Genomic DNA, 57,671 nt, shown 5'->3' with positions numbered 1-57,671 from the left:
GTCGTCGGTTTATTGGTTGTCCTTTATTCCTTCCGTTCTGTCGGTGAAAAACGGGAGCGTTCCTTTTACTACTCCGGCGTTCAGTTTTTGCTCGCTGGTGTGAGCGGAGCGTTTTTAACAGGCGATTTATTTAACATGTACGTATTTTTTGAGCTTCTGCTTATTGCCTCCTATATGCTGATCGTATTGGGCGGCACAAAAATCCAGCTGCGGGAGTCCCTTAAATATATTGTGTTTAATATCGTATCGTCTGCCCTGTTCGTCATTGGTGTCGGTTATTTATACGCTGTCACCGGTACATTGAACATGGCGGATTTAAGTGTAAAAATCAGCGAATCAGGACAAACCGGGCTGATGACTGTCATTGGTGTCCTGCTGCTGTTGGTATTTGGCATGAAGGGCGGAATCTTCCCCCTCTACTTTTGGCTTCCGGGCTCTTATTACGCGCCTCCGGCGGCAATCTCCGCGTTGTTCGGCGCTTTGCTGACAAAAGTCGGTTTATATGCCATTACTAGAGTGTTCACATTGATTTTTATTCACGATGCAGCCTTTACCCATCAGCTGATGATTTGGCTGGCGGCGCTGACTGTGATATTCGGTGTCATCGGTTCACTTGCATATGCGGACGTCATGAAAATTGTGATCTACAACATTATTACAGCTGTCGGCGTCATTTTGTTCGGTGTGGCAGTCCATACCCCCGCATCCATTCAAGGCGCGATTTATTATCTGATTCACGATATGCTGATTAAAGGCGCTTTATTTATGCTGGCGGGCACGCTGATTGCGTTGACTGGAACAGCCAGCCTTCATAAAATGGGCGGGCTGATCAAGCGTTATCCGCTTCTTGGATGGATGTTTTTCATTTCAGCGATTTCTCTCGCAGGCATCCCGCCCCTCAGCGGATTTGTCGGCAAGTTAAAGATTGTGGAGGGCGGCTTCGCGGAAGGTGAATTTGCGATTTCCATGCTGATCCTGCTTTCAAGTCTGCTTGTCCTGTACTCTGTGCTGAGGATCTTTATGCATGCGTTTTGGGGTGAAGAAAAAGAAACACCAAAACAACAAAACCCTAGAACAGCTAAAGGGCTTCTTTATCCGGCAGCTATTTTTCTCTTACTGTCTCTTCTCATCGGGTTGGGTACAGAGTGGCTGTCACCTTACGTTGATCAAGCGGCCGAGACACTGCTGAATCCGGAAAAATATATTGAAGCTGTTTTGAAGGAGTAGATCACATGGCATTTCAAATTTTATTAAATGTGTTTCTCGCTTTTTGCTGGATGTTTTTGAGCAATAGTTCAAGCGCCGCAGGATTTATCACAGGCTATATTCTCGGAATGGTCTCTCTCTTTTTCTTCCGGCGCTTCTTTACCCGCCATTTTTATCTATGGAAAATGTTTTCTATCGTCAAACTCTTTTTGGTTTTTTTAAAGGAACTGTATCTTGCCAATGTCAGTGTGATGAAATCCGTTTTATCTCCAAAACTGAATATCAAACCGGGCATTTTCGCTTTTAAAACTGAACTGACAAAGGATTGGGAAATCACCTTGCTTTCCCTGCTCATTACATTAACGCCAGGAACCTTGGTGATGGATATTTCGGATGACAAGACGATCCTTTATATTCACGCGTTGGATATTGAGGATGCGGAAAAAGCCATTTTAGATATCCGCGAGTCATTTGAAAAAGCCATACAGGAGGTGAGCCGCTGATGTTTACGCTGATCCTGCAACTCGCGCTTGGCATTATGGCAGTGTCTACCTTTTTGTATGTCATTCGTGTCATTAAAGGGCCGACTGTGACTGACCGGGTAGTGGCTCTGGATGCAATCGGCATCAACCTGATTGCGATCACAGCGCTCGTCTCCATTTTGCTGAATACAAACGCGTTTCTGGATATTATTTTGCTGCTGGGCATTTTAGCATTTATCGGAACGATTGCGTTTTCCAAATTCCTGGAGAAAGGAGAGATAATCGAAAATGATCGAAATCGCTAAGGTCGTTGTGGCGGTATTCATTTTGTTAGGCGCTCTTATATGCCTTGTAGCGTCACTTGGGATATTGCGCCTTCCCGATGTGTTTACTCGCTCTCATGCTGCTTCTAAAGGCTCCACATTAGGCGTCAATATGATTCTGCTCGGTGTCTTCTTCTATTTGTGGTTTGTGACGGGGAACATTTCCGCTAAAATCCTGCTCGGGATTCTCTTTATCTTTATTACGTCTCCTGTCGGGGGGCACTTGATCTGCCGTGCAGCGTACAACTCCGGCGTCAAGCTTGATAAGAGAAGTGTACAGGATGACTATAACGGGATCAGAAACTTTGTGATTAAACGAAAAGAGGATTCTTACCTATAAAAAATAAGCAGCCGGACAGGCAGAGTTCCGGCTGTTTTTTTATTTCTTGATGACAGCCAGCGTGCATCTGGATATACAGATCAGCCTCTCTTGCTCGTCATAAATGTGAATGTGATAGACAATCGTCGTTCTGCCTATATGAACGGGTTCGGCTACAGCCTTTACCGTTCCTTCCTTTACGGATTTTAAATGGTTGGCATTGATCTCCAAGCCGACACACGCTTGTGCAGTGTGATCAATCAGGTTCTGCGCACCCGCGCTCGCCGCGGTTTCCGCCAGCGCCACTGAAGCGCCTCCATGCAAATAGCCGAACGGCTGCACCGTCCGATGATCCACCGGCATGACCGCAATGCATCGCTCCGCTGTGTTTTCAATGATCTCAATTCCAAGCGCTTCAAGCAATGTGTGTTTCGTGTCCATCCTATCCAACTCCCTTATTTAAAGTACACCGTCTGATTTCGCAATCAAAACCGCTTCCGTCCGGGAACCGACATTCAGCTTATTGAAAATCGATGTCAAGCTGTATTCAATGGACCGCTTGCTCAAATGAAGCGCATCTGCGATTTCTTGGTTTGTAAATCCCTTTTCAACTTCTTGAAGAATCAGGCATTCTCTAGGTGTGAGCACATCTTGTTCTTTTTGAGAGGAAGGAGCCGGCTTTGTTTTTTGCTGAGTCATCAGCTGTTTAAAGTAAGCAAAATCGACTAAAATTTCTCCGTTGAGTACGTGGTATATGTATTGGGTGATCTTTTCTTTAGATTCCGTTTTGCTGATGGCACCGTGCAGACCCGCACGAATCGCTTCCTCAAAATAATCCTCGACCTCATAACCGGTATACACAATAATCTTACAACGAGGACTCTCTTGTAAAATCTGTTTAGAAAGCTCCATCCCATTGATCTCGCCGCCTAAATTCAAATCCATTAAGATGAGATCATATGACGAGAAATCATGCTGCTTAATAAACTTGTCGCTCGGTTCAGGACTGAGACAATCAACAGACAGATTCGAATCCGTTTCCAAAATTGTCTTGGTGCCTTCCATGACAGCCGGATGGTCATCAATCACTAGTATCTTTTTCATGTTTTCCTCCCTTTTACTCACTCATTTCCATTTTATAAAAAAGACTTGGCTTATGCCAAGTCGTTTACGTTATAAAACCATTACAATTCGATTTCAATATCAGCCTTAAAGCCCTTTCCTTCACATGTTTCAATCCGAAGGCGTCCATCTAAAGCCCTGACTCTCTCTTTAATTCCAGAAAGCCCCATACTCATGGAATGCTCATGATGTTTTTCCTGATCAAATCCTACGCCATTGTCCTCGTAATGAAGAACGATCTTGTTTTGAATACTGATGAGCATAATCAGCACATCTGTCGCTTGTGAGTGCTTAACCGCATTAGACAGAAACTCTTGAATGATCCGGTACAAATTCAGCTGCGAATCCAAATCAAGCGATGCCGTAAATCTGCCGGTATTTAAACGGATATGAAACGGAACCCGTTCCTGCAGCTGCGCCACCAGCTTCGACAGCGCCTTCACCAGCCCAAGATCATACAAAAGCTGCGGCCGCAATTCATGACACGTCTCCCGCGTCATCGAAATCACATCAGACATCTGATCATTCATCTGTACAAGCTTGTCCTGCACATCTTCCTGGCACGGATGATCATCTTTCTTAAATTCGGCCAAAAACAGCTCGCACTGGCGCTTTAATGAAATCAAATCCTGAAGAACGGAATCGTGGAGATCACGGGCGAGATCAGAGCGTTGTTTTTCTTCGATGGTATACATGAGTTTTTTGAGCCAGACGGGGTTTGATTCTTGTTGTTTTAAATCTTCAAGATGCACCATCAATTCTTCGATTTTCATCACATTCTCCAATGAAACATTTGTATAAAACGCTAATGTTTGAAGCCATGCAATTTCATCTCTTGTTAATTTAAAAGTATTATAACTTGAGAAACACAGTACTAAAAACGATCTGTCTCCTCGTTCACCTATTTTAATAATAAAACCTTGTTTAAACTCTTTAATTTTACCGATATCACCAGAAAAGCTTTTCACATATTGCTCATAATTCTTATAAGTTAGATCTTTAAAGTTATTCTTGCTCAGGAGAATGATTTCCCCTTTAGAATTATCATACACGTAAGCATTATCTATGTTTAAAACTTCTAGGATTGTATTTTTAAAGTGATCAAGTACTTGATCTACCGATGATGCTTGCTTAATTAATTGAGTAAATTTAAAAATTCCATCTTGATAATTAAATTTCTCTGTAAATCTTTTCAACTTGAAGCGAAAATCAATAATCTCTTTAAAGTAAAAGACAGCAAACATAAGCAAATATATTACAAATGTTAGTTTAACGTAGTAAAAGTTATCTTCTGGTTTTTGAATGTAATTAAATATGGTGACCACAATAACAGTAGGTGTAATGGCTAAAAATCCATAGTATTTAAGCCGTCCTACAACAAAGTCAATATTATAAAGTCTATTTGTCATAAATTGATACACTAAAGAAAAAGGAATAACAAGTGTAAAAGCTGCCAAACTAAAGGGTGAAAGATACTTATCAAACAACACATATGGAATAACAAAAAAGATAATAAAGGGACTAAAAGACAGGATATTTATATAAGCAAGGATTTTTAAAATTGACTTTTGCTCATTTTGTTTAATTTTTCTTATCCCTTGATGGATAAGAACAGATACAGTAAGAACTAGGACAAAAAAAGAAATCAAGTTCAAGTTAGACAAAAAAGTCGAAGAATTTAATCTATTACTCAAAACAGCTTCTAGTAGCAGGTTTATGAGTGGGAGTATATACATAATGATTAAAATCTTCTTTTTGAATAACTTAGTGCCCAATTCCGCAAAGTATTTATATATGAAATGTATATATAAAATTGGACAACTTACTAAAGTAAGGATAAGCAGATAAGTGCTAACCTCTTCACCTTTTCTTGCCCCGCAGGCACTTACATACGCTACTGATACAAATAACAAAAATAAGATTAAAACAAAAGCAGAAGGTGATTTTCTTACTTTATTTATTCTGTAAACAAAAAATACACAAAATAAACAGATTGAATAAGATATGAGTGGAATGAGATACATAAATAAATTTTCTTCACTTATTAGGCTTACATTTTGCAAATGAAATGATTTATTATCTCTCTCAACAGTTAAACTTTCTACATTGACCAATCTTCCTCTTTCTAACTGAACTTCGCTTCCTTTTTCCCCATTCACCTCAAGAATGATGTCACCCTTTTTTACACCTGAATAATATTCATCTGTATAATCTACAACATTGGTGACCTCTAACTTCCCCTGTTCATTAATCTTCACATCCGCACCTACGAAGATGTTAAAAACAGAAATATAAGAGAGGTAGATCACATAAACAAAACTTAAAATGATAATAACTAAGGACAAATATTTATAAACGTTATGATTTCTGTGCATCTCATCATCCCATAATTAAATAAAACTTTTTCTTTTATCATCCTCAAAAAAATTACTGATAGCTTCTACTGGGGGCCAATTGCTTGTTCTCGGTGCCTCTCCTTCTTCAAACGCATATAATATTGCTTTCTTTTCTTTTTCATTTATATTTAGCAAGGTTAAGTTCCCATTCTTAAATTGATCAAACGCTTCGGGATTGTTTGCTAGATGGCTTATGATTTTATCAATATGTTTCAATTTATATTCCCCCTTAATAATTGAACAAATAGTTTATTCTTTCCTTGTTCATCTAATTTCAGTTTTTTGAATGATTCTTTAAAATTTTCCAATGCTATATTTTTAATAACATTCAAATATTGTATTACACCTGATTCTCGTAGCTTCTTTTTTAATTCGTCCATATTATTTATCTGATTATCTTCTTGCGCATAAAAATTTAATAAATCAATCGATGATTGGTTATATTTATTTTTTAGATAGTAGAAGGCAAGATTGTGTCTAGTTTTTATGTCATTATTGTCAGGATAATATAGCCCATGGTGATCATTCGCAATTTGCTCGACTATGCCCAAATAATGTGAATACTCATCGACTGTTTCATTAAATTCTCCAGTTGCCAAATATACACCAAGAACACTAGGCAATGTTACAAGAGAACCAGACTTAAGTTTAATCATTTCAATAAATTCTGATTCTGAAGAGACTGTTAAATTTAAATCTACATGTTGCCCTTGTAAAGATTGAAGTGAATATTGTAAAGTCAGACTTAAATGTTGTGGATTGTTAGAAACTAAACTTATTATTTGCAAACTTAACGTATAAAGTGCAGTAGCTGCATTAATCACTATCGAAGGATCTATTTTCATCCAAGAAGCCTGAAGATTGTCCTTATCCTCTATATCGTCAAAAATGTCAGCAGATAAAATTAAAAGTTCTATACCAGAAGCCAACAACTCAATTGCTGTAACATCTTTTCCGTCAAATGCTATGTAATGGTGATAAGCTAGTTCTGCAAATGAAAATTGTTTTTTTTCTTCAATAAAAGAAATAAGTTTTGTTTTTAAGTCTTCATTTAAAATATTTTCATCTACAATCTCCTTCATTTTCTCCTTGATCCGGACAGAATCTAAACATATCTGCTCAATAACGACTTCCCCCCTCCCCTTCCATTTTACTAAATGGGCTATCCAAAAGACAGCAGGTTTTTCGTTTTTTAACAATCATATAATACTTTATCCTTTTATTGTATATGAAGAACGAAAAAAAGACTTGTCTCCAAGTCTTTTTCACGAAATTTTCATTGCATAATTGTATTTATCGAGCTGATCGATGCTTTTGTTAATGTTTCGTAATGAATCTGTCGTTTCTTTAATGTCAAGTTCGAGTCGGAATAACAATTGTTTTACTTCTTCAAGTTTCTTTTCCATCGTTTCCACACTCCTTTTTTTGAAAGATCAATGAATTGTGTATGGTGAACGAGTCCTAGGTATTTGATCTGTTACTAATAGTGTATCTGCTTTCAGGTTATTTTTCACCGAAAAGTATGCAAAAAAGTCCTGCGTGACACCGCAAACATCAATAGGCCTTTATACTCAAATGAATCGCAATGAGAACGGGACTATCTTTCTATGTATCAAAGTGTTTATTTCTGCAGAAATTGAGAAAGATTCTTACTTTCCTTGATTTGAACGTGTTTCGCCTTTTTACTAAGCAAGACTATAGTCCTTTGCACCGCATTTTCAAAATTGAATATGCGATTCTTGGCGTATCCTGACCGACAAACACCGAAAAGACCGCAACGCTAAAGTTGTGGCCTTTTCGCTTTGGCATATTCGTCAGTCAGAGATCTATACATATAGAAACATCCTTTTTTGTGAGGTGCTCCCATGAGATATCGTTGCCCTTGGTTTTACGCCTATCCGTATGAGATACGCCGTCCTCCCGCTCCTGCCGGCAATACAGATACCTTTGTCCGTTCAGCGAAGCAGGCCGCGGGAATGTTTGCGGATGCCCAGCTCGTTCTCAGCCGCATTGCGGGCTCGCGGGAGCTCTCGCGCCGCATTATGACCGCAGCCGAGCAATCAGATAAACAATCCGTCAAGCGCATGATTAAACAAATGGGCGTCCGGCATGATGTGGATGCGGTCTTTAATCCCGACGGCATTTACATCAGCCTGATCGGGACGCAAAGCCGAATGATCCTTGCTTTGCGGTGGTCAGAAGACCGCAATTATTTTGCGTCCATCAGATGATGGCACCACTCCAGCGCCTCTAAATAACACTCATACGCTTCTTCTTTATCCAGCTCTTTGCCTAATTCTGAACGAGTGTCCCAGTTGTTGCCTTCAATACATTTCACAAGCTCAAGCATGTGGTAGTAGTCGTTTTGTTCGCCTAATAACGCTTGCCCGACTTCATCTTTTAAAGGCAATTCTTGAATAATCTCCTCTATTTCTCTATGCAGCAGGGTGTCTATAAGAGAAAACATTCCGATCAGCATATAAGAAGCGGGCTGCAGCCGGGCAGTTTTTCTCGCCAGCAGTTCACAAAGCTTTGCTCTCATTAAAGAAATCTTAATGATCTCGTGCTTGCTGGAATGTCCTTTTCTGCTTAAATCCTTAAAGGAAAGAATGTATATCCACCGTTTGATTTCATTAAACCCCAGCAGCATGATGGCCTGTTGAATGCTTTCAATCTTCTGGCTCAAACGGCTGTGTGATGAGTTTAAAAACTTTAGAATTTGATAGGACAGTGATAAATCCCGCTCTATGTATTCTGTCACACGCTTGATGTTTGGCTGCTCTTTGCTCAATTCATTCAGCAGTTCATAGTAAGAATAGAAATGAGTCGACAGATCATGCCCGCTGATGATGCGAGGTTCGCTGAAAAAGTACCCCTGGAATAATTGAAAGCCGTCTTGGGCCGCCTGTTTATATTCTTTTCTGGTCTCTACTTTTTCCGCTAAAAAAATCAAACCTCTGCAGCCGTAGGTTTGCAAAATTTTTCTGCGTTCCATTCGCGTTGTTTTGAGAAAATCAATTTTCAATATATCAATATAGCTCATGAGCTCTTCCAGTAAGTCTTCACTTAGCGAATTTATTGCGTAAAAATCATCAAGCGCCAGCATATACCCCATGTTTTTCAGCTCTTTGCATCTTGAGATGAGGGCCGGCGTGATCGGTATATCTTCAAGGATTTCAATGACAAGCTGCTTCGGATTAAAGGAGGTGGGAAGATTCGAAAACATCAGGCTTTCCGTAAAATTAACAAAGCAGCGTTTTCCTTCCGTCAGCTTCTCAATTCCGATGTTTAAAAAGCTGTTGATTACCAAATCAGCTGTTGCCTGATCGCCGTCTTTAGCGTTATATACATTCTCTTCGCTATCTCTATACAGCAATTCATAAGCAACAACCTGTTCTTTTCTATTAAAAATAGGCTGTCTTGCAACAAACACCCTCATTGATTTATCCTCCTTACAATACGCGCGGCATTCACTCTAAGTATATCAAATAATTTGACGAAAATTGTCTAATCATGAAAATAATATTCATAAAGAAAACTGGCCTCCTCGCGAACGAAAGGCCAGTTTTCTTTATTCTTCCTCAAACTTTTCATCAAGTTGGCTTTTGACTTCGTGAATCCGCTGCATTTTGTTGCTCCAGCAGTCCTCACTTAAATCAACCGGATATTCTTCCGGCTTGCTGATTCTCTTATATTCCTCCCACAGCAGGCTGAGGTTATCCTGTACATACTGCTGGATGTCTGATATCTCAGGGTTTTGGTAGCAAAGAATACCCTTTTCAAAAATCAGCTCATGAAGATCTTTCGCATAAAAATTCGTGACAAATTTGCTGATGAATGTATGAACCGGGTGGAACATTCTGAGCCGCTTCTGATCATTCACTTGCTCATCATAAAGGGCAATATAGTCGCCTTCTGAATGATGATTGGACTGATTGATAATGCGGTACACTTTCTTTCTGCCCGGCGTCGTCACTTTTTCAGGATTGGACGAAATTTTGATTGTGTCGACCATTTTCCCGTCTTCTTCAATGGCTACAAGCTTGTAAACTGCGCCGAGAGCAGGCTGGTCATAGGCAGTGATCAGCTTCGTGCCGACACCCCAGACATCAATGCGCGCTCCTTGAGCCTTTAAATTCATAATGGTATGCTCATCCAAGTCACTTGACGCAATGACTTTCGCGTCTGTAAACCCTGCTTCATCGAGCATTTTCCGGGCTTTTTTTGACAGGTACGCCAAATCGCCGCTGTCCAGACGGATGCCAATGAAGTTGATGCGGTCACCGAATTCCTTGGCAACCTTAATCGCATTCGGCATGCCTGAACGAAGCGTGTCATACGTGTCAACTAAAAAGACGCAATCCTTATGCGTTTCCGCGTATTTTTTGAAAGCTGTATATTCATCGCGGTAGGCCTGAACAAGCGCATGCGCATGAGTGCCGGAGACCGGGATATTAAAGCGCTTTCCGGCTCTTACATTGCTCGTCGCGCTGAAGCCGCCGATTAAGGCTGCTCTCGCTCCCCACATGGCCGCATCCATTTCATGCGCCCGTCTTGTTCCAAATTCAAGCGCGACTTCATCGCCAATGACGCCTTTAATCCGGGCAGCCTTTGTTGCAATTAATGTTTGGTAGTTCACAATGTTGAGCAAAGCCGTTTCAATCAGCTGCGCTTCTACAAGGGGGGCTTCCACCCTCATAATCGGCTCATTGTTGAATACGAGCTCTCCTTCTTTCATGGAATAAAGTGAACCTGTAAACGTTAAACCGCGCAAATATTCAATAAAATCTTCACGATACCCGAGTTCTTCCTGTAAATAATTCAGGTCGCTATCCGTAAACTTGAAATTTTCCAGGTATTCGATAGCTTTTTCTAAGCCCGCAAATACCGCATAGCCATTTTCAAACGGAAGCCTTCTGAAAAAAAGCTCAAAAATCGCTTTCTTTTCATGAATGCCGTCCCTCCAGTAGGTTTCGGCCATATTGATTTGATAAAGGTCTGTATGTAATGACAGGCTGTCATCTTTAAATCCATACTCTAACACTGTTTTTCCCCTTCCTTACTCTGCCACTTGCGCTCCGATGCTGTTTGCAAAATGGGAGAGAGCCCACGTGTGCCCCTCCTGATTAAAGCTAGCAACAGCCTGTTTATGCACAACAATCCGAAACCCTTTGTTGTATGCGTCAACCGCTGTATGCAACACACAAATATCTGTGCAGACGCCGGCAAGATGCAGTTCGCCAATCTGCCGCTCTCTGAGTTTGAGCTCTAAATCAGTACCCGCAAAAGCAGAATATCTCGTTTTTTCCATGTAGTATACATTTGGTTCCTGTTCATGTTTCTGATACAGAGGCAAAAGCTTTCCGTACAGATCTTTTCCTTTCGTGCCTTTGATATTATGCGGAGGAAAAAGACGGGTTTCAGGGTGATATTGATCCCCTTCATCATGAGAATCTACTGCAAATACGACGTAATCACCGTTTGTGATGAAGTCTTCAGTCAAATTGACGATCGCCTCTTCAATCATTCTGCCGGGCTCTCCGCAGGTCAATTTTCCGTCACTTGCGACAAAATCATTTGTATAATCAATGCAAATAAGTGCTTTTTTCATAGCCGGCCTCCCCGCCATCAGTATGAGAACATTATATCTTATCTCCAGTTGTAAGTGAATTGCCATGAATAAAAAGACAAACGGTTCGTTTGTCTTTAAGATTTCAGCACTGACCGGTTGAAAATGTCGTCCTGAATATATATCGATTCACGATTCACAGCGGTATCAGCCGCAATGACAAGCCCTAGAGGCGTACGAAACTGAAGATCAGATACGATCTTGAAATGCACTCCGTTCCGGTTCGCCATTTGGATATAAGGAGAATAAGACTGATACTGAAGCTTTCCATTAATCAAAAGAGTGATATTTTTGCTGTTTTTGAGCGTTCGCTCCGCTTCTTCATACGGTTTGCTTCTGAGGACCTGTCCTTTCGTCAGTGCTAAGAGCACTCTTTCCCTTAATGAGCCTAAAAACAAGTGGCGCTCGTCAGGCTTTGTTTCTAAGGGGCCGTACATTCCCTGCTGCAAATAGAGATCCATTTTATCATGACTCAAAAGCTCGTCCTCCCGTCTTGTTTGTCTTTATTATCACCTGATCAGGCAGGAGCTAAACTTTCAAGGCCGTTTACATTTCTGTTACCCAATGAATGATTTTTTTGGCCAGCTCACCTGCCGTATCTTCTTCCTCCGTATGCCGGCGCAAAGAGGTTTCCAGGCGTTCGGGCAGAGCCGCTTTATCTTCTTCATAAGAAATAACCGTGCTCCACTCCAGCTGTGGAACCGCTACAAGGGTGCGCAGTTCTTTTCTGTTTTCGTGCAAATACACGTCTGTGATCATTCCGGTTTGCGTATTGATATTCGCTTTTCTGATTTTCATCAAACATGACCTCTCTATTCAAAGACTACCCATATTATACAATAAAAAGCAACAGCCTCTCCTGAAAAGGCTGTTACCCGTTGAACGAAACTGTTTCATCAATGATATCGGCATCTTTGAAGAGAGTTTTACTCGTTTGGTTATTGATGCTCACAAAATCACCGAGCTGAAACGCGCCCGAGCCCGCGCCTGAGTGATCGACGCTTTTCGGCGAAATCGCAAACACATCTCCAAAGCTTGCCGCCGCATCACCTGATATTGACATAATATAAATCGGACCTACAATCGCAGGCATTTCCCCACCTCCGCATTGATTTACAGCATCATATGCAAAGAGGCGCAAATGGTGCCCGCCTATTCAGCGGGCTTCGCATTTTCTTCAAGGCGTGAGCGCGAACGCAGTTTGATGAGGCGGACAATATTCAGAAAGATTTCCTTCATTACCGCGTACACCGGCACCGCTAAAATCATGCCGAGAATGCCGCCGAAGCTTCCCGCTCCGATCAACAGCAAAATAATCGTAAGCGGATGCGTATTGAGCCGCTTCCCGATCACGAGAGGAGACAGCAGATTCCCGTCGAGCTGCTGAACGACGACAATCACAATAATCGCGAACAGCGCTTTGGCAGGCGAGTCCATAAAACCGACAATGACAGCCGGCGCTGCACCGAGAAAAGGCCCGACATAAGGAATGATATTGGTAATCGCCATCACAATCCCAAGAATCAGGGCGTATGGCACACCTGCGATTAAATACCCGATAAAACACGCTGTTCCGACAAAAAGACAGATTAACAGCTGTCCCTGAAAATAAGCCGCAAGCGTATCGGATAAATCTTTAAAAATCTTCAAGCCTTCCGTCCGATAAGAAGCGGGGAGAATTTTTACTGCCAAGTGCGGAAAGCGGTGTCCGTCTTTCAGCATATAAAAGAGGATAAAAGGAACAGTGATAATAACAATCGTGATGTTTGTCACGACGCCAAAAACCGCAGATAAACTGGACGTGATATTTTGCGGCAGGTTTTGGAGAAAACTTGTCAACGACTGTTCGATTTTTGATATTGATACATAATCCTGATTCATCATCCACGTAAACCATTGAGAATGGGACAAATCGTTTGTCAGCGACTGAATCTGTTTTATATAATCAGGAAGGTTGTTAAACAGCCCGGTCACTTGCGATGTAACGACAGGTCCGACTGACGCTGAAACAAAGGCAAGCAAACCGATGAATAGTAAATAGATCAATAGAATGGATAATGTCCGCGGGATTTTTTTCTCAAGCAGGCGGACAACCGGATTAAAAATGAAATACAAAATTCCCGCAATCAGCATCGGGAAAAACAGTGTCGAGATAAAAACAATGAACGGCTGAAACACAAATGAAACCTTTGTTGCGACATAAATAATGAGCAACACAAATAAAATCTGCAATGTCCAAAAATGGACTTTTGATTTCAACAAGCTTTGTTCCTCCTAGTTTTTCTTTGTCTGTCAGTTAAAAGGGCTTATCCCCCATCATTGTAACAAAAATAAACTCATATCAGAACTCTTAATGTGATGAAAGGAGTGTTGGCCATGAAGGCCGTGACATATGATAAAGAGTCAGAACTGGCTAATATTCATCTTCTTCCTCCGAATAAGCGCTGGAAAATACAGTCAGAGGAGCTTGAAGTCAATGATTGTATCCTGCTGGATATCGGCCTAGACGGCAAAATTTCCGGATTCGAATGTTTTGGTGAGCCAGCTTTGCTCTGTGCCCCGTATGCCGGGACATCCCGGATATATGTAAAAGATTCGATTCAGGCGGCTATCACTTTCGTGTCCGTCAACATGCTTCAGTACGTTCCAGCTATACAGTGCACGGTGTCACTTTTTGTTTTTCAGATGCCCGCTATCAGGAATTTGCTGGATTTGATCTTGATGAAACGATGTACCACAGTGCGTCTTTGCAGCGCTTAACTGAAAAATAGGACGTCACGGTGTACGCCTATTTTTCATGCGCAAGCACTGTTAAACCCGCTCACTGTAATCTGGCGTGACGGAAATCATGTGCTGGATCCTGATCAAACAAACGGAATTTCTGGCTCCTTCAATTGTGATATGGTCAGGGTTTACATCGATCAGTCTGCCTCTGACCGTATCTCGTACTGTCTGTATCACGAACCTTGAGCCGATGAGCTTTTTAATGGTCTGATAGACATAAGGATCGACTAAAGAGACCAGTTGCGGACTACCTTGGTTGACCATACTTTAATCCCCTTTTTATGTTTTATCTCAGCTTATGCCATTATGATGGATAATGACACAGGCTTTCCTGATAAAACCAAGGGGGTGCGGATCCTATAGGAGAAGAGGTTTGGAAGCGGGAGTAAAGGAAATGGCGGTGAAGCGGAGACAGCGAAGAAAGCTGGCGCTGTTCCGTGTGTAACAAGCGAGACTTATACAGACTTTATCGTCGATGCCTGGGCTTGGTCGATGAGCTGGTCCAGCTTTTCTATTTTTTCACGTGCCGTTGAAGAATCAATCTGGCGGTAATGATGGTGGCCGCCCGGCTCTTCATCAAGTTCGTCCGCTTTTTTGACAATCTGCTGCAGCGTGTTTTTCTCTAATTCGCCTTCAGGCAAATAGGAATCGGTATGAAGCAAAATGGCAAGGGCAATCTCTTTTGCGGCTTTCGGTTCCTCGCCAAGCCGAATTAAAAGCTTATGCGCCCGTTCCGCTCCTTTGATGGCATGAATGTCATTTCTTTTGTATTTCTCATAATCCCACTTGCCGTCTGTATACCATTCATAATGGCCGATATCATGCAGCAGCGCCGCTTTTGCAGCTACATCAGGGTTGATATCAGCCTTTATAGACAGCCTGTACGCATGGTAAGCGCAGGCAATCGCATGTGCCACACCGGAACGTTGGAGATACTTTTGTGCAATTGGATGGGTGAAAACATCCATTAATCTAACCTTTCTCATGGAAACCCCTCCTTTAGATATTTTTAGCATCCTAACATAATCTGCAGAGAAACTCAATTCTTATGTCACATCATTTTGTCTTCTTGTCATCATTGTTATACCCTAAAAGCAGCGTTTCAGTCAGTATATGCGGCTGTTCAACAGAGTGCGCGGGCGATTGCCTGTTTCATAAAAAAAAGAGCAGAAAATATCTGCTCTACAAAAACTCTTTTATATCGTAAACGCGGCCATTCTCCGTGCCTTTTTCTAATAAAGAAAGCAGGGTGCCAGCAATAAAGGCCGGACTGCGAAGGCTTCCTGTTTCATTTAATGTCCGGAACCGTTCGATGTCGTGGAAATCCTTTTTCGATGAAGAACGGATGACGGCTTGCATCTCAGTATCCATAACACCTGGCGAGAAGGAAATCATGTTCACCGGCAGTTCTTCATCCTCTTGTTCAAATCCGAATGTCCTCGTAAACATGTCGAGCCCGGCTTTTGAGCTGCAATATGCGCTCCAGCCCTTGTATGGATTTTTGGCGGCGCCCGACGTAATGTTGACGACTGTCTTTTTGCCGCTGTATAAAGCAAACCGTTTTGTAAACAGCTGGCTCAAGAGCACGGGCGCTGTCAGGTTCAGCTGATAATGGCGCTGCAGCTCGTCAAGTGACGCTTCGCCGGCGCGTTTGATCGGCGTTACCATTCCGGCGTTATTGATCAGGGCAATACCTGAATAACGATCTGGATTGATGGATGAAAGCAACGTTTCAAATTGCTGTTCAGCTTCTTCGAGATGGATAAGGTCTATTTGATGCTGCGTCAGTTTTTTATGAGAGAGATCAGTTTTTGTTCTGGACAAGGCATGGACTTCATGGCCCTTCTCTAAAGCCTGTATGGCAATGGCTTCTCCCAGTCCTTTTGACGCTCCGGTAATGATATAAAGTTCCATTAGAAACCTCCTCCTTCCGTTCCTATTGTACGGTACCGCTTTTGAACAATACAAGCACACGGCCTACGCCTTTTTGTTCTCCTGCGCTGTGACTTTCGGGATGAGGAACACAATCCCTGCAATGCCGAGCAGAATTAGCACGACATACAAAATCGGAAGCAGCAGTGAAGATGTTGCTTCTTCTTCCTTTGTTTCCGTGGATGACGTCTTTGTGATTGGTTTTTCAGCAAACGTAATCCCGAGCTGTTTCGACTGGGCCGCAATCGTGTTGGATTCCTCAGCATCTGTCGATGTAAACAAATTTTTTATCAGCTCGGCGTCCTTGTCCTCCGGTTGATCAAAGGTGATATCCTTCTGTTCCTCCGGCAGTTCTGTTTTCTCTTCATAGTAGGAATCTTCATGCAAATAATTCGTATCGATTTCGATGTCTTTTTTCTTATATTGGTTTGGCGCGACATCTGTGTTTTCTTCGGTTTCGGCAGCGGCGGCAGAGGGTATGAAAAGGGAAAAGGAGAGCATACAAATCATGATCCCCTTTTCCATGATGCGATTACGCTTCATACGTTTCATCGCTTTCTGCTGTTTTTTCGGCCATCAGCCGGATCACAAGCGGCAGAGCCGCGGCAATCACCGTAATGACCAGCAGAACCGTTATTCCCATTGTAAACAAGTGCCCTGTGCCATACTGGATGTCGATAAATACTTTCGACACAGGGTCTTCAAATGTAAAGTTCGGCATAATCAAATCAATAAGCGGTGCGACGTAGAATAGAATCATCGCCGCTGAAGCAACCCATCCAGGAATTGAACCGAATCTGAACGCCGCCCGGATGAAGGCTGAGCTTGCCACGAGCAGGAGAATTGTAAATACAGACCACTTAATCGTCTGATCGTCCGGCAGCGAATAAATATTCAAACCGAACAAGCTGATCATGAGTCCGACAAGGATATTCAGAATTCCGAATAGCGCTCCTTTGACGAGAAGCGGCGCGTTTTGGTAATACGAGCTGAAATAGCCGATTAACAAGCTGCTGATCAACACAATGACTAGAATGACAACCGGCGGCACCGTCTGCGTTTTTTCCTCTGGAACCTCTCCGCTGATTTTAAGCGGATTCGCCAAGTAATCATATACATAGCCGTTGTTTTGCCCGTCTACTAATGTATTTCCCAATATGCCGTATACGTCGCTGCGGACAAGCTTTGTGGAGGCCACATTTTTCCCCCAGTTATTGTTTAATGTGTCGGCTTTCGCCTGAACATCATTGACGCTTTGCTGCATGTTGGTTGTGTAGTCAATAATGCCTGACTGGCGATCAGACAATGACCCCATCATGTCTGACATTTGCAGCACTTCCTGGCCGACCGTATCTTGGACACTCAGTGCCATTGTGCCAGACAGCCCGTCGTTACTGAACGTCGCAGCTTCCTGCGTTGCCCCTGTTGCCAGCTGTTCCGACGCTTTTGCGGCGCTGTCAGAGATGGTCGTCAGTTCATCGAGAACACCTGCTTGAGAGTCACGGATGAAGCCGCTGTAGTCTTCCGTGAATTTGGTCATGCCGTCGATGAAGCTGTTAATGTCTTCATCCGTTAGCATCATGTTGTTTTTGAGATCTTCCCAGCTTGCTGATTCTTCCGGTGTGAGAGCTAGGATTGATTTGACTTTTCCTTGCTGGCCGTCAATAGCATTCGTTTTTGCCGTGCTATCTATGGTTCCGGATAATACAGAGTCATATACAGATAGATATTGATAATATCTCATTAAATTGTAGATGCTTTCTGTATTGATTTCACCGGAGAATTGAAGCTGATTTTTATTTTCCAAATCGCGAATCGCGCTGTAAATCCCTTCAAACTCCCGCTTTCGTTTCGCTTCAAGGTTTCCAAGTTTCGTGTCGAGCTGTTTCACTTTATCTTTCAAGTCATCAATTTCATCATTGAGACCATCCATTTGCTCTTTAAGTTCTTCTAATTTCTTTTTCAGCTCTTCATTATGGGCAGTTTCTTTTTCTTTGAGCTCTTCTTCCATTTGCTTGATTCGCTCAGACGCTTTGCTGAGCTGTTCTTTTGCTTTTGCGATATCAGAAATCTCATCGTTTCCGGTTTGTTCTTCGTCCTCAGGCTGAGTCGTGCCACCGTCGCTTCCTGTATCTCCAGTATCTCCGGTTCCATCTTCATTTTCCAGCTGGATCATTTGAAGGGTTGCGTCAGATGATGCAGTTGGTTCGGCAGATGTGTCCGTTTCGGTTTGTCCGCTGTCTGACTCGCCGTTAGTGGCATCCCCGTTCTGATTCTGGCCGTCTGTTCCCGGCTGCTGGTCCTGATCCTGAGTGTTGCCGTCCGTTTGTCCGTCCGTTCCGGTATCACTGCTGTTGTCACCGTTTCCGGTGTCTCCCTGTGGTGTATCGGGATTTGTGTTGGTTCCGTCATCAGGGTTTGCCGGGGCGTCAGTGGACGGTTCATCTGTTACAGGGTCCTCTGGTGCCGGCTTCTCTTTTTCAGGCTCCTTCAGGTTGTCTGAAATGTCCTGAATGTCAGCGGCGATGCTTTTCAGTTCTTCCCGCTGTTTTTCAAGATCGATTTTCAGGTCTTCTGGATCTTCTTCCTTCGGTTCTTGATCTTGATCATCATTGTCAGCGCCGTCGTCTACGACTGGGTCGTCCCCTTTCTCAACTGTCAGGGCCTGACGCGCAGGTACAAGCAGCTCATAAACCTGATTTAATGCCGTTTGCCTTGAAGCGGCTTGATATTGTTCAATTAAATCACTTTGGATTTTTGCCATACCAAGCTCCTGCTGAGGCACTTGCCCCTCTCTCAGTTGCTGGGCTTTTGCCAACACTGTACTGGTTTGTGCAAGCTGTGTTTTCACTTGGCTGATTCCTGTTGCCAGTCCGCTCATGCGTTCGCTGAATTGGTTCGCCTTTTGCTGAGCTTGAATGGCATCAAGGCCTGTCTGGATTTGCTGCTGAGTGGCATCTTGGGCTGTCAAAAGCAGTTTTTTCTGATTTTCTTGATATTCTTTGTACCTTTCAACGGTATCAACGAATTCTTTCAGCGTGTTTTTGGCTTCTTCAGCTGTTGAAGCTTTTTCTTTTGTTGTGCCTTGCGCTTCATTCATTGATTTCTTCAGCTCATCGATTAAGTCTTTTTGCTGTTTGATTTCACCTGCTAAATCATTTGAGCTAGGTTTGTAAAAGTTGTACATGACATTTTGAAATTCAGATTCTTTATTGACGATATTGTCAAATTCTCCTCTGATGCTGTCTACTTTTTGTGACACAAAATTCCAATATAAGGCCGACATTTTTTTGTTCATATTCTTTTGCGCATCCTCGAGCTCACGCTGCACTTTTTCTTTGTTGACCGCATTCAGGTTATCCTGAATGCTGAATTCGAGCGTTGCTTTTTGAGGGCGGTCTTTATCATAGCTTAAAATGTTTTTTGAGAAGTCTGATGGAATGTAAACGATCGCATCGTATTTCTTTGATGCGAGACCGGTTTCGGCCGCGCTTCGGTTTACGACCGTCCACGAATAATCAGGGCGTGCTCCCAGAACGGCCGCTACTTCCTTGCCGAACTGGGCGGATTTGTCCTCTTCATCAGACTTCACTTCTTCACTCAATACGCCTGTGTCTTCATTCACCACCGCGATTTGCCGCGTTGAATTCGCTACTTTTTTCGCCGGGTCTTCCCCGATAAAACGGAAAAACAAAACCGGCAGCAGCAAAACGATGATGACGGCGGATATTAACTTGATCAAGCTTTTACGTTGTTCTGTCATCTAGCACTCTCCCTTTCAGCAGAACATAAAGGAATTTGAACTTTTTGCTCCTTCCCGTTTTCCACAACATATCCGAAGCCCGGCTGAATCTCAGGCTCCTGTCTTTGGTATGGAAGAGGAATAACATTTTGTTCAGATTTTTTCATCAGCAGAATGGCGTGGCGGATTTGCTTCATCTCTGTCGTCAAGGAGTCATAGCCTTTTGAGAATTCACTGTGGTTTCCGCCCGGAATAAAGCTGAAGCCAAGATGCGCGTATGATTTCATGAAGTTTGCCAGACGATCTTGTATTCTCGTATCAATTGTTTGTTGGAATCTTGTAATTCCGTCAATCATCAGCACTACTTGTGAGAATCTCAGATTTTGCGCGTCCCCCTGACGGACGGCTTCTACATACATGGCTTCTCTTGTTTTGAAAATGTCTTCTGCTGTATCTACCCACTGCTCAATGTCTTCTTTCGTTTCCAAGTATGAGACATCCGATTCCTTCGCATAATGGGATAAGCCGCGGTCAATCGAGTCAAACAGGCCGATCATTTCGGTTTCATCATCAATCAGATGTTCAAGCATGACTTTTAAGACGTTCGTTTTCCCGCGCTGGGTTTGGCCTAAAATCAGGCAGTGCTTATGCTTGCCCACATCAAAATAGACTGGGCTGACTGTTTCTTCATGAAGCCCGATCGGTACAGATAACGGCTTGCGTTCCAGCTTGAAGCGAAGAGAAAATTCTCTCGTCGACAAACGCTCAGGCAGCATCGGAATCGGTGCCGGCTGCTCCAGTGAAGCAAAGCGCTCCTGAAGATGCTGAACGTCTGCTTTCAGCCCGTTGAACATGCTGATATCATCATCCGCGTCAACAGGAAGGAACATTTGCGCGAAATAAAGTTCTTCCTTTTGAATGATGACGCGCCCCGGAATCGGTTCAAGATTGAACTTCGGCCGTCCATAAATCGAATATCCCTCAGATTGATCCATGAGATAGTGGACAACCTTGGTTTTCAGATTATTTAACAATGATTGGCGGACAGCATTCACCCGCGTGGCTGTCATCATGAAGTAGATGCCCAAGCTCTGCCCGTCTCTGGAAAGCTGGACAAACTCCGATTCAAGCTCATGCATTTCATCCTTGACGATGTCAAAGTTATCAATGGTGATGAAAATGAACGGAAGCTCTTCTTCGCTCAGCGCATTGTACATTTTAATGTGGCTGATTTCTTTTTCCCTGAACAGGCGTTTACGGCGGTCAATTTCTTCCTTGATCCGAATCATGAACTTTTCAATTTTTCGTGATTGGTCCATCAGGAAGTAGTCCGCGGTATGCGGCAGCTTCGCTAATGGCAGAAGCGTTCCGTTTCCGAAATCAAAGATATAGACATGAAGCTGTTCAGGTGTGTATACGTCCGCAAAGCTCATCAGGAACGTAGCGGCGGCAATTGATTTTCCGTAGCCGGAAGAGCCAAATATGCCGATATTTCCGTCTTCCATCATCTTATAAGCGATTGGCGCCTGTCTTTGCAGGTCAGGTTCATCGACATATGCGAAGTGGAAATGATCTTTTTCGCCTGAAGGGAAAAGAGTCCGCGGGATCCGTTCCTCGAGCGGCGGCAGCCATGGGCTTGCCAGCTTCTCAATTCCCATTTCATCTTGGATGCGTTCAATTTCATCCACTATGGCTTCGATTTCGGTTTGAACGTCTTTTTTCGCGATATCTTCGGTATCCACTTCAGAAAGCGGGATCAGGCCCGTATCCGTGACGATCGCGATTTCGTCCTCTGTTCCGTAGACTTCCTCTAAGTAAGGCGCTCCGCTCCAAGCGGATTGGAACAGCTCATACACTTCATTGTTGCCGACCTGTAAATACCCGCGTCCTGTCACGGTAATGTTGGCGGCATCACTGTTTTTCAAAATTTCTTTACTGTCGGTGGCATCCTGAACCTTCAGCGCCACTTTAAAGCGCGAGTTACTCCAAATCTGGTCGTCGATGATGCCGCCCGGCTTCTGTGTCGCCAAAATCAAATGAACACCCAGGCTTCGCCCGATACGCGCGGCACTGACAAGCTCTCTGATAAAATCAGGCTCCTCGCTCTTCAGCTCGGCGAACTCATCAGAAATTAAGAACAAGTGAGGCATTGCCACTTCTGTTTTTCCCTGCTTATACAGCTTTGTATAGTCATTGATGTGGTTGACTTGATATTGGTCAAACAGGCGCTGTCTTTTTTTCAGTTCGCTTTTAATGGAAGCGAGCGCACGCATACTGAAGTTTTTGCTTCCTTCAATATTTGTGATCGTGCCGAGCAGATGAGGAATATTGCGAAACGGCTGCGCCATTCCTCCGCCTTTGTAGTCAATCAATAAGAAAGCCGCTTCATGCGGGTGAAAATGCACCGCAAGTGACAAAATATACGTCTGGAGAAATTCACTTTTCCCTGATCCCGTCGTCCCTGCAAGCAGCCCATGCGGCCCGTGGGCTTTTTCGTGAAGGTTCAAGTAGACAATGTCATCTTTCCCCTTATAGCCGATCGGCACTGACAGCGACTTCGCTGATTCACTTGTCAGCCATTTTTGCTGAATGGCGATTTCCTTGACTTCCTTCGCATGGAAAAGCTCCAGGAACGATACCGTTTCCGGAATGGAATTCGTAATGCCGACCTGGTGATTCAGCGTCCGCAGCGTGCGTGAGAACCGTTCGTTGTCCCCGCGCTGATGATGATCGAGGCGGAACGGAATTCTTACCGCTTTTTTCTTTTGTATTAAAATGTCCCCTTCGTGCTCATTGATGTAGCGGACAAGAGTCGTAATGTTTTCTGACAAGCTTTCCTTTGTTTCCGCAGCAACAATTGTAGAAATGCCCAGATGCTCATGCTGCCCTTCTAAATATTCAAGAATGACGTGCTCTGAGATCAGCTGCTGATTTGTGATGACAAATATAAAATGCGGTTTAAACTGCAGTTTTTCTTTGTCATCTTCGAGATCGCGCTCTCTAATCAATTCATAAAGTGAGGACAGGAGCTGATCTCGGGTCTGCTCATTATAAATAAATCCTCTCGCATAAATATGGGGCATTTGAAATTGCGGCAGCCACTTCATCCACTCCCAGTCTTTATACTCTTCTTCATGAAAAATAAATACGAACCGCAAATCGTGATAGCTGTTGAAGAACGACAATTGTCCGATCAGCTGGTGAATCTCATTTTTCACAATTTGGGATTTACCGACAAGTCCCATCGGACCTTCCGCCAAATCGACCGTAACCGGCGCATTGCGGATGTCCTTATAGATACGCTGCATCTGCTGCGATTTCTCCATGAGGTCGTCGATATCGCGATTGGCCAAATCTCCGCCGCTCATATTGATTTCATAGCTTGAAGGGACTGTTCCCGTCCCAAGCCGCAGCTGGAGGTAATCCTTGCTTTCAAGCGATTTTTCCCAGATCCGGTCACTGATTTCACTAGTTAAGTATTTCATTTGCTCAAATGAAGGGAAGTGAAATTCAAGTACTTGCTTTTGCTTTTCAGCAAGCGCCTGAAGCTCTTTCCGCTTATTGTCTAAGTAAAGCTTGTACACACGCTCCCGTTTTTCCTCGCGTTTTTTCCGCTGGTTTTTATCGCGGAAATATTGCACCGTCGAGGTAATGAGAGTCATCATAAACATCGCCAGAGAAACGAGGATGAATATGCCGCGCGGCTGGATGATGGCGACAACGCCCATCACGATCAGCATCACAAGCGGAGGCAGAATGACGAGCCACAGCCCTCTATTGGTTTGATCGCTCTCTTGAGAGGGAAAACTGAAGGACACGCGGTCATCCGGCAGGTCGTACACCATTCGCGGCGTTCTTCTGTACTGCGGATATTTTTTCTGCATCTCTGTGCTCGGTTTGACCGTTTCTGTTAATGCAGTTTCAAACGGTGCAAAATGAACCACTTCTAATAGATCTTGTTCCGTCACTCTCATTTGCGTAAAGTTCCAGAAGATTTCATCTCCCGGCTGGAGCGTTGTATTGGCGTTGATCTTCTCTCCGTTTAAAAAGACCGTCCCGCTTTCAGGTTGAACCGACCAGCTTGGGCCGACACGAAGCAAAGAGAACCTGCTTTCTTCCGCGAAAGCAATATCTTGCGGATTCAGGTAAATATCCGCATTCGTGTCTTCTGATGAACAGATGATTTCATCACGATTCCCCGTAAAATAAACGGATTTCTCAGTCTCGCTGTCCGTCAAGATGAATCGTATATCCTGCTGATCCGTTTGGAGAGAAAATGATCCATCCGGCTCAATCATGCCGACACAATCATTTCCCAGGACAACTTCGTATTGGCCGCCGGATTCCTTTCTTTGAAGAGAAATCACTCCGTGTTCAAACGGAATGGTGCCGATCGTAACGGAATCCTTCACATCAGGCCCAATGGTCGCCGGGTGGGACGACGGGAGGTCAGACAGCTTCAGTTTTTGAACGTTATTTTGGTAAAAAACCCATAATAGACTCAAATGGCGAACCCCCTAACGGCCAAACGGCAGCATGCGATGACCTGCGCTTCATGTCTCACGTTATTTGTCATCTTTTTTCTCATCTTTCTTTTCTGTTTCTTTTTCTTTCTTCGCTTGTTCTTCTTTTTTCGCTTTTTCTTCGGCTGCGGCTTTTTCTTCTGCCGCTTTCTCTTCAGCTTGTTGTTTTTGTTCGTCTGTTTGTGTTTGTTGTTCATCAGTTGTTGAAGACTCAGAGTTCGATTCTTTTTTCTGTTCAGCGTTAGCTTTATTCACTTTATCAAGTTCGCTGTCTACAGAATCAAGTTCTTTTTGAGTCGCTTCATCGTTTCTATCCTCAGCTAAGAGCTGCTGTTTATATTTATAAAGGCCAAGCCAAATATATGGGTTATACTCGAGCTTATGTCCAATACTGATCGCTTCTTTATAATCCCCTCTGCCAATATCAATCCAATAAAGGAAATGCTGTGGTTCAGATTGCAATGTCACCAGCTTCTCAATATTACCCCGTTGATAATCTAAAAGCTGTTTTTCAACTTCTACATAGGAATAAGCAAGCTGATACTGCACCGATTCCGGCAGGCTCTCCGCATCGTATTTCGACAGTGTGCTGATCACCTCACTGTACTGCTTGTTTAAGAAAGCGCGGTTACTGTCCACTATCGCCTGATGCTTTGGCTGTGCGAAAAATAAGGCGTACATCGAATAAATAAGCGCCGGGACCAGCAAAACAATAAGCCCCAGGCCGATGTATCGCTGAATGTTCCACTTCTTTCTCGGAATATGTATGTATGTTTTCGCTTTGGCTTCAAGCTGATCGATATGGGTTTGAATCAGTTCGAGCAGGTCTTCATAGGACGCCGCATCCAATATCGCCTTAGCTTCTTCGGAGAACGTCAGCGTTTCATTGAATTTCAGGTAGTCTTCAAACGCAAAAGCGCCGTCAACTGCCAAAGCCGCTGCGGCTTTCAGCTCCCGCCACACTCTTTCCTCATCTTGCCCGTATGGAGGAATGCTTTCTTTTACGCCGTAATGAAGAAAATAAGGCGTCAGGCCTTTATCGAATACAATGTTTTCAGGAGCGACAATCACATTAAGCCTCGACAGATTGTGATGCTGTACAGCTTGAACAAGCTGATAGGCAAACTGCCATTTGCTTTTTTTATCTTTAGCTTTCATGAAGCGGAATGCTTTATAGGAGGGAGGAGGTTGGATTGTGATGATCACTTCATCATCCGTCACATCGATCTCTTTATGAAAAAAAGGATTTACATCTTTGATCACGTTGGCTTCGAGACCGTCCAGAAGCTTTATTGTTTCCCGCTGAAAGGTAAATGTATAGCCGGCATCTGTTGTCTCGGCAACGGCTTCTAATTGGTTTTCTACATATGATTTTTGTTTATCCGACATTCAACCAGATCCTTTCATAATATTTCAAGCCGGTCTCCGTTTGTAATGCCGCAATCTGACAGCTTGCATTCTCCGGAAAACACCGCATCCTTATTAACCACTCTGATCCAGTGCCCTTCGCGCGGAGGTATAGCTACGCTTTGAGCCTGCCAAGCAATATCAATTACTTTTTTCACCGGGTGGTAATCTGACAATCTGAGATCAAAGACACTGCCGTTATAATGTTTCAAATCTATCGTAATATCTATATACATTTTAGGATCACCCTTACATAGAAAGAGCGCCGTCTTCTCTTGAATCAGGCGCTCCTTCCCTTTCATACTGTTATCCGCGAATTTGATTTGCGATGTCTTGGTCAGTAGACTCAAGTGTATTTGCAGTTTGATCAAGCTGCTGATTCACATCTTGAAGCAAATCTGACATTTTGATAAATGAAGGTTTGAGCTGCTCGTATTGATCTGCGAACGCTTCGCTTGAAGCACCTTCCCACATGCTTTTCAAATCAGAGATCATACGGTTTAAACGATCAACCTGATTTAATACTTCCTGGCTCTCAACGCCGTATTGCTTCGCCATCGCTCTTAGCTCTTCGGGTGTGACACGAATTAATCCTGCCATATTCCTCATTACCTCCTGTGCCATCAGCCTAAATATGGGCTAATTCACTTATTTTTAGAACGTCATTATTATAAAAACAGTTTTTCGGCACAGTCAAACAAATATGTTTTAATTTTACAAAATGAGTCCAATGGTTTATCCCGCATCACTTAAAAATGACATATATTGTTAAACAAGTAGGTTCATTTTCTTAATCTTCTCTTCATCCTCCGAATAATCCAAAAGACCCAAATGATTCTCCAACTCCCAAAAAAAACCTTTCAGAAAATTTGATGCTACAGCACCATTTCTGAAAGGTTCAGTTTTTTTCTTTTCTTCTCGCCGTCTGATGACCTTCTTAAAATTATAATAAGGTAAGCTTACATCATATACGTTTCTTTAGTATACCGTTTACTCGGTTGTTTTGCTTCCGTTCTTTGTTGTTGATTTTCACAAACAACAACAATCATAATAAAAGGTAGAGAATGAATGTCAAAGAGAAATCAAGCATGAAAAAGTAGGGAGATTTATGACCATGCCGAATGATCCGTTTCAATACAGTTTTGACAGACTTGAAGATGTGGCTGATCATATCAGCGACGTGCTGCGTTGCCCTGTCACTATAGAGGATGTCAACCACAAACTGCTTGCCTACAGTACACACAGCGACTGCACAGACCCTGCCCGAACCGCTACAATCATTGGCAGAAGAGTGCCGGAGAAGGTCATTAACAAGTTGTGGAAGGACGGGACGATCCCAACTCTTTTAAAAACGGAACAGCCGATCAGAGTACAGCAGATAGATGAGGTCGGGCTTAGTAACCGTGTTGCCATTTCGATTTGGAAAAACAACCAAGTGCTTGGCTTCATATGGGCGCTTGAGATCCAAAAGACATTGTCTGACGATGATCTGATGACACTGCAAATGGCGGCAAAAGCAGTGAGAAACAAGCTTCTCAAGCTCCAAATCAGAAAAACGAAAAATGAAGAACGAAGCCAAGAGTTTTTCTGGAAAATGCTTACTGGACATATTCACCAGGAGCGCGACATGGCCGATGGATTCCACAAGCTTGGAATGGTTGCTCCTTCTGAGTTTTCCGTGATGATCATCCGGATAAACGGTGAGCTGACGGAAAAAATTGAACAGCAGCTGCAATATTTGCAGGAAACAACCCAGCAGGTTCACGTGCTGCTGACGACCGTGGATTCCAATGAACTTATTATTTTGACCGCGCCCAAAACAGACCGTCCTTTTCAAGATTTAAAACAGTTTGCTTTCAGTACGCAACGACAGCTGAAGGAACGGTATAAAATAGAAGGCGCTTCAATCGCTTTTGGGGGAATATACAACTCTATTTCTTTTGTCTCCCGCTCCTATCAGGAAGCATTGTCCGTTTTAAAAGCGAAGGAACGGTTCGCAGAAGAGACCCAACATCTTTTCAGCTTTTCTGAGCTAGGCATTTATCAATACTTGGATGTCTTAGATGAAAAACGGAAGCAGACGGGATATTTCAATTATTCGCTTTCCAAACTGGAACAGTATGACCGGGATCATCAGTCAGATATGGTAGAAACACTAGAACGTTTTATAGAAGCTGACAGCAACGTGAATACCGCTGCCAAGGTGTTAAATATACATGTTAATACGTTGAATTACCGCCTCAAACGTATCAGCCAGATTGCTGAAATCGATTTAAAAAATATAAATCAAAAATTCACCATTTATTTAGATATCAAGCTTCGGCACATGGATTTGTGAAATTTCACAAATCCATGTTTTTTTATTTTCTTATTCAAACAAAGAATTTTCTAAAGAATCAAGCTACACTAAAAACATCACATGTACAGGAGGAGACAGATATGATCATAGGGGTTCCTAAAGAGATAAAAAACAATGAAAACCGCGTGGCACTAACACCTGGAGGCGTTTCTCAACTCATTTCAAACGGCCACCGGGTGCTCGTTGAAACAGGCGCGGGCCTTGGAAGCGGATTTGAAAATGAAGCCTATGAATCAGCAGGAGCGGAAATCATCGCTGATCCGAAACAGGTATGGGACGCTGAAATGGTCATGAAGGTCAAAGAACCGCTGCCGGAAGAATACGTCTACTTCCGTGAAGGACTTGTGCTGTTTACGTACCTTCATTTGGCAGCTGAGCCTAAGCTTGCACAGGCCTTGAAAGAAAAAGGCGTTACGGCGATCGCATACGAAACGGTTAGTGACGGCCGGTCATTGCCGCTTCTGACGCCAATGTCAGAGGTTGCAGGCAGAATGGCAGCGCAAATCGGAGCTCAATTTTTGGAGAAACCTAAGGGCGGAAAAGGCATTTTGCTTGCCGGAGTGCCAGGCGTTTCCCGCGGCAAAGTAACGATTATCGGAGGAGGCGCCGTCGGCACAAACGCTGCGAAAATGGCTGTCGGACTCGGTGCAGACGTGACTATCATCGACTTAAACGCAGACCGCCTGCGCCAGCTTGATGACATTTTCGGCCATCAGATGAAAACGTTAATGTCAAATCCGGTCAATATCGCAGATGCTGTGGCGGAAGCGGATCTTCTCATTTGCGCGGTATTAATTCCGGGTGCTAAAGCTCCGACTCTTGTCACCGAGGAAATGGTAAAACAAATGAACCCTGGTTCAGTGATTGTCGATGTTGCAATTGACCAAGGCGGCATCGTCGAAACTGTCGACCATATTACCACACATGATCAGCCGACATATGAAAAACACGGCGTTGTCCACTACGCTGTGGCAAACATGCCGGGCGCTGTCCCTCGGACATCAACAATCGCGCTGACAAACGTTACTGTTCCATACGCGCTGCAAATCGCGAACAAAGGAGCAGCAAAAGCGCTCGCAGACAATGCGGCACTGAGAGCCGGTTTAAACACAGCGAACGGACACGTGACCTATGAGGCTGTGGCAAAGGATTTAGGATACGAGTATGTACCTGCAGAGAAGGCTTTAGAGGATGAGTCATCTGTAGCGGGTGCTTAATTCACATGAAGCCTGCAGAAAGATTTTCTGCAGGCTTTTTTTATCTTTTAAAAGGAAAAGAGGAACCATTTCACGAACTAAGACGATGAACTCGATCATAAAGGGGGATTCATATGGCTGTTCAGCAATATGGCGTTTTAAAAGGCATTGTCTTAGACATGAAGCGGGAAACAGATGATGACAGTCCTCATTTCCAAGTCAAAGTGCTTGGTGAGGAGAATACGTATTACAGGTGCGCCATCAATGTGATGTCCAGCTCTGAGGAATCTGAAGTATTGTATGTGGCAGATGATCAGTTTAATTCAAGCACGATCACCACCCTTCCGAACATGCCGTATGGATACGCAAGGATCACCGAGGCAAACCGTGAAATCGCACTGGATTACGTGCGGGGCCATTTGTTTGACTCGCGGGAAATGAAGCCTTTGCGGCATGAAATTACGGGGCCTGATAATGATTTAAATGATTTCATTGAAACGTACATGAAGAAAGCGCTAGTAGAGAAAGCGCCGGTTTATCTTTTTGGCTCAAAATTCGGGCCGGAACAGACTGCAGATAAAATATTCGGATTTACTCCGACTAACGGCATGCACAATATCCATATGAATCAAGGAAATGCAATGGATAGCCGCTGGAAAAAAGACAACGGTTCATGGCATGACGGAGGCATTCTGATTCAATTTGCCGATCAGTGGGCCGCTGTGTTTTTAGCATTTTTATCCCAATCTTGGTGTACGGATGAAAACGGAAACCCCGTCAGAGATTGTGATCATACCCAAACGCCTGCATAAATAGAAGAAAGAGACTGCGGCGAGCAGTCTCTTTTTTGCTATTACACATTTTCAACCGTTTTTAGGCTATTTGGCCTCATATCGCTCCAATGCGATTGGATATAGTCTAGACAAGCTTCACGCCCTTTTTGCTCATGAACGACTGTCCAGCCGCTCGGCACATCGATAAAACCGGGCCACAAAGAATATTGGCCCTCCTCATTAATCAGCACTAAATATGTGCCATTCGCATCTTCAAAAGGATTTGCCATCTCTTTCTTCCCCCTTTATTTATTCATTTCTTCCAGTTTGACAGCGAGAACCTTGCCGATTTGAGCGAGCGGTTCGGGCTGGCAAAGATCTTTATGACGGCAGTCGATGTCGATTTGTTCAATTTGTCCGTTAATATAAGGCTTCCACGAATCTGGTTCAATCGGATCAAACCATTCAGGAATGATTGTTGATCTGAAAAATAAGACATTTCCCCGGAAGGTTTTCGGCTTATATGAGCCTAAAATGCCGACAGAATTGACATAGGTGTTCTTCAGATTTAAAATGACTGATTCATCCAGGCTCGCAAGCGCGCTGCCGTCACGGCGAAGAATCTCAATCGCCGTTTCAAAATCAAGCGGTTTATCGCCTAAGCTGTCTGGATCGTACCCGCCTAACGCCAGAAGGGCAATAAGCGCTTCCTCATCATCCGGCGCCTCTTTTATAGGAAGGAAGTGGTTCGGGTAAGCATCCAGCATCACCAGCAGAGATATTTCTTCTCCTTGATGTTGCAGCTGGGTTGCCATTGCTTGAATAACATTCCCGCCAAGGGACCAGCCCAGCAGATGGTACGGGCCTTTCGGCTGAACCGTTCTGATTTGTTCAATATAATCGGCAGCCATGTCATCAAGTGTTTTCGGAAGCTCCTCGCGCTGCCCGATACCCCGTGCCTGCAATCCGTAGATCGGATAATCGGTTCCTACATTCGTCATCAAACCGGCATAGCACCAGCTGAGACCGCCTGCCGGATGCACACAGAATAAAGGAGGCTTGTCTCCGCTTGTTCGGAGAGGCAACAGAACGTCAAGTGCGCTTTGGCTTGATCCCATTTCAAGTCTTTCAGCAAGCCCGGCAACAGTCGGCGCTTCGAATAGGACGCCGATGCTCAGTTCAACACCGAGCGCTTCGCGGATGCGGCTCATCAGCTGAACAGCAAGCAGGGAATGGCCGCCTACATCAAAGAAACGGTCATCAATACCGACACGCGGCAAGTGAAGCACCTCCATGAACAGGTCACAAAGGATTTCTTCCTGCGGTGTTCTTGGTCCGCGTCCTGTCACTGCCGCTGTGAAATCCGGAGCGGGCAGCGCTTTACGGTCAAGCTTTCCATTCGGTGTCAACGGCAATTCTTCCATCGCCACAAAGGCAGAAGGCACCATGTAATCCGGGAGCCTCTCAGCAGCAGATTTGCGCAGTTCCGCCGGATTAAACGTTTCTTCCGAAGAAGGTATGACATAAGCTGCCAACCGTTTATCTCCCGGCTGATCCTCACGCACGATTACTGCCGCATCTTCAAGCTGCGAATGCTGAACGAGCGCAGCTTCAATTTCTCCCAGTTCAATCCGGAAGCCCCGAATTTTCACTTGATGATCGGCACGGCCGACATAGTCGAGAGAGCCATCAGCGCGGAGGCGGGCCACATCTCCAGTGCGATACATCCGAGTGCCCCGAGGACCGAACGGATCGGCTATGAAGCGTTCCGCTGTTAGGCCAGACCGCCCTAGATAGCCTCTTGCCAATCCCGCTCCTGATACATACATCTCTCCGGCAACACCCGGCGGCACCGGCTGCAAGCGCTCATCCAGCACATATACGCCAAGATCGGGAATGCCGCATCCGATCAAGCTGTTTGCCCGTAAAGCCGCAATTTCTCGGTCTAATTCAATATAGCTGACATGCACTGTCGTTTCTGTAATCCCATACATATTGATCAGCTGCGGTCTATTTTCAGGGTGGCGGTTATACCAATCCTCTAGACGGCTGAGTTCAAGCGCTTCCCCGCCAAAAATGACATAGCGCAGACTGAGTGCCTGACCGAGATCCGGCTGCTCTCGTTCCGCTTGCATCAACTGATAGAAAGCGGACGGTGTCTGATTCAGAACGGTCACCCCCTCTTTGACAAGCAGGCGGAGAAACGATTCTGGCGATCTGCTGACGTGATGAGGCACGATCACAAGACGTCCGCCATGCAGCAGTGGACCCCAAATCTCCCACACCGAAAAGTCAAACGCATAGGAATGGAACATGGTCCAGGTATCGTCTGAGCTGAAATGGAACCAGTGATCAGTGGCTGCAAATAAACGCGTTACGTTTTGGTGAGGAATCATCACACCTTTTGGAACACCCGTTGAGCCTGATGTATATATAACATACGCCGTATTCAAAGGAGAAAGCGGCTGAATTCTATCTGTATTATTTGGATTCTCAGCAGGGTATCTGTTTAGTTTCTCTGCCAGTTCGGGATCATCCAACACGATTTTCGGCACGTTTTCCGCTGGCGGAATGTGCGCTGCAGCTTTTATGTTCGTCATGATAAACGCCGGCTGCGCATCCTTCAGCATAAAAGCGATTCGGTCTGCCGGATAGTCAGGATCGAGAGGCAAATAAGCCGCGCCGGCTTTCAGCACCGCCAATAGCCCGACAGCCATTTCCAATGATCGAGGCAGTGCCAAAGCGACAAATTGCTCCGGCCCGACGCCTTCGCTGATCAGCATTCGTGCAAGGCGATTTGCTCGTTCATTCAGCTCAGCATAGCTCAGCGCCTGATCTTCATACACAACAGCAATGGCATCCGGTCTTAAAGCAGCCTGCTTCTCAAACTGCTCCGGCAAACATGCGTGCGGAAGCTTGTCAGAAACACTATGCCAATCTGTCACCATGCTGCTGCGCTCCTCTGGTGCAAGGATGTCCAGATTTCCAATGTGCTGGTCGGGATCAGATTCGGCAGCCTCAAGCAGGCGCATCAGACGGTCAGCAAGAGCTTGTGCAGTTTCCTGCTTGAAAAGATCCGTGCTGTACTCGAGCAGCCCTTCCAATCCGTTTGGAGTCCCGTCAGCAAGACGGTTTTCACTGATTTCAAGCGTCAAATCAAACTTGGCAGATCCGACACTATGGATCTGCAGGCTGCTGTCCATGTCAGGAAGATGCAGTTCAGCGTCCGGTGTGTTTTGGAACGCAAGCATGATTTGGAATAAAGGATGCGTCGCACGCGATCGAGCCGGATTGAGCACCTCAACGAGTCTCTCAAACGGCAGATCCTGATTTTCATAGGCTGCCAGATTCACTTCCCTCACTCTGTCAAGAAGCTCACGGAAGCTTGGATCACCGGACGTATCGGTTCTGAGCACCAATGTATTGATAAACAGCCCCACCAAATCGCCCAACGCATCATCATTCCGCCCCGCGATCGGACTGCCGACCGGAATATCAGTGCCCGCCCCGAGCCTTGTCAATAAAGCGGCGAGACCGGATTGAAGCACCATAAACAGACTCACCCTATTTGCGCGGGCCAACTCCTGCAATCGCTTGTGCAGCTCGGGCTCAATGCGGAAATGAATCGTGTCCCCATCATGACTCGGCTCAGCCGGACGTGAATAATCTGTTGGCAGTTCAAGCTGATCAGGCAAATTCCTGAGGGTTTCTTTCCAGAAAGCAAGCTGTCCGGCAATCAAACTATTTGGATCATCGCCGCTTCCGAGCAGTTCTTGCTGCCAAAGCGCATAGTCTGCATATTGCACAGCAAGGGGCGCCCATTCAGGAGCTTTACCGTGGCAGCGAGCCGCATATGCCGCCCCAAGATCTCGGGTCAGAGGCGTTAAGGACCAGCCATCTCCGACAATATGATGCACGAGGAGGAGCAGCACGCACTCGCCAGGACCGATGACAAAAAGCTCGGCACGAAAAGCAGGTTCAGCTGCAAGATCAAAACTGTAGCGCACAGCTTCGGCAAGCCGCTCAGAAAGTTCCTTCTCAGCCATTTCTGTAACATGTAAAACAGGCCGGGCTTGATCAGCGTCTAAAATATGCTGATAGGATGTCCCCTGTGATTCAGGGAAGATCGTCCGAAGGCTTTCATGGCGGCAGACGAGATCATAAAGTGCCGCTTGCAGCACACTTTGATCCAGCTCACCCGACAAACGGATAGCAACCGGAATATTATAAGTGGGGCTCGGCCCTTCCAGACAATGGAGGAACCACAGCCGGCGCTGGGCAAAAGATAGCGGGATCTTTTCAGGCCGCTCAGCTCTTTGCAACGCGGGACGCACACTCTGCGCCTGATCAAGATGGGCAGCTAGTCCGGCTACTGTCGGTTCGTCAAAGAGCTTGGCGATACCGAGTTCGGCGCCCATTACCTCACGAATGCGGCTCATCAGACGGGCTGCAAGAAGAGAATGACCGCCAAGCTCGAAGAAACTGTCATCAATGCCGACGCGTGCCAAACCAAGAACCTCGGCAAACAAGTCACACAATATCTCTTCTTGTGGCGTCCTCGGTCCCCGATCGCTGACAGATGTGCTAAAATCAGGCGCTGGCAGCGCTTTTCGATTAAGCTTGCCATTAGGTGTTAATGGCAGTTCGTCCATCTCCACAAATGCCGCCGGCACCATATAATCTGGAAGACTGGCGCCCACAAAACGGCGAAGCTCGGCAGTATCAATAGCTGCTGCAGCGACTATATATGCCACCAATCGTTTGTCTCCCGGCTGATCTTCTCGAACAACAACCGCGGCCTGTTCAATGTCCGGATGCTTGGCAAGCACGGCATCAATTTCTCCAAGTTCAATTCGGAATCCGCGGATTTTAATTTGATGATCCGCCCGTCCGATATAATCCAAAGAGCCATCAGCGCGCCAGCGGGCCTGGTCTCCGGTTCGATACATCCGAGTCCCCGGCGGTCCGTATGGATCTGCAATAAAGCGCTCAGCCGTTAAATCAGGGCGGCGGAAATAACCTCTGGCCAAGCCGGTTCCTGCAATATAAAGCTCTCCGACAACGCCCGGCGGCACTGGCTGCAAACCGTGATCAAGCACATATACCTGCGTGTTCCAAATCGGTTTGCCAATCGGCGGAACGCCCTTCACCCCTTTTTCAAGAAAAGCTGCTGCAGACCAAATCGTTGTTTCAGTCGGGCCGTATAAGTTCGTGACTGGACACTGGAGCTCGTGTAGCGCCTGCAAAAGGCCGCTCGGCAGCGCCTCGCCTCCAACAAGCACTCTGAGCCCCCGAAGTGTCTCAGGTTCATTCGTCACCAGAGCATGCCATAGTGTCGGTGTCGCCTGCATAATATTGATATCGAAATATTCAATCATTTGAGCTAATATCTGTGGCTCACGGATCGTTTCTTTCTTGGCGATCACGATTTGCGCCCCGCTGATAAGCGGAAGAAATAACTCCAATGCCGAAATATCAAAAGCGACAGTTGTCACAGCCAACAGCCTGTCTTCTTCTCCTAGAGAAAATGCCTCCTGCATGGACAGCAGAAAATTACTCAAGCTTTTCAGCGGAACAACGACACCCTTCGGCCTTCCTGTTGAACCTGAGGTATAGATGATATACGCAGGATGAGCAAGAGAAACCGATACATTGGGATTGCCAGGCGAATAACGTTTTACAATCTCCTGCGTCACAGTCTGATCAAGCACAAGCTGCGGAACAGACAGGCCATCAGCCAGACGGGCTGTTATTTCCTCAGTCGTTATGATGCATGAAGGTTTCGCGTCCTCGAGCATGTAAGAAATTCGGTCGGCCGGAAACTCGGGATCGAGCGGAAGATACGCCGCACCAGTCTTTAGTACAGCAAGCATCGAAGCGACCATCTCTGGGGAACGCGGCAGCGCCAAAGCGACATATTGCTCAGGACCCAGCCCTTTTTCGATCAACAGATGCGCGAGACGGTTCGCCTTTTCATTTAGCTCTTGATAGTTTACTTGAACGCCATCACATATGAGAGCGATACGTTCAGGCGTAAGGATTGCCTGCCTTTCAAACATGTCCCGAAGGCTGCGCAGCTTCTCAGATTTTGCCGTCTCATTCCATTCACGAATGACTTGTTTTTTCTCCTCTGCCAATAGAAGCTCCATTTGCCCTATCAGCATGTCTTCCCCGGCTGATGCCGTTTGCATCAGCTGCAAAATACGCTGCTGATGCAGCTGAATATCAAACTCGCTGTAAACCTCAGGATTCGCGTCTATATCAATCCGCAGCCCTCTGCCGTCCGTTCTGTCATAGACATTGATTGATAGATCATCGACAGGACCGGCTGAGAGATTATGCGTTGTTCCCTGGGCCCCGGCAAAGTCGAGACCGTAATCAAATGGCATGAGGTTCATTTGCGGACCAAATAACCTATGGTTTTCTCCTATCAATTTCAGATCGCGCCGAAGCTCTTCATGGCGATACTTATGATGTCGCCGTAAACTGCGGATTTCCCGGGAAATTTGCTGAATAAGTTCAGAAAAGCTCATCGAAGAGCTGACAGAAAGCCGGAGAGGGAGAAGATTCATCACCATAGCCGGCACTTTCAGTGATGCGGACCCTATCCGTCCCATCATGGGCAGACCGAGCACAACATCCTCAGCGCCAGTCATGCGGTGCACATAAACAGCTGTCACCGCAATCATGACTTCATGCCAGGTTCCTGAGAAATAGCGCGCCGCTTCTTTTAACGTGTTTACATCAGATAGAGGCAGATGCGCCGTATGACGAAGAAAACGGTTAGATGTTCTTGGCGCACGATCAGCCAAACTCACAACCTCAGGTTCATCAGCAAAACGATTCAGCCAGAATCGACGATCCTTCTCGTACTGCTCTGATGCGCGATAATCTGCATCCTCCTCCAAAATGGCCCGGAGAGAACCAAAGGAACGACCATCAGTTGATTGTCCTTTCATAAGCGCGGCATACGTACTTGCCACACGCTGGGCAATGAGGGAAAAACCGAAGCCGTCAATCGCAATATGGTGAATGCGCTGATACCAAAAGAAACGATCAGGTCCGGCTAAAAACAGAGCTTCATTGAACAAAGGGTCATATCTTAAATCGACTGGCTTTGCCAAATCGGCCTTCATCCAGTGTAATGCTGTTTTTTCCGGATCAGGCTCAGAGCTGACATCAATAACATGCAGCTGTACATCTGGAGACGGGTTCAGCATCTGCCAAGGCCCGTCCATGTTTTCACCGAAGCGGACATGCAGCGATTCCGCTTCCTTTATCACACGCCGCAAAGCTTCTTCAAAAAGAGCAATATTGAGTGTTCCATTGATTTCTATATATTCCGCCGTATTGTAGATTGGATTGTCCGGATCAAGCTGCTGTGCAAACCATATGCCGGTTTGCGCTCCGGTCAAAGAATATTGAAGGTCTTTTGTATCAGGCATCCGTTTGTTTACCCTCCCTTTATAAATAATCCGCGTTTGGCAGCACTTGCTGGCTGCGGGTTGTGAGCAATTTCTGCCAGTCTTCGATCGTCGGGCGTTCAGCCAGTTCAACGAATGTCACCTCAGCTCCTTCACGGCGCCATTGTTCTACCAATGTCATGATCCTTACCGAATCAAGCCCGTGTTCGAGCAAATCCTCTTGATCTGTAATCTCCTCAGGTGTTTCTTGAAGAAGTTCAGCAATTTGTTTACGGATGTTCTCACATGTAAACACTTCTTTGCCAGTCGTTACGGACGTTTTCTGAGCAGGTGCAGGTGCAGGCGCATTCTTCAGCTGATCGAGAAGACTATCAGTCATCACGGTAAATGCGCAGCGCCCCGCGGCATAATCCAGCGCCATTTGATGTTTTTCTAATGAAAAATCAGCAACCGCGTCTCCCACGAAAAAGGCTTCAATGTCCTCCATAAATGCTTCACATGCTGTAACGAGACAGCCAATATGGGCGTAAATCCCGGAAATGATCAGCTGATCGCGCCCCTCTTTGCGCATGATCTCAAGCAGATTCGTTCTCTTAAACGCACTGTATCTCCATTTTGTCAGCACGAGATCAGCATCTTCCGGTGCCAGTTCGGTGATGATTTTCTCCTCATAAGGGCCGCTGTTTAACCCCGGACCCCAAAAGTCTGTCAGCAGCGCCCGATCAGCCGGGTTTTGGCTTCCAGGCTGCGCGGTATAGACAACAGGAATTCCAAACTGGGCACATTGATCCTTCAGCTTCCGTATATTTGCTGAAAGCTCTGTTACCGGTGACGATCCCGCTGTGAAAGCATCGACAAAATAGTTTTGCATATCGTGTATTAACAGAACTGCCCGATTGGGATCAGGCACCCATGAAACTTTGTTTTTCGGCATATCAGACGCTTTCGGCATTTGATACGGCTGAATGGCAGGTATAGCCATTTGAACACTCCCTCTCAAATTGTTTGTTTTAGTTTTTTGAACCTGCAAGAAGCTTCTCGGCAATGGCTTCTCGAAGCGCTTTTTTGCTGACTTTTCCCACCCCTGTCTGCGGGAAGGAGCCAACAAATTCAATGCGGTCGGGGATCTTGTATGCAGCCAGTCCGCGTTCTCTCAAAAACGCTTTGAGCACTGCGGCTTTCGGGGCTTCATCCCGGGGAATAATGAACACACAAGATCTTTCGCCAAGAAATTGGTCAGGCATGGAAACCATGGCCGCATCATGGACATCCGGATGCGCCAGCAGATGATTTTCTACCTCTTCAGCCGCCACTTTTTCTCCCCCGCGGTTAATTTGGTCCTTCGCACGGCCTTCAACGACAATGTATCCGTCTGGTGTCATCCTGACGATGTCACCTGTGCGGTAAAAACCGTCCTTCGTAAATGAAGCAGCGTTATGCTCTTCTGCCTTATAGTAACCCCGAATCGTGTACGGCCCTCGCGTCAGCAGATGACCTGTTTCACCGGGTTTTACGTCACGCTCCTGATCATCCCAAACACGCACTTCATCAAACGGGGACATCGGTTTTCCTTGGGTGTTGACAATGACTTCCTCAGAGTCATCCAGTCTCGTATAATTGACCAAACCCTCTGCCATTCCGAATACCTGCTGCAGCGTGCAGCCGAATACAGCTTTTACCTTTCGCGCAGCTTCAGCGCTAAACTTGGCGCCGCCGACCTGCAGCACTTGAAGGCTGGATAGATCGTCATCGCGTGTGGATGCCGCCTCCATCCATACCATCGCAAGAGGCGGAACGAGAGCGGTAATCGTGACTTGTTCCCGTTCAATCAAAGGAAATGCGTCATCTGGACTTGGAGAAGGAGATAATACCACTCTTCCTCCAGCGTATAATACGCCGAGAACCCCGGGAGAGCTCAGCGGGTAATTGTGCGCCATCGGCAATGCCGCCAAATACACCGTGCTGTGGTCGAGCCAGCAGACCTCTACACTCCGCTTCAGACTGTAAATATAATCATCGTGGGTCCTCGGAATCAGTTTCGAGAGGCCGGTGCTTCCGCCAGAAAGCTGAAGGAAAGCCACGTCCGAAGCTTTGACCTCAGGAAAGGTTTCAGGTTCTGTATGCAAATCCTCCAGCGGCAAAAATTCCTCTGCCTCACCTGCGACAATGACATGTTTTAAAGATGGCCATTTGCTTTGAACCTGTCTGGCAAGTGAACGGTAGTCAAAGCCGGAATAAGAGTCGGGAATGATATAAGCAGCCGCTTCAGCAAACTCGCAAAAATATGTAATTTCACTGCTTCGATGTGAAGGCAGTGCGAAGACCGGGAGCGCCCCCAGACGGAAGAGCGCGAAAATGACTTCAAAAAACTCTGCGATATTCGGCAGCTGCACCACAACACGATCCATCTGTTGAATGCCGAGCTTCTGAAAACCGGCAGCCACGCGATCAACCCTCGTGTCAAGCTCCTGATAACTCCAATGGGTATTTCCGCAAGTAATGGCGATGCGGTCTCCATGTTTGGCAGCCCGGTCCCTTAACAAATCCCCAAACGTCTCACCGGCCCAGCAGCCATTCTTCCGATATGCCTCAGCTATCTCATCAGGCCAAGGCGTACATCCATTCAGCATGTTGCATCCCTCCAGCAATTCATTCTGATCATAAATGATTCACGCCCATTGCCCGCAGCATTGTCCGAAACTTCGCGGATGTCTCCTGAAGCTCGTCCTCGGGTTTTGATCCGGCAACAACACCGGCTCCTGCATACAGGCGAAGCGAGCGTTCTTCTGCCTCTGCACAGCGGATCGTCACGATCCATTCTCCGTCCCCCGCATCATCGCACCAGCCAAGCATACCCGTGAAGAAACCGCGGTCAAACGGTTCAATGCTGAGAATCGCTTCTCTTGCAAGATCAGTCGGTGTTCCGCAGACGGCCGGTGTCGGATGGAGCGCGGCAGCCAATTCCAGTGCGGTTACAGACGGATCGGAAAGTTCTCCTTTAATCACACTGGACAGATGCCACATCGTCTCCGTTTTGATCAGTGAAGGCTTATCCGGAACATCCAGCGTCCGGCAGAAAGGCCGCAGCGCTGCCGCAACCGCGTCAGCCACAACCGCATGCTCATGGAGATCCTTTGCGGAAGAAAGCAATTCAGCAGCCCGGCGCTCGTCTTCCACAGGATCATCACTGCGAGGCCTTGAGCCGGCTAATGGATTGGAAACAACATGAGTTCCCATTCTTGAAACGAGAAGCTCTGGACTTGCACCGAGCAATGTTCGGCGGGAAGACGGTTCCGCTTGGCTGGACACGTCTGCGGCAAATGTGTAGCCGTGCGTGTTATGCCACGCCAGATGGCGAAGCAGTTCATCCGTCTGAATCGGTTCTGACGATGTCAAATGCAGCGATCTGGACATGACGATCTTGCTGAGCGTGCCATTGCCAATGCGTGCCAGTCCTTGCTCGACGCCATTTTTGTATTCTTCTGGTGCAGGAACAGGCTCTATGTGGTATGTATTTTCCGGCTGCTGTTCATTCTCCGTATAATCAAATTGAAGCGGTCCTGATGAGCGCACCTCTTCAGGAACAATAAGCCGAGCTTCTTTTACATGGTCAAAAGGAACGGCTCCGACAACAAGCGGGCGGCTTTGTCCCGATTGCTTCGCTTGACGCAGCGTTTCTGCAATACGTCTGGAAAGGGTTTCAATTTGGTTTTGCCCTTCTGCCTTCGGTACGATTTCCCTTACGCCTTTCGCTAACAGTACGCGATGAGGGGATGCGATGAAAAAATCACCCGGCTGATACTCGTGAAGCACATGCTCCGCTTTTGTTTCTGACATAACGTTTTGTTTCAGCATTCTCATAAACCTCCTTTAAATGAGTTACACGCCTAAGGTCGCGCCGCCATCTACGCATAAATTATGCATAGTTATATGCCCCGCCTGGCCAGAAACCAGAAAAAGCACGGCACCCGCAATATCCGAAGGCTGAGCCAGTTTTTTGAGCGGGATTCCCGTCTTATATGTCTCAAGTGATCCTTTTATGACTTGCTCTGCTCCATTTTCATCGGCCCATAATGACCACTGCATGTCTGTTTCTGTTGAACCGGGAGATACCACATTGCAGCGGATATGATATTCTGCAAGCTCAAGGCCAAGACATTTCGTAAACATCACAGCCGCAGCCTTTGAAGAGGCATATGCCGCCATTGATGTCCTCGGCACACCGGCAGCATTCGATCCGACCGTTACAATCGAACCCGATCTCCGGTCCATCATATATTTGCTGACTGAACGCGAGACGTTAAACACGCCGGTCGAATTCACTGAGAACGTGGCCTCCCATTCTTCATCACTGAGTGTATGGATCAGCCCCGGGCGAAGGACACCTGCTACATTCACCAACATATCGATCGGCCCCATTTCACGTTCGATGCGCGCCGTGGTCTCGTCAATCGCCGCGCTGTCTCTCACATCCGCAGGAAAGGCTTCCGCATGGCAGCCTTCGTCTTTGAGGCTATTCACAACCTTTTGAAGCTTTTCAGGATGATAATCGACTGCTGCAATGTGCGCGCCTTGATCGGCAAGCGTCCGCGCAACAGCTTCACCTATTCCTTGGGCAGCTCCAGTTATCAAAGCAATTTTGCCCTTTATACCCATAGCATCCATATCATCAATTCCTTTCTTTGCTTCAGATGCCGAACGGGCATCCAGCGAAAAAGACTATGGCGCCTCGACAAGAAAAGCGCAACTCATTGATAATGATTATCATTATCAATTATAAAAATAATCATATCCAAATGTCATGTGACAGTCAAATATAATTTCAGTGATGACTATTTATTTTTAGAAGCAAGGCTGAGAATGCCTCAGCCCATTGACATATGCGGTCCGTCAGGGTGAAGCGCAAAACGCAGCGCCCGGCTGACCAAAACAGGAAGAACAGAAATATGCCCTTCTCCTGAAAACTCGCAAAATTCTGCCCGTATGCCTTGTTCAGATAAAACGGCCAGCCGCTCGTAAAGCTCCCTCGCATTATCGTTCATCCGGCTTTTATGATGCTGCTCCAATTCTCCTGCGGCAAGCAGGAGATTGATAGCCTGATTGTTTTCTTTAAGCGGGAGACGAAATGGGCCGTTTTTTCGAGAATAAATGGTTTATTCCAATGAATAGAAGGACTTCCCGCGACATACGTTTGAAACGCATCCGGCTTTGTTAACAGCACCTGCAACACGAACAGCCCCCCAAGTGAGTGGCCAAAGATTGTTTGTCTGTTTCTGTCAATCTGGTAATCTCGTTCTATCTCCGGTTTCAGATCCTCCTCAATAAAACTGAAGAATCCCTCTGCTCCGCCATGTTCCGGCCAATCTATTCCGTCGGGCCTTTTCGGCAGCTTTGATTCAGCCGTCGGCATTGTAAAATCCCGGTGACGCGCTGAGGAAAACGGTTCTGCTGTCTCATAGCCAATGCCGACGATCACAGCAGGGATCACCCCGGTTTTTTCAGGACGGCGCCCCTGTATTCGAACGGCTTCCGCCATCGTTCCGAAGACAGAATTGGCATCCAGCAGATAAATCACAGGATAACCAGCGCGCGGCGGCGGCGTACTCGGTTTCGAAATGAAAATTTGATAGGTACGGTTGTGATCGCGTGAAGACATTATACGCACTTCCGTACCCGGAATGGTATATGAGTTTTGTGTCCCACCTTTCGCCCGGTCGATTTTCTCTCTCATGCAGTACAACATTCCTCTCCTTAAACCAAAACCACAAATTGTGATAATGATTTTCACTATCAACTAGACAACTCAAATAATAGGTTTTCTTCCAAAGAAAGTCAACTTTTTCCCGAATAAAAAAGGCACCTTCATCAAATAAGGTACCTGAAGACTAATGATATGGAAATAAAAACCTGATAAGGATGCAGATTGTCCTGCATGAAACAGAACCTTAATCCCAAGTAAATCTTTGATTTTGCCAAGGATCGCCTCTCATATGATAACCATTCTGCTCCCAAAAGCCAGGATGGTTCTCTTTCGTAAATTGGATGCCGCGCAACCACTTGGCGCTTTTCCAAAAATACAGATGCGGAAACACCCCCCGCAGCGGAAAGCCGTGTTCAGGCGTTAAGGGTTCGCCGTTATGCGCATAGGCCAGAAGGGAGGTTTCCGCTAAAAAATCATCGAGCGGCAGATTGGTCGTCCACCCCTCTTCCGCATGTAAAATGACGTAGCCCGCTTCTTTTTTGACACCCGCTTTTTCCGCTAGATCACGAGCACGCACGCCCTGCCACACATTATCAAGCCGTGACCACCCCGTGACGCAATGGATGTCATTTTTCGATTCGTACTGAGGAAAGGCTTTGACATCTTCAAAGCTTAGCAGCATCGGATGGTCAACCAATCCGTATATTTGAAGGTTCCATTTGGCCATATCCTCGTAATATGGAACATTTCCCGTATGAAGCACAGGAAATGAGGTTGTGACGTTTTGATTTGGCGGTACTCTCCCCGATTGATCGGATTGTTTTGTTTTTCCGAAATACATACAAAACCTCCTTTTTGTTAACCTAATTTCGAATTATGTTGACAATCTTTCTGTTCTTTATTACGCTATGATTGTGAATGTAAACCTAAGGGGGAACAACAATGAAACAACATAGACTTCGTGCGGGAGATATGGCGCTGATTGGGATGTTCGCCGCACTTATGGCCGTCGGCGCCAATCTTACTTCAGTGGCGCCCTTTTTACAAGTAGCCGGCATTCCGTTGTCGATGCAGCCGTTCTTCTGTCTCTTGGCAGCCTTGCTTCTCGGCAGCAAACGAGCAGGTATTGCCATGATTGTATATGCGCTTGTCGGATTGGCCGGAGCGCCTGTGTTTGCTCAATTTTCAGCCGGCTTCGCACCGTTTGTAGGAAAAAGTGGCGGGTTTATTCTCTCATACATCCCGGCAGCGTTTGCAGCTGGATGGTTTTTAGAGCGCAAAGCGCAGCCGGGCAACACCCGATTTCTGATTGCTTCTCTTATTGGAACGGCCATCATGTATATCATCGGGACTACCTATATGTATCTTGCACTGAACCTATGGATTCATACGCCAGTGAGCTACGTCACGGCTTGGGGCTTTATGACTTGGTTTATGGTAAAAGACACGGCGCTGGCTGTGGTGCTGGCGTTTATCGCACCTGCGATCTACCGCTCTATTCAGAAAGCAACCGGCTTTAACAGAAATCACATATCGTCCACGTGAAAACTCATTCTACCGTACGGTTTTTTTATCATAACGAGAAAAGGCTCCTCAGTAAAGGGGAGCCTTTTTCCTATAAAACAATCGCCGCAATCCAGCCGAAAATGATAAGCGGGATATTATAAAATAAAAAGGTCGGCACACAAGTATCCCAAATGTGGTGATGCTGGCCGTCCGCACTCAAACCTGAAGTCGGTCCAAGTGTACTGTCGCTGGCAGGTGAACCGGCATCGCCAAGCGCAGCTGCCGTTCCGATAATCGCAACCGTGGCCATCGGGCTGAATCCGAGCTGCATGCATAGAGGCACAAAGATCGTTGTGATAACCGGAATCGTCGCAAAAGAGGAACCAATTCCCATTGTAATGAACAAGCCCACAATAAGCATCAGCAGTGCGCCCACTAATTGACTGTGCCCCATTATGCCGGCCGCTGTTTTAACCAATGACTCGACATCTCCGGTTTTCGTCAATACATTTGAAAACCCGGCTGCAACGAGCATGACAAAACCGATAAAGGCCATAAGAACCATTCCGTCAGTAATCAGCGAATCCGCTTCATCACGCTTCATTACGCCGCTGACAAACAGAATGATCAGACCCGCCAGCGCACCCATAATCATCCCTTCTACTCCCAGCGACTGTGATAAATAAAGCTGGACGCCGAGTGACACTGCGATGGCAAGAACCGCGATCGCCAGGCTTTTTTTCGTATATGGAGAAGCGGCCGCACCAGATATTTCTTTTGTTTCGTATGTTTTCGGTTTACGGAATACGATGATTGATATGATCAGACCTACAACCATACCCGCAACCGGGATCATTAAAGCGTAAGGAATATCACCGAGGGATACGTTTAATCCGGCAGCTGCCGCATTATCCTTGAGTATGCCCTGAAAGATTTGGCCGAAACCGACCGGCACTAAAATATAAGGCGCCGTTAAACCGAATGTAATCACACACGCAATCAGACGGCGGTCTATTTCAAGTTCATTAAAGATTTTCAAAAGCGGCGGAATCAGCACCGGGATAAATGCGATGTGAACCGGAACCACGTTTTGCGAAAAACAAGATATAATTAAAATAATTAGTACAATCAGCACTTTGGACAGTGCTTTTTTGCGGGTGTCCTCTTTGTTGCCGATCAATTTAACGGAGGCTTCCACCATTGCGTCCGGAAGACCCGTTTTTGTTAAAGCCGCAGCAAACGCGCCAAGCATGGCGTAGCTCACTGCAACGGTGGCATTTCCGCCGAGCCCGTCTGTAAAAGCTTTAACCGTTTCTCCAAGTCCGAGCCCGCCTGTTAATCCTCCGGCCAGAGCCCCTATGATTAATGCGATAACAATATTGACACGCAGCAGGCTTAAAACAAGCATAAGCAGTACTGCGATGACGACTGCGTTCATAATAACCCTCCAAAAATCCTTTAGTTTGCTAATGTAGTAGATAAATAAAGTATGAACGTATCGTATCACAACCGATACACTTTAGTCAACTAAAGATTTTGGAAGAAAAAATCCCCGCCGCACTTCGCAGCAGGGATTAATATTATTCGCTTTTCTTCTCTTCCGATGTAAATCGCTCCGCCAGTGTGGCAAGTGTTCTGGCCATAACACCGGTCGCACCAGATGGCCCGAAGCAGCTTGCTTTATTAGACGTCGCCGTTCCCGCAATATCAAGATGCACCCAAGGCATTGCTTCGGCAAATTCACCAAGAAACGTCCCTGCCATAATCGCATGTCCTTCGCGTCCCGGCGAATTGCTGAGATCCGCCATTTGGCTGCTCTTCACTCGCTTTTTATCCTTCTCTGTTATCGGCAGCTGCCAGATCGCCTCGCCGCATTCTTCCGCAGCATCAGCTACCTGCCGATAAAAGCTTTGATCATTTGTCATAGCGCCGGTCGTTTCTGTCCCTAATGCCACAACAACGCCGCCGGTCAGCGTAGCTACATCAACAAGAACTGACGCCCCATGCTGTTTCGCGTATGTAATGCCATCTGCAAGCACAAGCCTTCCTTCAGCATCCGTATTGAGGATTTCAACTGTTTTTCCGCTTAATGATACGATCACATCATCAGGCTTCATCGCGCTGCCTGAGATCATATTATCGGTTGAAGGAATGACAGCCAGCACGTTTTGCTCGGGACGAAGCTCTCCGATCGTTTCCATTGCGCCAAGAACCGCAGCTGCTCCTCCCATATCAGATTTCATGCCGACGATTCCAGATTTCGTTTTAATGGAGTAGCCGCCTGTGTCAAAGGTAATTCCTTTTCCGACAAGTCCGACGACATTCTCCCATTCCGTTTTGCCCTGATACTTCAAAACAATCATCTTCGGCGGTTCGGCCGAGCCTTGGTTTACCGCAAGTATTCCGCCCATGCCGAGCTCTTCCATCTCTGATTTCTCCAATATCTCACACTCAAAATCATATTTCGCCGCAAGCTCTTCCGCATATGAAGCAAGGTCAGTCGCTGTCAGCATGTTTCCGGGCATATTCACTAGGGTTCTAGCCGAATTTGCCCCTTGGCCGTATGCCTGGCCGACGCGAAGCCCCGCCTGCACTTCCTGTGTATCTTCATCTGTGACGGCGTACACGGCTTCCATTTGTTTATCCGGCTCATTTGATTTGTGCTTATAATCCTGCACCTCATAGGAAGCAAGCAGGCAGCTCTCAGCTAAAGCATGAGCGGCATCCGCGGCAGGCACGTCTTCCGAAATAAATGTATCAAGCAGGAGAGAAGCTTCTTGTTTTCGGTCTTTATGAATCGCTTGAAACACATGGGCAAAACATTCCTTCGCCTGTTCAAATGAATAATTGGCTTCTCTTCCCAAACCAACGAAATAAATCCGTTTCATACCCGCAGAAGATGGAGGGTATACTTTTGATACTTGATTTGGTTTAGAAGAGACATCACCATCTTTCAAAAGCTGTGTCAGATGGCCCTCCAGCATCTCATCAATTTCCAGCGCTTTGCCTGACAGCTGGCTTTTTTGAAAAAGCCCAACCACAAGGGTTTCCGTATGCTCTAATGACTGAATCGCATAAAACATATGCTTACACTCCTAACGTAATGGGTATTTGTTATGAACAATGGTATAATAGGAAAAACATTCTTTCCATTACACTTATTTTATCAAACAACAGTCTAAGACTTGTTATTTTCTTTTGAAACACGAAGGATTTTTTCAAATAGAAAGGATGTCGCCAATGGAACTTTTAACAAACTTCCCTTTATTATCAAGTCTGGCCGCGATTATTTTTGCTCAGGTCATCAAAGTGCCCATACAGTTTATCGCATCCAGAAAACTAGACTGGTCGCTGGTCACAAGCACAGGCGGCATGCCGAGCTCACACTCCGCAGCGGTCACTGCGCTTTCTACAGGCGTAGCCTTGGAGCATGGATTAGACTCCTCCCTCTTTGCGGTTTCTGCCATTTTCGCCGTCATTACCATGTTTGACGCAACTGGCGTCAGACGCCACGCCGGTGAACAGGCAACGGTCATCAATAAGCTTGTCATTGATTTTAACCGCTTCGTAAATGAAGCAAAGGACTTCCCGAAGGCTGAAGAAAAAGAAAAGCAAAAAAAGCTGAAGGAACTTCTCGGACACCAGCCGATCGAGGTCTTTTTCGGAGGCTTAACAGGTATCTTACTTACATTGATACTCGCTTACTTGTTCATATGAAAAACGCTCCAGCGGCAGCTGGAGCGTTTTATTCTTTCACAGTTTTATATTGATTCCTGAACACTTGCAAAGATTTTGTTTCATTGAGCTTCTCGAGCTCATCCTCGGTGACCTTTCCCGTTCCCTTTTTAATCACATATACATCAAGGGTTTTTTTGCCCCATTCATTGTACACATCTTTGACGGTTTCAAAGTACAGATCAAGGCGGTTTCCCTTAATAGCAGATCCTGTGTCTGCCACAACTCCAAGACCGTAATTCGGAATGAATAAAATCGTGCCGATCGGGAAAATGGACGGATCAGCGGCAACCGTGGAGTATAAATCCCGTTTCACTTTTACACCTGAATATGTAAGCCCGTATAATGGATCGCCGGGTTTTTTTCCCGTCGATTCAGCTCCTGCTGTGTAGCCTGTTGCTGTTACTTTTTGAACCGGATACTCGTCCCAATCAAAAGCTTCTTCTAACGGTTTTGTTTGATCCTTGGCCGCGGATATCGTTTGTGTTTTTTTCTGCTGCAATGCTTTTAATGTCAGTCCAGCATGCTTCAAGTGCTTTTTTTGATGTTCCTGCACCCATTTTGACAAGTCCTTCGCTTCAATTCCTGACACTGATAAATATGTCGTGCCAAATGCAAGCAGAAATAAACAGGTCATCAGCAAACGTCTGATCATATTCAACATCATTCACCTCTCCTCCGAATCATTATTCCCAATTGGAGAGCGCAATATTCAACATGATGAATGAGCAGAAAGCACAAAAAAAGCTTTCTTTAGAAGAAAGCGGCATTTAAAACATTTGATATCCTCTTTTTCTGAGCATGTTGATCGCGATACCGGATACGACAGCGCCAGCCAAACCGCTGGCTAAAATCAGCACATCGGCAGCCGCTAATGATACGATACGATGAAATAGGCCGGCAAAAGATTCTCCCGGAGACTGTATATAGCTGATCAGCTTATCCTTGCTGATAATCAAAAGGCATACAATTGGATAGATCACAGCCATAATCCAAGACATTCTCAGCAGCATATTTAATAAGAAACCGATTCCAAAAAACAAAACAAAAAACAGAACAATTGAGATGACGACGACTGGCAGACTAATCAACTATTCCACCCCCTGCGTTGTTTTTAGTGTAACGCGGGGGGTGAAAAAAAGTCAACGGCTGGAAAAAGAATGACTGTCTTTTCCTGTCCCCTGGCAAGATGGACAAGTCTCTGAACCGCCGAGGATCAATTGAAAATACCCTTTCCCTGAGCAAAATGGGCATGCATGTGAAGCGGTTGTCGTCGCAGTTTTCATCTGATTATCACCTTTTTTTCCTAATTTTCTGATAATATATCATATCAAGCTGTCAATCATAAAGTCAGATCATGTGACAAATCTTTTGATGTAAGCGGAAACATACTTGTTTTTCTCTCGTTATCTTTTTGTTTTGGCGTTTTTTAATAAAGAAAACCCGCGGAAGCGGGTTTTTAGAAAAACTTAAACTTGCCTTTTTTCAGCGTCAGTCCGAGTCCGCCAATCATAAACAGTGAGCGGTTATCGATGACTTTTTTCATAAACGAAGCCGGCGTGCCTTTCAGCTTTCTGCCATACACGACTCCAACCGCGTTATGCTCGCCGAGGGAAGCGACGGTTCCTTTAATGTCCGGCTTGAATTGTTCAAGCTCTCCGCCTTTAATAAGCCTCCCAAGGTTTTTAGCAACCGTTATCCCCTGCTGCATCGCAATTTGCGCAGTCGGCGGATACGGACGCTCTGTATCTTCATTCATAAACAGTGAGCTGTCGCCAAGAATGAAGACGTTGTCATGCCCGGGTGCGCGAAGATCAGGGTTGACTTTGACCCGGCCGCGCATGTTTTCAAAGCCGGCTTCCTCCACAATCGGATGGCCGCGGACACCTGCCGCCCATACAACGGTTTGCGATTTGATCTGCTCAGGTTCTTCATCTTTTTTCCCGACTCTAACTCCTTCCGGTGTACATTCTTGCACAGCCGTTCCGATCTTAAACTCAACTCCGTTTTCCTCAAGATAATGAACGGCATAATCAACAAGCTCAGGATCAAAGCCGGGCAATACGGTCGGCGCGGCTTCCACACATACGATTCGCACGAGGCTTCTGTCAATGTCATACTCCTTGCAGAGCTCCGGTACGCGTGCTGCCAGCTCGCCAAGAAATTCAATCCCCGTAAATCCGGCTCCGCCTACAACGATCGTTAACCTGTCCGGCCGTTTTTCCGCTTCCGTATGGTAAGTCGCAAACTGCAGCTCGATATGTTCCCGCAGCAGGCGCGAGGTGTTGATGTTGGCAATCGGAAACGCATATTCCTTCAACCCTTTAATGCCGAACGTTTCAGGTACTGCGCCGAGTCCAATGACTAAATAATCGTACTGCAGCTCTCCATTTGCAAGCACCACTTTTTTCTCTTCAATTTTGATTGCCTTTACAGTATCCTGTACAAAATTGACCCGCGACTGGTTGATTACATCTTTTATCTGATAACGGCAGCGGTCATGATGGAGCGTACCTGCGCTCGCTTCATGCATCCATGTCGTTTCGTAATGATAATTGTGTTTATTCACAAGCGTAATATCAGCATCATTCGGTCCCACAAACTTTGTCAGCCTAGTTACCGTCATCAATCCGCCATATCCTGCACCTAAAATCACGATTTTGGGCTTATTCAATGCCATCACATCCACCTTCTCTTTTTTTGCTTTTGTTAGACGCATAATAAAATCATCATTTGTGTTAGCTTCAGCTTATTGGCGGGATTTTATGAAATATATTGAAAAAGTTTTTTGTGGAAGTCCTTCCCCATAGCACTATTATCATATTTATCCGTCTGGCCCAAGAAACATTCAGAAAAAGATCAATTTATTTGGTTATCATCGTATCTGCCTGCGGAAATTTTTTCAAGGACGGATGCGCATACCATACACTTGCGATTTTTTCTGCTGACTCGTCAATTTCAACAGCAATATGGTATAATTAATAACAATTTTCATTTAGGAGGCCATTTTCGTATGCGAGAGGATACAAAGGTTTATGATATTACCATTATAGGCGGGGGACCGGTCGGCTTATTCACCGCTTTTTACGGAGGCATGAGACAGGCAAGCGTCAAAATTATCGAAAGCCTGCCTCAGCTCGGCGGACAGCTTAGCGCCCTATACCCTGAGAAATATATTTATGATGTAGCGGGATTCCCGAAAATCCGCGCCCAAGAGCTTATCAACAACCTAAAAGAGCAAATGGCGAAATTCGACCAAACCATCTGCCTGGAGCAAGCGGTTGAATCTGTTGAAAAACAAGCGGACGGTGTGTTTAAGCTTGTGACAAATGAAGAAATCCACTACTCCAAAACAGTGATTATCACTGCAGGAAACGGCGCATTCAAACCGAGAAAGCTTGAACTTGAAAATGCCGTGCAGTATGAAGGCAAAAACCTTCACTACTTCGTTGACGATTTGCAAAAATTCGCCGGCAGACGCGTTGCGATCCTTGGAGGCGGAGATTCAGCGGTTGACTGGGCGCTTATGCTTGAGCCAATCGCAAAAGAAGTATCCATCATTCACCGCCGCGATAAGTTCCGCGCGCACGAGCACAGTGTGGAAAACCTTCATGCGTCGAAGGTTAATGTCCTGACGCCATTCGTCCCTGCGGAGCTGATTGGTGAAGACCAAATTGAACAGCTAGTGCTTGAAGAAGTGAAAGGCGATCGCAAAGAGATTTTAGAAATCGATGACTTAATCGTCAATTACGGTTTCGTGTCATCTCTTGGGCCGATCAAAAACTGGGGTCTGGACATCGAAAAAAATTCCATTGTCGTCAAATCAACGATGGAAACAAACATCGAAGGCTTCTTTGCAGCAGGTGACATTTGTACATACGAAGGAAAAGTCAACCTGATCGCAAGCGGCTTCGGCGAGGCACCGACAGCAGTGAACAACGCCAAGGCTTACATGGATCCGAAAGCCCGCGTACAGCCTCTTCACTCCACAAGTCTTTTTGAAAACAAATAAGAAAAAAAGGAGTTTGTGTCAGCGACACAGCTCCTTTTTTATTTGAAGATATTGATATAATTCAATGCAGTTCCAAGAACCAGCGCAATCACAAGGGCTGCGACGATCCAGATCATTGCCATGATAATGCGATCCTGGATCTTTTGCGACTTCGGTGTTTTTTCTTCGTTTTGCGTCATCTCATTCGCTCCTTTCGCACGCTCAGCATAAAGAAAGCCTGGTGCTGAACGACCAAGCTTTGCTGAACGTATATGATTCGCGTTTTTGATCCGCTCTCTAAGACCATTCGTTAAAACTATCATACCCAAACTCACTGTGCATGACAAGCTTAGGCACTTGCACACCCCTGCAAGCAAATAAAACGTTTGACATCCTAAATAAAACAGAGTACATTATACAAGGCGAACGATTAATATATTATTCTTTTAAATATTCGTTTTTAGGAGTGAAAATGATGGAAAACGTATTTGATTACGAAGATATTCAGTTAATTCCTGCAAAATGTATTGTAAACAGCCGTTCAGAATGTGATACATCCGTACGTTTAGGCGGACGTACATTTACATTGCCTGTCGTTCCTGCCAATATGCAGACGATTATAGATGAAAAGCTGGCCATTCAATTAGCCGAAAATGGCTACTTTTATGTGATGCACCGCTTTGAACCTGAAACACGAATAGATTTTATGAAAGATATGAACGCACGCGGATTATTCTCTTCTATCAGTGTGGGTGTCAAAGAAGAGGAGTACGAATTTGTCCGCCAGCTGGCAGAAGAAAAACTGACTCCCGATTACGTGACAATCGACATTGCTCACGGTCATTCAAAAGCCGTTATTGAAATGATCCAGCACCTTAAAAAACATTTGCCTGACACCTTTGTCATTGCCGGCAATGTCGGAACGCCGGAAGCAGTCAGAGAGCTTGAAAATGCTGGAGCGGATGCCACTAAAGTCGGCATCGGACCGGGAAAAGTATGCATTACGAAAATCAAAACCGGCTTCGGCACAGGCGGCTGGCAATTAGCTGCACTGCGCTGGTGTGCCAAAGCTGCGAGTAAACCGATTATCGCGGATGGCGGCATCCGCACACATGGCGATATCGCAAAATCAATCCGCTTCGGCGCCACAATGGTCATGATCGGTTCACTATTTGCCGGCCACGAAGAATCACCAGGCCAAACGATCGAAAAAGACGGAAAGCTCTACAAAGAATACTTCGGCTCAGCCTCTGAATTCCAAAAAGGCGAAAAGAAAAATGTAGAAGGCAAGAAAATGCACGTGGCACATAAAGGCTCAATCAAGGATACGCTGATTGAAATGGAGCAGGATCTGCAGTCTGCTATTTCTTATGCAGGCGGAACAAAACTTGACGCAATCCGTAATGTAGATTATGTGATTGTGAAGAATTCGATTTTTAATGGGGATAAATATTAACAATAAAAAAGCCAAGTCAGCGATTTGCCGCTTGACTTGGCTTTTTTTCTATTTAGCATTCTTCAGGCGTACCTGTATTCGTCGCTGTTCTAAACGAAGAACCGCAGCCGCATGAAGCGATGGCGTTTGGATTGTCGATGGTGAAGCCGCCGCCGAGCATGGATTGTTTATAATCAATCACGGTGCCGTTCATGATGTCAAGGCTTTCTTTGTCAACAAGAACAGTGATGCCGTGCTCATCAAACATACTATCTTTTTCACCCGTTTCATGCTCAAAGCCCATGCCGTAAGAAAGTCCGCTACAGCCGCCGCCTTTGACACCGACACGCAGAAACGAGTTTTCTTCCTCATGCTCTTTCATCATATCTTTTATATGCAAAGCTGCTGCTTCTGTAATCGTTACCGGGTTGCTCATCTTTGTGAACCTCCTTTTTAAAACTGGATGTTGTCTTTTATTATAAACATGATTGACCTAATTCTCAAACAACGTGTTTTACAAGCAATAGACGCCCTCACAAACGGTTTCAGCCGGCCCTGTCATCATCACGTGGCCGTTGTCTTTCCAGTTAATCACCAAATCTCCGCCTGCTAAATGCACCGTGATGTCCTGATTTCGTTTTGATACACCGTTTAATACAGATGCGACGGCCGCTGCGCACGCTCCTGTCCCGCATGCCTGGGTAATGCCTGACCCCCGTTCCCAGACGCGGAAATGCAGTTCTTGTTCATTCACGGTTTCGACGAATTCCACATTGACGCCTTCCGGAAATCTCGGATCTTTCTCAATCACCGGACCCAGTGTCGTCAGGGGTGCCTGTTCAATGTCAGCGATCGGAAAAACGATATGGGGATTTCCCATTGAAACAGCAGTGCCTGTTAGTTCTACTTCACCAAATGTCATGGTTTCATGAATCGTGTGCTCTTCCCCGCCTTCAAGCATCGGAAGCTCGGCTTTTGTCAGGCGCGGTTCGCCCATATCGACAGTGACTACATTCACTTTTCCGTTTTCAACTTGAACCTCTGCTTTCACAAGCCCGGAGAGGGTTTCAATCAGAAAAGATGTTTCCTCCACCAGCTTATGCTCATACGCGTATTTTGCGACGCAGCGCAGGCCGTTGCCGCAGTTTTTCCCTTCAGACCCGTCATTATTAAAAATCCGCATCTTAACAGGCGCTTGATCCGAGGGACATATCAGGATCATTCCATCGGAACCGATCCCTGTATAAACAGAAGAAACCTGAACGGCAATCTCAGACAGTTTTTCTTCCGAAAGCTGTTCTTCAAATTGATTCACATAGATATAGCTGTTTCCAAGTCCGTGCATTTTGGTAAATCGAAATGAGTTCATAGGTGCCTCCAACTTTTTTCTTTTCCTTAGTATAAAAGCTATTATAAACGGACACAATACAATTATCCCCCGTTTTTCATACATAAAAGCTCCTTGCATATCGCAAGGAGCTTTTATCGTTTAAATAAACATGCCGGCAATCGCTGCGCTGAGGAGATTGGCTAGTGTTCCAGCAAGAACAGCCTTCAAGCCGAGGCGCGCGATATCCGAACGGCGGCTCGGCGCTAAACCGCCAAGCGTACCGAGCATAATGGCAATTGATGAAAAATTGGCGAATCCGCATAACGCGAAGCTGATAATGGTAGCGGTTTTCTTAGAAAACTCGCCGATGTGCGGACCGAAATTAGAATAAGCGACAAACTCATTCAGCACCAATTTCTGTCCGATATAGCTTCCCGCCTGCAACGCTTCATGCCAAGGCACGCCAATTAAAAAGGCGATTGGAGAAAACACATAGCCGAGAATGGATTCTAATGTGACGCCTTGTAAGCCGAACAAGCCGAACACCCCGCCGAGAACACCGTTTACTACGGCGATTAATGCTACGAACGCAAGCAGCATCGCTCCGACGTTTAAGGCGATTTGCAATCCGGTCGACGCTCCCTTTGCAGCTGCGTCGATGACATTGGCCGCGCCTTCGCCTTCATCCATTTTGAAATCGCTTTGTACGGTTTGCGTCTTTTCTGTTTCGGGAATAATCAATTTACCAAAGACAAGACCCGCAGGAGCAGCCATAAAGCTGGCAGCCAGCAAGTATTCAATCGGAATGCCGAGAAGCGCGTATCCAAACAAGGTTGATCCCGCAACAGCCGATAGACCGCTCGTCATAATCGTGAATAGCTCAGAGCGCGTCAGCCCGGCAATCAGGGGCCTGATCACTAACGGGGATTCTGATTGTCCCACAAAAATATTAGCAGCAGCCGCAAGAGATTCCGTTTGGCTTGTCCCAAGAAGCTTCGACAATCCGCCGCCAATAACACGGAAAATGAGCTGCATGATTTTCAAATGATATAAAACGGCAATCAATGCGGAGAAAAAAATGATAACGGGCAGTACACTTAAGGCGAATGCCGGACTATCGCCGACTTTTAGAAGCGGACCAAAAATAAAACTGATCCCTTCATTCGCATAATCAATCAGAAGCTGTACACGGCTTGAAAACCATAAAAAAACAGCGCGTCCCGCTTCCCATTTTAACACGATGTATCCAAACGCCACCTGTGTGCATAAACCAACGATGACGGTTCTTATTTTAATATTGCTTTTCTTTTCCGAAAATAAAAACGCGATAGCCATGATCGCAACTGCACCCAGCAGTCCCCACAGAACACTCATGAATACACCTACACCTCTTAACATTATTTAAAACAAATCTTTTATACGATAACAATAATCGTTTTTGATGTCTACACATTTTTTTAGTTCTTTTGTACGGCAAAATAAAAAAGGGCCTATCCTAGGCCCTTTTCTTCAAAACATTGGGTTTTCTTCAATAAAGGTATATATATTCTCCACGAGCTCAGCAGGCGTTTCACCCATGACGACTTCCCCATTTACAAGAGCGAAAAGCGACTCCATGCATGTCCCGCAGTAGCTTAAACAGCCGTATTCAAGGACATCCAGATTTGGATCTTTCTCTAGAATCGCCCGGGCTTCCTGAGAGCCGTGAGCCAGATTGCTAACACAAAATTCAATCATTGGATTCATGTGGTTTCACCTCACATATGTCCATTATCGCGAATTTTTCACGATTCGTCAAAGACAATGGATTCTTCAAAATTTATTATCGTAACATATCATTTATCAAATAACGTTTTACTAATTTGTGATTTCAGGCTAATTTGTAGGTTATTTTCAAACTATTATTGTGATTTTACATCAAATTCGATATAATTCTAGATGTTATTTTACATAGTTCGTATTTTCTTCAATGTGTCTATCATACTCTTCGGATTAAAGGGGAATTCAAATGAAAAAATTGGTCTTGATCGGCGGAGGTTACGGGAACATGCGTGTTCTTCATCGCTTATTGCCAAACCAGCTGCCTGATGATGTTTCTATCACGTTAATTGACAGAAATCCTTATCACTGCCTGAAAACAGAATATTATGCCCTTGCCGCAGGCACAATTTCTGACCATCATATCAGAGTGTCATTCCCAGAGCACCCTCGCCTGGATGTCCAATATGGTGATATCTCATCAATTGATATTGCACAAAAACAAGTGCTGTTCCAAGATCGTGAACCGATTTCTTATGATGACGCCGTGATCGGGCTCGGCTGTGAGGATAAATATCATAACGTGCCGGGAGCGCCT

General features: G+C 45.6%; 53 protein-coding genes and 3 pseudogenes (2 of these 56 cut by a window edge). 15 read left to right on the top strand and 41 right to left on the bottom strand.

Annotated features, from left to right (window positions below):
• The 4 genes in view from SC79_RS14480 to mnhG are tightly spaced (at most 5 nt apart) and all read left to right on the top strand, a layout consistent with a single transcriptional unit that may run on beyond the window.
• A protein-coding gene (locus tag SC79_RS14480; protein ID WP_010329901.1) for a Na+/H+ antiporter subunit D crosses the window boundary here: on the top strand, positions 1-1,227 show its 3' portion. Its footprint begins 258 nt before the window's first position; only the last 1,227 of its 1,485 coding nucleotides appear in the window; its start codon lies beyond the left edge, outside the window; it ends in the stop codon at positions 1,225-1,227.
• 5 nt (positions 1,228-1,232) lie between these two features.
• Positions 1,233-1,709 carry a Na+/H+ antiporter subunit E gene (locus tag SC79_RS14475; RefSeq protein WP_039075638.1) on the top strand — a complete coding sequence of 159 codons (477 nt, stop codon included), beginning with the start codon at positions 1,233-1,235 and terminating at the stop codon, positions 1,707-1,709.
• Positions 1,709-1,993, top strand: coding sequence for a Na(+)/H(+) antiporter subunit F1 (locus SC79_RS14470; RefSeq protein WP_010329903.1), 285 nt, complete (start codon positions 1,709-1,711; stop codon positions 1,991-1,993). Before SC79_RS14475 ends, SC79_RS14470 begins: the two co-directional genes overlap by 1 nt.
• On the top strand, positions 1,977-2,351 hold the full coding sequence (gene mnhG / locus SC79_RS14465) for a monovalent cation/H(+) antiporter subunit G (protein ID WP_010329904.1): 375 nt from the start codon (positions 1,977-1,979) through the stop codon (positions 2,349-2,351). The genes SC79_RS14470 and mnhG overlap by 17 nt, the downstream gene beginning before the upstream one ends.
• Before the next feature lie 39 nt (positions 2,352-2,390).
• Here the strand turns inward: mnhG and SC79_RS14460 are convergent, their stop codons facing one another.
• From SC79_RS14460 to degQ, 6 genes are all read right to left on the bottom strand, one after another.
• Positions 2,391-2,771, bottom strand: a complete 381-nt coding sequence (locus SC79_RS14460; RefSeq protein ID WP_039075637.1) for a hotdog fold thioesterase — start codon at positions 2,769-2,771, stop codon at positions 2,391-2,393.
• 18 nt (positions 2,772-2,789) lie between these two features.
• On the bottom strand, positions 2,790-3,434 hold the full coding sequence (gene comA, locus SC79_RS14455; RefSeq protein WP_010329906.1) for a two-component system response regulator ComA: 645 nt from the start codon (positions 3,432-3,434) through the stop codon (positions 2,790-2,792).
• A gap of 80 nt (positions 3,435-3,514) precedes the next feature.
• Positions 3,515-5,827 carry a sensor histidine kinase gene (locus tag SC79_RS14450; protein ID WP_039075636.1) on the bottom strand — a complete coding sequence of 771 codons (2,313 nt, stop codon included), beginning with the start codon at positions 5,825-5,827 and terminating at the stop codon, positions 3,515-3,517.
• Positions 5,828-5,842: 15 nt separating this feature from the next.
• Complete coding sequence (gene comX / locus SC79_RS14445; RefSeq protein ID WP_039075635.1) at positions 5,843-6,064, bottom strand: competence pheromone ComX; 222 nt, start codon at positions 6,062-6,064, stop codon at positions 5,843-5,845.
• Positions 6,061-6,930 carry a polyprenyl synthetase family protein gene (locus tag SC79_RS14440; protein ID WP_039075708.1) on the bottom strand — a complete coding sequence of 290 codons (870 nt, stop codon included), beginning with the start codon at positions 6,928-6,930 and terminating at the stop codon, positions 6,061-6,063. Before SC79_RS14440 ends, comX begins: the two co-directional genes overlap by 4 nt.
• A gap of 183 nt (positions 6,931-7,113) precedes the next feature.
• Positions 7,114-7,254 (bottom strand): degradation enzyme regulation protein DegQ, encoded by a 141-nt coding sequence (gene degQ, locus SC79_RS14435; protein ID WP_003220708.1) that lies wholly within the window; start codon positions 7,252-7,254, stop codon positions 7,114-7,116.
• Positions 7,255-7,475: 221 nt separating this feature from the next.
• Between degQ and SC79_RS21035 the strand changes: the two genes are divergently transcribed.
• Together SC79_RS21035 and SC79_RS14430 are read left to right on the top strand one after the other, a co-directional pair.
• Entirely contained in the window at positions 7,476-7,601 is a 126-nt protein-coding gene (locus SC79_RS21035; protein ID WP_142354816.1) for a hypothetical protein, read from the top strand.
• Positions 7,602-7,713: 112 nt separating this feature from the next.
• Positions 7,714-8,079 carry a hypothetical protein gene (locus SC79_RS14430; protein WP_039075634.1) on the top strand — a complete coding sequence of 122 codons (366 nt, stop codon included), beginning with the start codon at positions 7,714-7,716 and terminating at the stop codon, positions 8,077-8,079.
• Here SC79_RS14430 and pdeH read toward each other — a convergent pair.
• The 7 genes from pdeH to SC79_RS14395 all read right to left on the bottom strand — a co-directional run bounded on the left by pdeH (position 8,058) and on the right by SC79_RS14395 (position 13,739).
• The gene (gene pdeH, locus SC79_RS14425; RefSeq protein WP_039075633.1) at positions 8,058-9,287 is read right to left on the bottom strand and encodes a cyclic di-GMP phosphodiesterase; all 1,230 of its coding nucleotides are present in this window, start codon (positions 9,285-9,287) and stop codon (positions 8,058-8,060) included. The genes SC79_RS14430 and pdeH overlap by 22 nt on opposite strands.
• 132 nt (positions 9,288-9,419) lie before the next feature.
• Positions 9,420-10,892: a nicotinate phosphoribosyltransferase gene (locus SC79_RS14420; RefSeq protein WP_010329913.1), complete on the bottom strand. Its 1,473-nt coding sequence runs from the start codon at positions 10,890-10,892 to the stop codon at positions 9,420-9,422.
• Positions 10,893-10,907: 15 nt separating this feature from the next.
• Positions 10,908-11,459 (bottom strand): cysteine hydrolase family protein, encoded by a 552-nt coding sequence (locus SC79_RS14415; RefSeq protein WP_010329914.1) that lies wholly within the window; start codon positions 11,457-11,459, stop codon positions 10,908-10,910.
• Between the two features lie 95 nt (positions 11,460-11,554).
• Positions 11,555-11,953 (bottom strand): YueI family protein, encoded by a 399-nt coding sequence (locus tag SC79_RS14410; RefSeq protein WP_039075632.1) that lies wholly within the window; start codon positions 11,951-11,953, stop codon positions 11,555-11,557.
• 70 nt (positions 11,954-12,023) lie between these two features.
• Positions 12,024-12,275 carry a YueH family protein gene (locus tag SC79_RS14405; RefSeq protein WP_039075631.1) on the bottom strand — a complete coding sequence of 84 codons (252 nt, stop codon included), beginning with the start codon at positions 12,273-12,275 and terminating at the stop codon, positions 12,024-12,026.
• 73 nt (positions 12,276-12,348) lie between these two features.
• Positions 12,349-12,570: a spore germination protein gene (locus tag SC79_RS14400; RefSeq protein WP_039075630.1), complete on the bottom strand. Its 222-nt coding sequence runs from the start codon at positions 12,568-12,570 to the stop codon at positions 12,349-12,351.
• Positions 12,571-12,629: 59 nt separating this feature from the next.
• Complete coding sequence (locus tag SC79_RS14395; protein ID WP_039075629.1) at positions 12,630-13,739, bottom strand: AI-2E family transporter; 1,110 nt, start codon at positions 13,737-13,739, stop codon at positions 12,630-12,632.
• Between the two features lie 114 nt (positions 13,740-13,853).
• Between SC79_RS14395 and SC79_RS14390 the strand changes: the two are divergent.
• Positions 13,854-14,248 (top strand): annotated as a pseudogene (locus tag SC79_RS14390) (DUF2283 domain-containing protein).
• Positions 14,249-14,288: 40 nt separating this feature from the next.
• Here SC79_RS14390 and SC79_RS14385 read toward each other — a convergent pair.
• The 9 genes from SC79_RS14385 to SC79_RS14345 form a co-directional block, all read right to left on the bottom strand.
• A complete protein-coding gene (locus SC79_RS14385; RefSeq protein ID WP_010329921.1) occupies positions 14,289-14,525 on the bottom strand; it encodes a YuzF family protein in 237 nt (78 codons plus the stop codon).
• 191 nt (positions 14,526-14,716) lie between these two features.
• Entirely contained in the window at positions 14,717-15,247 is a 531-nt protein-coding gene (locus tag SC79_RS14380; RefSeq protein WP_039075628.1) for an HD domain-containing protein, read from the bottom strand.
• A gap of 196 nt (positions 15,248-15,443) precedes the next feature.
• A complete protein-coding gene (locus SC79_RS14375; protein WP_039075627.1) occupies positions 15,444-16,175 on the bottom strand; it encodes a (S)-benzoin forming benzil reductase in 732 nt (243 codons plus the stop codon).
• 63 nt (positions 16,176-16,238) lie between these two features.
• A complete protein-coding gene (gene essA, locus SC79_RS14370) occupies positions 16,239-16,694 on the bottom strand; it encodes a type VII secretion protein EssA (RefSeq protein ID WP_082022736.1) in 456 nt (151 codons plus the stop codon).
• Positions 16,695-16,725: 31 nt separating this feature from the next.
• Complete coding sequence (esaA, locus tag SC79_RS14365; RefSeq protein WP_039075626.1) at positions 16,726-19,956, bottom strand: type VII secretion protein EsaA; 3,231 nt, start codon at positions 19,954-19,956, stop codon at positions 16,726-16,728.
• The gene (essC, locus tag SC79_RS14360) at positions 19,953-24,440 is read right to left on the bottom strand and encodes a type VII secretion protein EssC (protein WP_039075625.1); all 4,488 of its coding nucleotides are present in this window, start codon (positions 24,438-24,440) and stop codon (positions 19,953-19,955) included. Before essC ends, esaA begins: the two co-directional genes overlap by 4 nt.
• A 60-nt stretch (positions 24,441-24,500) precedes the next feature.
• A complete protein-coding gene (gene essB / locus SC79_RS14355) occupies positions 24,501-25,847 on the bottom strand; it encodes a type VII secretion protein EssB (RefSeq protein ID WP_039075624.1) in 1,347 nt (448 codons plus the stop codon).
• 14 nt (positions 25,848-25,861) lie between these two features.
• Positions 25,862-26,101, bottom strand: a complete 240-nt coding sequence (gene yukD, locus SC79_RS14350) for an ESX secretion system protein YukD (RefSeq protein WP_003220663.1) — start codon at positions 26,099-26,101, stop codon at positions 25,862-25,864.
• Positions 26,102-26,171: 70 nt separating this feature from the next.
• The gene (locus SC79_RS14345) at positions 26,172-26,465 is read right to left on the bottom strand and encodes a WXG100 family type VII secretion target (RefSeq protein WP_003220661.1); all 294 of its coding nucleotides are present in this window, start codon (positions 26,463-26,465) and stop codon (positions 26,172-26,174) included.
• 468 nt (positions 26,466-26,933) lie between these two features.
• Here SC79_RS14345 and SC79_RS14340 point away from each other — a divergent pair.
• The 3 genes and pseudogenes from SC79_RS14340 (at position 26,934) to SC79_RS14330 (ending at position 30,232) form a co-directional block, all read left to right on the top strand.
• Positions 26,934-28,203, top strand: a pseudogene (locus tag SC79_RS14340) (PucR family transcriptional regulator).
• A gap of 101 nt (positions 28,204-28,304) precedes the next feature.
• Positions 28,305-29,441 carry an alanine dehydrogenase gene (gene ald, locus SC79_RS14335; protein WP_039075622.1) on the top strand — a complete coding sequence of 379 codons (1,137 nt, stop codon included), beginning with the start codon at positions 28,305-28,307 and terminating at the stop codon, positions 29,439-29,441.
• Between the two features lie 113 nt (positions 29,442-29,554).
• Positions 29,555-30,232: a YukJ family protein gene (locus SC79_RS14330; RefSeq protein WP_039075621.1), complete on the top strand. Its 678-nt coding sequence runs from the start codon at positions 29,555-29,557 to the stop codon at positions 30,230-30,232.
• Between the two features lie 41 nt (positions 30,233-30,273).
• On the opposite strand, the gene SC79_RS14325 is transcribed toward SC79_RS14330, so the two are convergent.
• The 8 genes and pseudogenes from SC79_RS14325 to SC79_RS14290 all read right to left on the bottom strand — a co-directional run bounded on the left by SC79_RS14325 (position 30,274) and on the right by SC79_RS14290 (position 44,159).
• Complete coding sequence (locus SC79_RS14325) at positions 30,274-30,483, bottom strand: MbtH family protein (protein WP_039075620.1); 210 nt, start codon at positions 30,481-30,483, stop codon at positions 30,274-30,276.
• A gap of 15 nt (positions 30,484-30,498) precedes the next feature.
• Positions 30,499-37,638 (bottom strand): amino acid adenylation domain-containing protein, encoded by a 7,140-nt coding sequence (locus tag SC79_RS14320; protein ID WP_039075619.1) that lies wholly within the window; start codon positions 37,636-37,638, stop codon positions 30,499-30,501.
• Positions 37,639-37,657: 19 nt separating this feature from the next.
• Positions 37,658-38,599 carry an isochorismatase gene (locus tag SC79_RS14315; RefSeq protein WP_039075618.1) on the bottom strand — a complete coding sequence of 314 codons (942 nt, stop codon included), beginning with the start codon at positions 38,597-38,599 and terminating at the stop codon, positions 37,658-37,660.
• A 28-nt stretch (positions 38,600-38,627) separates the two neighbouring features.
• The gene (locus tag SC79_RS14310) at positions 38,628-40,247 is read right to left on the bottom strand and encodes a (2,3-dihydroxybenzoyl)adenylate synthase (RefSeq protein WP_039075617.1); all 1,620 of its coding nucleotides are present in this window, start codon (positions 40,245-40,247) and stop codon (positions 38,628-38,630) included.
• Between the two features lie 28 nt (positions 40,248-40,275).
• The gene (gene dhbC, locus SC79_RS14305; protein WP_039075616.1) at positions 40,276-41,472 is read right to left on the bottom strand and encodes an isochorismate synthase DhbC; all 1,197 of its coding nucleotides are present in this window, start codon (positions 41,470-41,472) and stop codon (positions 40,276-40,278) included.
• 24 nt (positions 41,473-41,496) lie between these two features.
• Positions 41,497-42,282 (bottom strand): 2,3-dihydro-2,3-dihydroxybenzoate dehydrogenase, encoded by a 786-nt coding sequence (locus SC79_RS14300; RefSeq protein WP_039075615.1) that lies wholly within the window; start codon positions 42,280-42,282, stop codon positions 41,497-41,499.
• Positions 42,283-42,482: 200 nt separating this feature from the next.
• Positions 42,483-43,348, bottom strand: a pseudogene (besA, locus tag SC79_RS14295) (ferri-bacillibactin esterase BesA).
• A 214-nt stretch (positions 43,349-43,562) separates the two neighbouring features.
• Positions 43,563-44,159 (bottom strand): sulfite oxidase-like oxidoreductase, encoded by a 597-nt coding sequence (locus tag SC79_RS14290; protein WP_039075614.1) that lies wholly within the window; start codon positions 44,157-44,159, stop codon positions 43,563-43,565.
• Between the two features lie 101 nt (positions 44,160-44,260).
• On the opposite strand from SC79_RS14290, the gene SC79_RS14285 reads away from it, so the two are divergent.
• Entirely contained in the window at positions 44,261-44,863 is a 603-nt protein-coding gene (locus SC79_RS14285) for a biotin transporter BioY (RefSeq protein ID WP_039075613.1), read from the top strand.
• 70 nt (positions 44,864-44,933) lie between these two features.
• On the opposite strand, the gene SC79_RS14280 is transcribed toward SC79_RS14285, so the two are convergent.
• Both SC79_RS14280 and SC79_RS14275 read right to left on the bottom strand, forming a co-directional pair.
• Positions 44,934-46,262 carry a Na+/H+ antiporter family protein gene (locus SC79_RS14280; RefSeq protein WP_039075612.1) on the bottom strand — a complete coding sequence of 443 codons (1,329 nt, stop codon included), beginning with the start codon at positions 46,260-46,262 and terminating at the stop codon, positions 44,934-44,936.
• Positions 46,263-46,404: 142 nt separating this feature from the next.
• Positions 46,405-47,907, bottom strand: coding sequence for a leucyl aminopeptidase (locus tag SC79_RS14275; RefSeq protein ID WP_039075611.1), 1,503 nt, complete (start codon positions 47,905-47,907; stop codon positions 46,405-46,407).
• 157 nt (positions 47,908-48,064) lie between these two features.
• Between SC79_RS14275 and SC79_RS14270 the strand changes: the two genes are divergently transcribed.
• Positions 48,065-48,541 (top strand): divergent PAP2 family protein, encoded by a 477-nt coding sequence (locus tag SC79_RS14270; RefSeq protein WP_010329943.1) that lies wholly within the window; start codon positions 48,065-48,067, stop codon positions 48,539-48,541.
• 28 nt (positions 48,542-48,569) lie between these two features.
• Here SC79_RS14270 and spsC read toward each other — a convergent pair whose 3' ends face one another.
• The 4 genes from spsC to SC79_RS14255 form a co-directional block, all read right to left on the bottom strand.
• A complete protein-coding gene (gene spsC / locus SC79_RS14265) occupies positions 48,570-49,226 on the bottom strand; it encodes a stationary phase survival protein SpsC (RefSeq protein WP_082022723.1) in 657 nt (218 codons plus the stop codon).
• Between the two features lie 103 nt (positions 49,227-49,329).
• Positions 49,330-49,650, bottom strand: coding sequence for a YuiB family protein (locus tag SC79_RS14260; protein WP_039075609.1), 321 nt, complete (start codon positions 49,648-49,650; stop codon positions 49,330-49,332).
• A 51-nt stretch (positions 49,651-49,701) separates the two neighbouring features.
• Positions 49,702-49,845 carry a YuiA family protein gene (locus SC79_RS20150; protein ID WP_003243733.1) on the bottom strand — a complete coding sequence of 48 codons (144 nt, stop codon included), beginning with the start codon at positions 49,843-49,845 and terminating at the stop codon, positions 49,702-49,704.
• A gap of 173 nt (positions 49,846-50,018) precedes the next feature.
• Positions 50,019-51,239: an NAD(P)/FAD-dependent oxidoreductase gene (locus tag SC79_RS14255; protein WP_039075706.1), complete on the bottom strand. Its 1,221-nt coding sequence runs from the start codon at positions 51,237-51,239 to the stop codon at positions 50,019-50,021.
• A 333-nt stretch (positions 51,240-51,572) separates the two neighbouring features.
• Here SC79_RS14255 and yumC point away from each other — a divergent pair, with 333 nt between their 5' ends.
• Entirely contained in the window at positions 51,573-52,571 is a 999-nt protein-coding gene (gene yumC, locus SC79_RS14250) for a ferredoxin--NADP reductase 2 (protein ID WP_039075608.1), read from the top strand.
• A gap of 38 nt (positions 52,572-52,609) precedes the next feature.
• On the opposite strand, the gene SC79_RS20145 is transcribed toward yumC, so the two are convergent.
• On the bottom strand, positions 52,610-52,750 hold the full coding sequence (locus tag SC79_RS20145; protein WP_010329949.1) for a hypothetical protein: 141 nt from the start codon (positions 52,748-52,750) through the stop codon (positions 52,610-52,612).
• A gap of 275 nt (positions 52,751-53,025) precedes the next feature.
• On the opposite strand from SC79_RS20145, the gene guaC reads away from it, so the two are divergent.
• A complete protein-coding gene (gene guaC, locus SC79_RS14240; RefSeq protein WP_039075606.1) occupies positions 53,026-54,006 on the top strand; it encodes a GMP reductase in 981 nt (326 codons plus the stop codon).
• Between the two features lie 52 nt (positions 54,007-54,058).
• On the opposite strand, the gene SC79_RS14235 is transcribed toward guaC, so the two are convergent.
• From SC79_RS14235 to SC79_RS14220, 4 genes are all read right to left on the bottom strand, one after another.
• Positions 54,059-54,421, bottom strand: a complete 363-nt coding sequence (locus SC79_RS14235) for a HesB/IscA family protein (RefSeq protein WP_039075605.1) — start codon at positions 54,419-54,421, stop codon at positions 54,059-54,061.
• A 78-nt stretch (positions 54,422-54,499) separates the two neighbouring features.
• A complete protein-coding gene (gene dapF / locus SC79_RS14230) occupies positions 54,500-55,354 on the bottom strand; it encodes a diaminopimelate epimerase (protein ID WP_039075604.1) in 855 nt (284 codons plus the stop codon).
• Between the two features lie 120 nt (positions 55,355-55,474).
• Positions 55,475-56,689 (bottom strand): NupC/NupG family nucleoside CNT transporter, encoded by a 1,215-nt coding sequence (locus tag SC79_RS14225; protein ID WP_039075603.1) that lies wholly within the window; start codon positions 56,687-56,689, stop codon positions 55,475-55,477.
• A gap of 135 nt (positions 56,690-56,824) precedes the next feature.
• Complete coding sequence (locus tag SC79_RS14220; RefSeq protein WP_003222913.1) at positions 56,825-57,061, bottom strand: YuzB family protein; 237 nt, start codon at positions 57,059-57,061, stop codon at positions 56,825-56,827.
• Between the two features lie 262 nt (positions 57,062-57,323).
• On the opposite strand from SC79_RS14220, the gene SC79_RS14215 reads away from it, so the two are divergent.
• On the top strand, positions 57,324-57,671 hold the 5' end (the start) of the coding sequence (locus SC79_RS14215) for an NAD(P)/FAD-dependent oxidoreductase (RefSeq protein ID WP_010329958.1). The gene runs 720 nt beyond the window's last position; the window shows 348 of its 1,068 coding nt (coding positions 1-348); it begins with the start codon at positions 57,324-57,326; its stop codon lies off the right edge, out of view.

This window comes from Bacillus sp. MSP13, from assembly GCF_000815295.1.
Taxonomy (GTDB): domain Bacteria; phylum Bacillota; class Bacilli; order Bacillales; family Bacillaceae; genus Bacillus; species Bacillus vallismortis.
The sequence above is the reverse complement of the archived record's forward strand: the minus strand, read 5'-3'. Positions and strand labels throughout refer to the sequence as shown.

Bases quoted from the DNA above. Each gene is read 5' to 3' on its own strand.
- SC79_RS14475 (WP_039075638.1), top strand. From the start codon at position 1,233: ATGGCATTTCAAATTTTATTAAATGTGTTTCTCGCTTTTTGCTGGATG.
- SC79_RS14470 (WP_010329903.1), top strand. From the start codon at position 1,709: ATGTTTACGCTGATCCTGCAACTCGCGCTTGGCATTATGGCAGTGTCT.
- mnhG (WP_010329904.1), top strand. From the start codon at position 1,977: ATGATCGAAATCGCTAAGGTCGTTGTGGCGGTATTCATTTTGTTAGGC.
- SC79_RS14460 (WP_039075637.1), bottom strand. From the start codon at position 2,771: ATGGACACGAAACACACATTGCTTGAAGCGCTTGGAATTGAGATCATT.
- comA (WP_010329906.1), bottom strand. From the start codon at position 3,434: ATGAAAAAGATACTAGTGATTGATGACCATCCGGCTGTCATGGAAGGC.
- SC79_RS14450 (WP_039075636.1), bottom strand. From the start codon at position 5,827: ATGCACAGAAATCATAACGTTTATAAATATTTGTCCTTAGTTATTATC.
- SC79_RS14440 (WP_039075708.1), bottom strand. From the start codon at position 6,930: ATGAAGGAGATTGTAGATGAAAATATTTTAAATGAAGACTTAAAAACA.
- degQ (WP_003220708.1), bottom strand. From the start codon at position 7,254: ATGGAAAAGAAACTTGAAGAAGTAAAACAATTGTTATTCCGACTCGAA.
- SC79_RS14430 (WP_039075634.1), top strand. From the start codon at position 7,714: ATGAGATATCGTTGCCCTTGGTTTTACGCCTATCCGTATGAGATACGC.
- pdeH (WP_039075633.1), bottom strand. From the start codon at position 9,287: ATGAGGGTGTTTGTTGCAAGACAGCCTATTTTTAATAGAAAAGAACAG.
- SC79_RS14415 (WP_010329914.1), bottom strand. From the start codon at position 11,459: ATGAAAAAAGCACTTATTTGCATTGATTATACAAATGATTTTGTCGCA.
- SC79_RS14405 (WP_039075631.1), bottom strand. From the start codon at position 12,275: ATGAAAATCAGAAAAGCGAATATCAATACGCAAACCGGAATGATCACA.
- SC79_RS14400 (WP_039075630.1), bottom strand. From the start codon at position 12,570: ATGCCTGCGATTGTAGGTCCGATTTATATTATGTCAATATCAGGTGAT.
- SC79_RS14385 (WP_010329921.1), bottom strand. From the start codon at position 14,525: ATGGTCAACCAAGGTAGTCCGCAACTGGTCTCTTTAGTCGATCCTTAT.
- SC79_RS14380 (WP_039075628.1), bottom strand. From the start codon at position 15,247: ATGAGAAAGGTTAGATTAATGGATGTTTTCACCCATCCAATTGCACAA.
- SC79_RS14375 (WP_039075627.1), bottom strand. From the start codon at position 16,175: ATGGAACTTTATATCATTACCGGAGCGTCAAAAGGACTGGGAGAAGCC.
- essA (WP_082022736.1), bottom strand. From the start codon at position 16,694: ATGCTCTCCTTTTCCCTTTTCATACCCTCTGCCGCCGCTGCCGAAACC.
- esaA (WP_039075626.1), bottom strand. From the start codon at position 19,956: ATGACAGAACAACGTAAAAGCTTGATCAAGTTAATATCCGCCGTCATC.
- essB (WP_039075624.1), bottom strand. From the start codon at position 25,847: ATGTCGGATAAACAAAAATCATATGTAGAAAACCAATTAGAAGCCGTT.
- yukD (WP_003220663.1), bottom strand. From the start codon at position 26,101: ATGTATATAGATATTACGATAGATTTGAAACATTATAACGGCAGTGTC.
- SC79_RS14345 (WP_003220661.1), bottom strand. From the start codon at position 26,465: ATGGCAGGATTAATTCGTGTCACACCCGAAGAGCTAAGAGCGATGGCG.
- ald (WP_039075622.1), top strand. From the start codon at position 28,305: ATGATCATAGGGGTTCCTAAAGAGATAAAAAACAATGAAAACCGCGTG.
- SC79_RS14330 (WP_039075621.1), top strand. From the start codon at position 29,555: ATGGCTGTTCAGCAATATGGCGTTTTAAAAGGCATTGTCTTAGACATG.
- SC79_RS14325 (WP_039075620.1), bottom strand. From the start codon at position 30,483: ATGGCAAATCCTTTTGAAGATGCGAATGGCACATATTTAGTGCTGATT.
- SC79_RS14320 (WP_039075619.1), bottom strand. From the start codon at position 37,638: ATGCCTGATACAAAAGACCTTCAATATTCTTTGACCGGAGCGCAAACC.
- SC79_RS14315 (WP_039075618.1), bottom strand. From the start codon at position 38,599: ATGGCTATACCTGCCATTCAGCCGTATCAAATGCCGAAAGCGTCTGAT.
- SC79_RS14310 (WP_039075617.1), bottom strand. From the start codon at position 40,247: ATGCTGAATGGATGTACGCCTTGGCCTGATGAGATAGCTGAGGCATAT.
- dhbC (WP_039075616.1), bottom strand. From the start codon at position 41,472: ATGCTGAAACAAAACGTTATGTCAGAAACAAAAGCGGAGCATGTGCTT.
- SC79_RS14300 (WP_039075615.1), bottom strand. From the start codon at position 42,282: ATGGATGCTATGGGTATAAAGGGCAAAATTGCTTTGATAACTGGAGCT.
- SC79_RS14290 (WP_039075614.1), bottom strand. From the start codon at position 44,159: ATGTATTTCGGAAAAACAAAACAATCCGATCAATCGGGGAGAGTACCG.
- SC79_RS14285 (WP_039075613.1), top strand. From the start codon at position 44,261: ATGAAACAACATAGACTTCGTGCGGGAGATATGGCGCTGATTGGGATG.
- SC79_RS14280 (WP_039075612.1), bottom strand. From the start codon at position 46,262: ATGAACGCAGTCGTCATCGCAGTACTGCTTATGCTTGTTTTAAGCCTG.
- SC79_RS14275 (WP_039075611.1), bottom strand. From the start codon at position 47,907: ATGTTTTATGCGATTCAGTCATTAGAGCATACGGAAACCCTTGTGGTT.
- SC79_RS14270 (WP_010329943.1), top strand. From the start codon at position 48,065: ATGGAACTTTTAACAAACTTCCCTTTATTATCAAGTCTGGCCGCGATT.
- spsC (WP_082022723.1), bottom strand. From the start codon at position 49,226: ATGATGTTGAATATGATCAGACGTTTGCTGATGACCTGTTTATTTCTG.
- SC79_RS20150 (WP_003243733.1), bottom strand. From the start codon at position 49,845: ATGAAAACTGCGACGACAACCGCTTCACATGCATGCCCATTTTGCTCA.
- SC79_RS14255 (WP_039075706.1), bottom strand. From the start codon at position 51,239: ATGGCATTGAATAAGCCCAAAATCGTGATTTTAGGTGCAGGATATGGC.
- yumC (WP_039075608.1), top strand. From the start codon at position 51,573: ATGCGAGAGGATACAAAGGTTTATGATATTACCATTATAGGCGGGGGA.
- SC79_RS20145 (WP_010329949.1), bottom strand. From the start codon at position 52,750: ATGACGCAAAACGAAGAAAAAACACCGAAGTCGCAAAAGATCCAGGAT.
- guaC (WP_039075606.1), top strand. From the start codon at position 53,026: ATGGAAAACGTATTTGATTACGAAGATATTCAGTTAATTCCTGCAAAA.
- SC79_RS14235 (WP_039075605.1), bottom strand. From the start codon at position 54,421: ATGAGCAACCCGGTAACGATTACAGAAGCAGCAGCTTTGCATATAAAA.
- dapF (WP_039075604.1), bottom strand. From the start codon at position 55,354: ATGAACTCATTTCGATTTACCAAAATGCACGGACTTGGAAACAGCTAT.
- SC79_RS14225 (WP_039075603.1), bottom strand. From the start codon at position 56,689: ATGAGTGTTCTGTGGGGACTGCTGGGTGCAGTTGCGATCATGGCTATC.
- SC79_RS14220 (WP_003222913.1), bottom strand. From the start codon at position 57,061: ATGAATCCAATGATTGAATTTTGTGTTAGCAATCTGGCTCACGGCTCT.